The 56941-nt window shown below is 71.3% G+C and carries 51 protein-coding genes (2 of these 51 cut by a window edge); 22 read left to right on the top strand and 29 right to left on the bottom strand.

The features are described from left to right. Both Ahu01nite_RS31170 and Ahu01nite_RS31165 read left to right on the top strand, forming a co-directional pair. A protein-coding gene (locus tag Ahu01nite_RS31170) for an isochorismatase family protein (protein WP_203840235.1) crosses the window boundary here: on the top strand, positions 1-314 show its 3' end. It extends 322 nt beyond the left edge of the window; 314 of the gene's 636 nt are visible here — the last part of the coding sequence; its start codon lies beyond the left edge, outside the window; its stop codon occupies positions 312-314. Continuing rightward, positions 311-2191: an anthranilate synthase family protein gene (locus tag Ahu01nite_RS31165; protein ID WP_203840234.1), complete on the top strand. Its 1881-nt coding sequence runs from the start codon at positions 311-313 to the stop codon at positions 2189-2191. The genes Ahu01nite_RS31170 and Ahu01nite_RS31165 overlap by 4 nt, the downstream gene beginning before the upstream one ends. 144 nt (positions 2192-2335) lie before the next feature. Here the strand turns inward: Ahu01nite_RS31165 and lon are convergent, their stop codons facing one another. The 12 genes from lon to Ahu01nite_RS31105 all read right to left on the bottom strand — a co-directional run bounded on the left by lon (position 2336) and on the right by Ahu01nite_RS31105 (position 14064). After that, positions 2336-4672: an endopeptidase La gene (lon, locus tag Ahu01nite_RS31160; protein ID WP_203840233.1), complete on the bottom strand. Its 2337-nt coding sequence runs from the start codon at positions 4670-4672 to the stop codon at positions 2336-2338. Positions 4673-4734: 62 nt separating this feature from the next. Further along, positions 4735-5172, bottom strand: a complete 438-nt coding sequence (gene paaI, locus Ahu01nite_RS31155; RefSeq protein ID WP_203840232.1) for a hydroxyphenylacetyl-CoA thioesterase PaaI — start codon at positions 5170-5172, stop codon at positions 4735-4737. Next, the gene (locus tag Ahu01nite_RS31150; RefSeq protein ID WP_203840231.1) at positions 5169-5990 is read right to left on the bottom strand and encodes an ABC transporter permease; all 822 of its coding nucleotides are present in this window, start codon (positions 5988-5990) and stop codon (positions 5169-5171) included. Before Ahu01nite_RS31150 ends, paaI begins: the two co-directional genes overlap by 4 nt. Then, the gene (locus Ahu01nite_RS31145) at positions 5987-6805 is read right to left on the bottom strand and encodes an ABC transporter permease (RefSeq protein WP_203840230.1); all 819 of its coding nucleotides are present in this window, start codon (positions 6803-6805) and stop codon (positions 5987-5989) included. The genes Ahu01nite_RS31150 and Ahu01nite_RS31145 overlap by 4 nt, the downstream gene beginning before the upstream one ends. Beyond that, positions 6802-7587, bottom strand: coding sequence for an ABC transporter ATP-binding protein (locus Ahu01nite_RS31140; RefSeq protein ID WP_203840229.1), 786 nt, complete (start codon positions 7585-7587; stop codon positions 6802-6804). Before Ahu01nite_RS31140 ends, Ahu01nite_RS31145 begins: the two co-directional genes overlap by 4 nt. 36 nt (positions 7588-7623) lie before the next feature. Continuing rightward, positions 7624-8676: an ABC transporter substrate-binding protein gene (locus Ahu01nite_RS31135; RefSeq protein WP_203840228.1), complete on the bottom strand. Its 1053-nt coding sequence runs from the start codon at positions 8674-8676 to the stop codon at positions 7624-7626. A 156-nt stretch (positions 8677-8832) separates the two neighbouring features. Next, on the bottom strand, positions 8833-9420 hold the full coding sequence (locus Ahu01nite_RS31130; RefSeq protein ID WP_203840227.1) for a helix-turn-helix domain-containing protein: 588 nt from the start codon (positions 9418-9420) through the stop codon (positions 8833-8835). Beyond that, positions 9417-10769 (bottom strand): amidohydrolase family protein, encoded by a 1353-nt coding sequence (locus Ahu01nite_RS31125; protein ID WP_203840226.1) that lies wholly within the window; start codon positions 10767-10769, stop codon positions 9417-9419. Before Ahu01nite_RS31125 ends, Ahu01nite_RS31130 begins: the two co-directional genes overlap by 4 nt. After that, on the bottom strand, positions 10766-11146 hold the full coding sequence (locus tag Ahu01nite_RS31120; RefSeq protein WP_203840225.1) for a nuclear transport factor 2 family protein: 381 nt from the start codon (positions 11144-11146) through the stop codon (positions 10766-10768). Before Ahu01nite_RS31120 ends, Ahu01nite_RS31125 begins: the two co-directional genes overlap by 4 nt. Next, positions 11143-12534, bottom strand: a complete 1392-nt coding sequence (locus Ahu01nite_RS31115) for a dihydroorotase (protein ID WP_203840224.1) — start codon at positions 12532-12534, stop codon at positions 11143-11145. Before Ahu01nite_RS31115 ends, Ahu01nite_RS31120 begins: the two co-directional genes overlap by 4 nt. 10 nt (positions 12535-12544) lie before the next feature. Beyond that, on the bottom strand, positions 12545-13384 hold the full coding sequence (locus Ahu01nite_RS31110) for an amidohydrolase family protein (RefSeq protein ID WP_203840223.1): 840 nt from the start codon (positions 13382-13384) through the stop codon (positions 12545-12547). Beyond that, a complete protein-coding gene (locus Ahu01nite_RS31105; RefSeq protein ID WP_203840222.1) occupies positions 13381-14064 on the bottom strand; it encodes an isochorismatase family protein in 684 nt (227 codons plus the stop codon). The genes Ahu01nite_RS31110 and Ahu01nite_RS31105 overlap by 4 nt, the downstream gene beginning before the upstream one ends. A 129-nt stretch (positions 14065-14193) precedes the next feature. On the opposite strand from Ahu01nite_RS31105, the gene Ahu01nite_RS31100 reads away from it, so the two are divergent. From Ahu01nite_RS31100 to Ahu01nite_RS31060, 9 genes are read left to right on the top strand one after another with little or no spacing between them, the layout of a single operon-like run. Then, positions 14194-15393: an LLM class flavin-dependent oxidoreductase gene (locus tag Ahu01nite_RS31100; RefSeq protein WP_203840221.1), complete on the top strand. Its 1200-nt coding sequence runs from the start codon at positions 14194-14196 to the stop codon at positions 15391-15393. Positions 15394-15400: 7 nt separating this feature from the next. Beyond that, a complete protein-coding gene (locus Ahu01nite_RS31095; RefSeq protein WP_203840220.1) occupies positions 15401-15799 on the top strand; it encodes a RidA family protein in 399 nt (132 codons plus the stop codon). Continuing rightward, complete coding sequence (locus Ahu01nite_RS31090; RefSeq protein ID WP_203840219.1) at positions 15796-17193, top strand: aldehyde dehydrogenase family protein; 1398 nt, start codon at positions 15796-15798, stop codon at positions 17191-17193. The genes Ahu01nite_RS31095 and Ahu01nite_RS31090 overlap by 4 nt, the downstream gene beginning before the upstream one ends. Continuing rightward, positions 17181-19193 carry an oxidoreductase gene (locus Ahu01nite_RS31085; protein ID WP_239159276.1) on the top strand — a complete coding sequence of 671 codons (2013 nt, stop codon included), beginning with the start codon at positions 17181-17183 and terminating at the stop codon, positions 19191-19193. Before Ahu01nite_RS31090 ends, Ahu01nite_RS31085 begins: the two co-directional genes overlap by 13 nt. Beyond that, a complete protein-coding gene (locus Ahu01nite_RS31080) occupies positions 19190-19900 on the top strand; it encodes an SDR family NAD(P)-dependent oxidoreductase (protein WP_203840218.1) in 711 nt (236 codons plus the stop codon). Before Ahu01nite_RS31085 ends, Ahu01nite_RS31080 begins: the two co-directional genes overlap by 4 nt. Continuing rightward, on the top strand, positions 19893-21314 hold the full coding sequence (locus Ahu01nite_RS31075) for a GMC family oxidoreductase (RefSeq protein WP_203840217.1): 1422 nt from the start codon (positions 19893-19895) through the stop codon (positions 21312-21314). The genes Ahu01nite_RS31080 and Ahu01nite_RS31075 overlap by 8 nt, the downstream gene beginning before the upstream one ends. A 9-nt stretch (positions 21315-21323) precedes the next feature. Further along, entirely contained in the window at positions 21324-22784 is a 1461-nt protein-coding gene (locus Ahu01nite_RS31070) for an aldehyde dehydrogenase family protein (RefSeq protein WP_203840216.1), read from the top strand. Between the two features lie 23 nt (positions 22785-22807). Continuing rightward, positions 22808-23242 (top strand): organic hydroperoxide resistance protein, encoded by a 435-nt coding sequence (locus tag Ahu01nite_RS31065; RefSeq protein ID WP_203840215.1) that lies wholly within the window; start codon positions 22808-22810, stop codon positions 23240-23242. Continuing rightward, positions 23235-23708 (top strand): flavin reductase family protein, encoded by a 474-nt coding sequence (locus tag Ahu01nite_RS31060; protein WP_239159275.1) that lies wholly within the window; start codon positions 23235-23237, stop codon positions 23706-23708. The genes Ahu01nite_RS31065 and Ahu01nite_RS31060 overlap by 8 nt, the downstream gene beginning before the upstream one ends. On the opposite strand, the gene Ahu01nite_RS31055 is transcribed toward Ahu01nite_RS31060, so the two are convergent. From Ahu01nite_RS31055 to Ahu01nite_RS31035, 5 genes are all read right to left on the bottom strand, one after another. Next, on the bottom strand, positions 23589-25811 hold the full coding sequence (locus Ahu01nite_RS31055) for a B12-binding domain-containing radical SAM protein (protein ID WP_203840214.1): 2223 nt from the start codon (positions 25809-25811) through the stop codon (positions 23589-23591). The two genes, Ahu01nite_RS31060 and Ahu01nite_RS31055, sit on opposite strands and share 120 nt — an antisense overlap. Then, positions 25811-27109 carry a TfuA-like protein gene (locus Ahu01nite_RS31050; protein ID WP_203840213.1) on the bottom strand — a complete coding sequence of 433 codons (1299 nt, stop codon included), beginning with the start codon at positions 27107-27109 and terminating at the stop codon, positions 25811-25813. Before Ahu01nite_RS31050 ends, Ahu01nite_RS31055 begins: the two co-directional genes overlap by 1 nt. Next, positions 27106-28245 carry a YcaO-like family protein gene (locus Ahu01nite_RS31045; RefSeq protein ID WP_203840212.1) on the bottom strand — a complete coding sequence of 380 codons (1140 nt, stop codon included), beginning with the start codon at positions 28243-28245 and terminating at the stop codon, positions 27106-27108. Before Ahu01nite_RS31045 ends, Ahu01nite_RS31050 begins: the two co-directional genes overlap by 4 nt. A gap of 64 nt (positions 28246-28309) precedes the next feature. After that, complete coding sequence (locus Ahu01nite_RS31040; protein ID WP_203840211.1) at positions 28310-28672, bottom strand: hypothetical protein; 363 nt, start codon at positions 28670-28672, stop codon at positions 28310-28312. 123 nt (positions 28673-28795) lie between these two features. Further along, positions 28796-29158, bottom strand: a complete 363-nt coding sequence (locus Ahu01nite_RS31035; RefSeq protein WP_203840210.1) for a hypothetical protein — start codon at positions 29156-29158, stop codon at positions 28796-28798. Positions 29159-29437: 279 nt separating this feature from the next. Between Ahu01nite_RS31035 and Ahu01nite_RS31030 the strand changes: the two genes are divergently transcribed. Beyond that, complete coding sequence (locus Ahu01nite_RS31030; RefSeq protein ID WP_203840209.1) at positions 29438-30160, top strand: MerR family transcriptional regulator; 723 nt, start codon at positions 29438-29440, stop codon at positions 30158-30160. A 4-nt stretch (positions 30161-30164) separates the two neighbouring features. On the opposite strand, the gene Ahu01nite_RS31025 is transcribed toward Ahu01nite_RS31030, so the two are convergent. From Ahu01nite_RS31025 to Ahu01nite_RS30995, 7 genes are all read right to left on the bottom strand, one after another. After that, positions 30165-33149 carry an ATP-binding cassette domain-containing protein gene (locus Ahu01nite_RS31025; RefSeq protein WP_203840208.1) on the bottom strand — a complete coding sequence of 995 codons (2985 nt, stop codon included), beginning with the start codon at positions 33147-33149 and terminating at the stop codon, positions 30165-30167. Positions 33150-33159: 10 nt separating this feature from the next. Further along, positions 33160-35319: an NHLP family bacteriocin export ABC transporter peptidase/permease/ATPase subunit gene (locus tag Ahu01nite_RS31020; protein WP_203840207.1), complete on the bottom strand. Its 2160-nt coding sequence runs from the start codon at positions 35317-35319 to the stop codon at positions 33160-33162. Further along, a complete protein-coding gene (locus Ahu01nite_RS31015) occupies positions 35316-36122 on the bottom strand; it encodes an HlyD family efflux transporter periplasmic adaptor subunit (RefSeq protein ID WP_203840206.1) in 807 nt (268 codons plus the stop codon). The genes Ahu01nite_RS31020 and Ahu01nite_RS31015 overlap by 4 nt, the downstream gene beginning before the upstream one ends. Next, positions 36119-37573, bottom strand: coding sequence for a SagB/ThcOx family dehydrogenase (locus Ahu01nite_RS31010; RefSeq protein WP_203840205.1), 1455 nt, complete (start codon positions 37571-37573; stop codon positions 36119-36121). The genes Ahu01nite_RS31015 and Ahu01nite_RS31010 overlap by 4 nt, the downstream gene beginning before the upstream one ends. A gap of 11 nt (positions 37574-37584) precedes the next feature. Beyond that, positions 37585-39801: a TOMM precursor leader peptide-binding protein gene (locus tag Ahu01nite_RS31005; protein WP_203840204.1), complete on the bottom strand. Its 2217-nt coding sequence runs from the start codon at positions 39799-39801 to the stop codon at positions 37585-37587. Positions 39802-39906: 105 nt separating this feature from the next. Further along, positions 39907-40881: a hypothetical protein gene (locus tag Ahu01nite_RS31000; RefSeq protein WP_203840203.1), complete on the bottom strand. Its 975-nt coding sequence runs from the start codon at positions 40879-40881 to the stop codon at positions 39907-39909. Positions 40882-40978: 97 nt separating this feature from the next. Then, entirely contained in the window at positions 40979-42100 is a 1122-nt protein-coding gene (locus Ahu01nite_RS30995; protein WP_239159274.1) for a flavin-containing monooxygenase, read from the bottom strand. A gap of 524 nt (positions 42101-42624) precedes the next feature. Between Ahu01nite_RS30995 and Ahu01nite_RS30990 the strand changes: the two genes are divergently transcribed. Next, on the top strand, positions 42625-43491 hold the full coding sequence (locus Ahu01nite_RS30990; protein WP_203840202.1) for a LysR family transcriptional regulator: 867 nt from the start codon (positions 42625-42627) through the stop codon (positions 43489-43491). A gap of 51 nt (positions 43492-43542) precedes the next feature. On the opposite strand, the gene Ahu01nite_RS30985 is transcribed toward Ahu01nite_RS30990, so the two are convergent. The 4 genes from Ahu01nite_RS30985 to Ahu01nite_RS30970 form a co-directional block, all read right to left on the bottom strand. Further along, positions 43543-44781, bottom strand: a complete 1239-nt coding sequence (locus tag Ahu01nite_RS30985; protein ID WP_203840201.1) for an FAD-dependent monooxygenase — start codon at positions 44779-44781, stop codon at positions 43543-43545. Then, positions 44778-45032, bottom strand: coding sequence for a hypothetical protein (locus Ahu01nite_RS30980; RefSeq protein WP_203840200.1), 255 nt, complete (start codon positions 45030-45032; stop codon positions 44778-44780). The genes Ahu01nite_RS30985 and Ahu01nite_RS30980 overlap by 4 nt, the downstream gene beginning before the upstream one ends. Continuing rightward, positions 45029-45631: a VOC family protein gene (locus tag Ahu01nite_RS30975; protein ID WP_203840199.1), complete on the bottom strand. Its 603-nt coding sequence runs from the start codon at positions 45629-45631 to the stop codon at positions 45029-45031. Before Ahu01nite_RS30975 ends, Ahu01nite_RS30980 begins: the two co-directional genes overlap by 4 nt. A 76-nt stretch (positions 45632-45707) precedes the next feature. Next, positions 45708-47114, bottom strand: a complete 1407-nt coding sequence (locus Ahu01nite_RS30970) for an MFS transporter (RefSeq protein WP_239159273.1) — start codon at positions 47112-47114, stop codon at positions 45708-45710. A gap of 180 nt (positions 47115-47294) precedes the next feature. Here Ahu01nite_RS30970 and Ahu01nite_RS30965 point away from each other — a divergent pair, with 180 nt between their 5' ends. Then, positions 47295-48167: a LysR family transcriptional regulator gene (locus Ahu01nite_RS30965; RefSeq protein WP_203840198.1), complete on the top strand. Its 873-nt coding sequence runs from the start codon at positions 47295-47297 to the stop codon at positions 48165-48167. Positions 48168-48177: 10 nt separating this feature from the next. Here Ahu01nite_RS30965 and Ahu01nite_RS30960 read toward each other — a convergent pair whose 3' ends face one another. Continuing rightward, positions 48178-49743: a class I adenylate-forming enzyme family protein gene (locus tag Ahu01nite_RS30960; protein WP_203840197.1), complete on the bottom strand. Its 1566-nt coding sequence runs from the start codon at positions 49741-49743 to the stop codon at positions 48178-48180. A 462-nt stretch (positions 49744-50205) separates the two neighbouring features. Between Ahu01nite_RS30960 and Ahu01nite_RS30955 the strand changes: the two genes are divergently transcribed. The 8 genes from Ahu01nite_RS30955 to Ahu01nite_RS30920 all read left to right on the top strand — a co-directional run. After that, positions 50206-50982, top strand: coding sequence for a hypothetical protein (locus Ahu01nite_RS30955; RefSeq protein WP_203840196.1), 777 nt, complete (start codon positions 50206-50208; stop codon positions 50980-50982). A 53-nt stretch (positions 50983-51035) separates the two neighbouring features. Further along, positions 51036-51716 (top strand): O-methyltransferase, encoded by a 681-nt coding sequence (locus Ahu01nite_RS30950; protein ID WP_203840255.1) that lies wholly within the window; start codon positions 51036-51038, stop codon positions 51714-51716. Beyond that, complete coding sequence (locus Ahu01nite_RS30945) at positions 51716-52957, top strand: 3-deoxy-7-phosphoheptulonate synthase (RefSeq protein ID WP_203840195.1); 1242 nt, start codon at positions 51716-51718, stop codon at positions 52955-52957. Before Ahu01nite_RS30950 ends, Ahu01nite_RS30945 begins: the two co-directional genes overlap by 1 nt. Beyond that, the gene (locus Ahu01nite_RS30940) at positions 52954-53286 is read left to right on the top strand and encodes an antibiotic biosynthesis monooxygenase (RefSeq protein WP_239159272.1); all 333 of its coding nucleotides are present in this window, start codon (positions 52954-52956) and stop codon (positions 53284-53286) included. The genes Ahu01nite_RS30945 and Ahu01nite_RS30940 overlap by 4 nt, the downstream gene beginning before the upstream one ends. 74 nt (positions 53287-53360) lie before the next feature. Further along, positions 53361-54545, top strand: a complete 1185-nt coding sequence (gene metK, locus Ahu01nite_RS30935) for a methionine adenosyltransferase (RefSeq protein ID WP_203840194.1) — start codon at positions 53361-53363, stop codon at positions 54543-54545. Between the two features lie 2 nt (positions 54546-54547). Next, positions 54548-55492 (top strand): carbohydrate kinase family protein, encoded by a 945-nt coding sequence (locus tag Ahu01nite_RS30930; RefSeq protein WP_203840253.1) that lies wholly within the window; start codon positions 54548-54550, stop codon positions 55490-55492. Continuing rightward, positions 55489-56427: a methylenetetrahydrofolate reductase [NAD(P)H] gene (metF, locus tag Ahu01nite_RS30925; RefSeq protein ID WP_203840193.1), complete on the top strand. Its 939-nt coding sequence runs from the start codon at positions 55489-55491 to the stop codon at positions 56425-56427. Before Ahu01nite_RS30930 ends, metF begins: the two co-directional genes overlap by 4 nt. A gap of 64 nt (positions 56428-56491) precedes the next feature. Then, positions 56492-56941 carry the 5' portion of an alpha/beta hydrolase gene (locus Ahu01nite_RS30920; protein WP_203840192.1) on the top strand. The gene runs 786 nt beyond the window's last position, so 450 of the gene's 1236 nt are visible here — the first part of the coding sequence; its start codon is at positions 56492-56494; the stop codon falls past the right edge of the window.

The raw sequence follows: 56941 nt of genomic DNA, 5'->3' as shown, positions 1-56941 counted from the left end.
CCGGCGAACTCGCGCCCGCACCCGGCGACTGGACGTTCACCAAATGGCGCTACAGCGCGTTCCACCGCTCGGATCTGCTGGACCGGATGCGCCGGGCCGGACGCGACCAGCTCATCGTCGCCGGCGTCTACGCCAGCACCGGCATCCTCGCCACGGCGCTGGACGCGTTCGCCCACGATATCCAGGTGTTCCTCGCCGCCGACGCGGTGGCCGACTTCGACGAGGCGCACCACCGGCTCGCGCTGGACCTGGCTGCCGAACGCTGCGCGCGGGTCCTGACCACCGACGACCTGCTCCTCGAGGTGACCGGGTGAGCGACGACCTGCTGACCCGCATCCTGTCCGGCGAGATCCCCGCGTACGCGCTGCTGCACCGTCCCGAGACGGCCCCCGACTCCGTGCAGGTGCTGGCCGGGCCGGTCACGCGGGTCCCGGACCTGGCGTCCATCCACCTGCCCGGACCCACGGGCGAGGCCCGGCCGGACGCCGTGGTGCTGATCCCGTTCGCGCAGATCGCCGAGCGCGGCTACGCCGTCAACGCCGACGACGACAAGCTGCTCGTGCTGAGCATCGACGAACGGCAGGATCTGCCCCTCACGACCGTCGACCGACGGCTTCCGGACGAGCCGGTCGTCCTGCGCGACACCCATTTCGACCTGGACGACGCGGCGTACGCCACGATCGTCGCGAATGTCGTCACCGACGAGATCGGCCGGGGCGCCGGCGCCAGCTTCGTCATCAAACGCACCCTGATCGCGGACATCACCGGGTTCTCACCGCTCAGCGCGCTGTCGTTCTTCCGCCGGCTACTACGCCGCGAGACCGGCGCCTACTGGACGTTCCTGATTCACACCGGTGACCGTACGTTCGTGGGCGCGACCCCGGAGCGGCACATCAGCGTCTCCGGCGGCGCAGCCGTCATGAACCCGATCAGCGGCACCTACCGCTACCCATCGGGCGGCGCCGACCTGCCGGGCCTGCTGAGTTTCCTCGACGACCCCAAGGAGACCGACGAGCTCTACATGGTCGTCGACGAGGAACTCAAGATGATGGCCCGGATCTGCACCACCGGCGGCCGGGTCAGCGGGCCGTACCTCAAACAGATGGCCCGGCTGGCACACACCGAATACCTGATCAAGGGCAAGACGACCCGCGACGTACGCGACATCCTCCGCGAAACGATGTTCGCCCCGACCGTCACCGGCAGCCCCCTCGAGAACGCCTGCGACGTCATCCGCCGCCACGAGCCCCACCCCCGCGGCTACTACAGCGGTGTCCTGGCCCTCATCGGCCACGACGCGCAGGGCGGGCAGAGCCTCGACTCGGCCATCCTGATCAGAACCGCCGACATCAACGCCACCGGCCGCCTCCGCATCGGCGTCGGCTCCACAGTCGTCCGTCACTCGGACCCGCACTCCGAAGCCGCCGAAACCACGGCCAAGGCGGCCGGCCTGCTCAGCGCGCTCGGCACCGGACCGGACCGGCTGGGCTCCGATCCACAGGTACGCGAACGGCTCGCGCGACGCAACCGCACGCTCTCCGGCTTCTGGCTACAACCGGCCACCGACCGCGCCGACCCCGTCGACCCCGTCGAACCGCTGACCGGCCGACAGGTCCTGGTGATCGACGCCGAGGACACGTTCACGGCGATGATCGCGCAGCAGCTGTCGGCCCTGGGCATGTCGGTAACGGTCCGCCGCTACGACGACCCCGGCCCCGCCCCCGACCTCGTGGTGCTGGGCCCGGGCCCGGGCGACCCCCGGCAACGACACCACCCCAAGATCGCCCGGCTGCGGGAACTGGCCGCCGACCGCCTCGACCGCGGGCTCCCCTTCGTCGCCGTCTGCCTCAGCCACCAGATCCTGTGCACGCTGCTCGACCTGCCCCTGCTCCGCCGCCCCCGCCCCAACCAGGGAGTGCAACGCGAGATCACCCTCTTCGGCCACAGCGAACTGGTCGGCTTCTACAACACGTACGCCGCCCACTGCGACACCGACGAGTTCCTCCACCCGCTCGCCGGACCTGTCCAGGTCAGCCGGGACCGCGCGACGGGTGAGGTGCACGCCCTGCGCGGAGCCACGTTCTCTTCCCTGCAGTTCCACGCCGAATCGATCCTCACCGAGCACGGCCCCGCCATCCTCGCCGAGGCCGTCCTGCGCCTGCTCCCCGCGGTCGTAACATCTGCCCGCTGACCTGCAATTACGGGAGATAGATTCCGCATCTGCAGGGTTTTACTTCCGCATTTCCCGGCCGCAGCTTCCGCATCTGCAGGCAGCGGAAGCACCGCTACGCAGGCCGCCTGCCACGGGTGGTGGCAGGCGGCCGTTGCAGCAGGATCAGGCGGCGGTGACGACGCCGGCCGAGACCGGCTCCAGGGCGGTGGCCAGGATTTCGCGGACGTCGGCGACGGGGTGGACGGTGAGGGCCGCGAGGACGTCCGCGGGGACGTCGTCGAGGTCGGGGGCGTTGCGGTGGGGGATGTAGATCTCGGTGAGGCCGGCTCGCTGGGCGGCGAGGAGCTTCTGCTTGACGCCGCCGATCGGGAGGACGCGGCCGGTGAGGGAGACCTCGCCGGTCATGCCGACCTCGGCGCGGACGTTGCGGCCGAGCAGGAGGGAGACCAGGGCGGTTGTCATCGTGACGCCCGCTGAGGGGCCGTCCTTGGGCACCGCGCCCGCCGGGACGTGCAGGTGGATCGGGTGGTCGAGCTGTTCCGGCGAGACGCCGAGCTCGTCGGCGTGGGCGCGGACGTAGGAGAGCGCGATCTGCGCTGACTCTTTCATCACGTCGCCGAGCTGGCCGGTGACCGACAGGCCGCCCTTGTCGCCGGGCAGCAGCGATGCCTCGATGTAGAGGACGTCGCCGCCCATGCCGGTGACGGCCAGGCCGGTGGCCACGCCGGGGACGGCCGTACGCTCCGATGACTCGGGGGTGAAGCGGGGCCGGCCGATCAGGTCCTTGAGGTCAGCGGCCCCGACCGTGACGGGCAGGTCCCGCAGCGCGACCTTGCGGAATGCCTTGGCCAGCAACCGCTCGAACGACCGGACGCCGGCCTCGCGGGTGTAGTTAGCGGCGATCTCGCGCAGCGCGTCGTCGGTGACGGTGACCTCGTCGGCGGACAGGGCGGCCCGTTCGAGCTGGCGGGGCAGCAGGAAGTCGCGGGCGATGGCGACCTTGTCGTTCTCGGTGTAGCCGTCGATGGAGATGAGCTCCATCCGGTCGAACAGTGCCTGCGGGATGGAGTCCAGGACGTTCGCCGTCGCGATGAACAGCACGTCGGACAGGTCGAGGTCCAGGTCGAGGTAGTGGTCGCGGAACGTGTGGTTCTGCGCCGGGTCCAGCACCTCCAGCAGCGCCGCGGCCGGGTCACCGCGGTAGTCGCTGCCGACCTTGTCGACCTCGTCGAGCAGGACGACCGGGTTCATCGAGCCTGCTTCGCGGATGGCCCGCACGATGCGGCCGGGGAGGGCACCGACATAGGTACGCCGGTGGCCGCGGATCTCCGCCTCGTCGCGTACGCCGCCGAGCGCGACCCGGACGAACTTGCGGCCCAGCGTGCGCGCGACCGACTCGCCGAGGGAGGTCTTACCGACCCCGGGCGGGCCGGCGAGCAGGATCACGGCGCCGGAACCGCGGCCGCCGACGCTGGTCAGGCCCCGGGACTCCCGGCGGGCACGGACACCCAGGTATTCGACGATGCGGTCCTTGACCTCGTCGAGGCCGTGGTGGTCGGCGTCGAGCACCGCCCGGGCGGCGGCCAGGTCCGTGTTGTCGGTGGTGCGTTCGCTCCAGGGCAGGGCGAGCACGGTGTCCAGCCAGGTGCGGAGGTAGCCCGCCTCGGGGTTCTGGTCGCCGGCACGCTCCAGCTTGTCGACCTCGCGCAGCGCTGCCTCGCGTACGGAGTCGGGCAGATCTGCCGCCTCGACGCGCGTGCGGTAGTCGTCGGTGCCCTCGGCACCGCCTTCGCCGAGCTCCTTGCGGATGGCCTTGAGCTGCTCACGCAGCAGATATTCGCGGTTGCGCTTCTCGACCGACTCGCGGACGTCGGTGTCGATCTTGTCGCTGACCTCGGACTCGGCCAGGAAGTCGCGGGTCCAGGTGATGAGCAGCTTCAGCCGGGCTTCGACGTCCGGCGTCTCCAGCAACTCACGCTTACGGTCGTTCGACAGGTACGGCGCCCAGCCCGCGGTGTCCGCCAGGTCACCCGGGTCGTCGATGGCGCTGACCGAGTCGATGACCTGCCACGCCTCGCGGCGCTGCAGCACGGAGACCACCAGCTGCTTGTATTCGGCGGCGAGCTCACGGGCGTGCTCGTTCGGCGTACCGGCCGCGACGGGTTCGGCCTCGACCCACAGCGCCGCGCCCGGGCCGGTCACGCCGCTGCCGATGCGGGCACGGACACCCGTCCGCAGCATCGCGGCGGGCGACCCGCCACGGGACTTACCCACCTGCCGCACGGTGGCGACGACGCCGTGGGAGGCGTAACGGTCCTCGAGCCGCGGGGCGATCAGCAGCTCGGAACCGGACGAGGTGCGGGCCGCGTCGACTGCTGCCTGCGCCGCCTCGTCCATCTCGACCTGCACGACCATGCCCGGGAGCAGGACGATGTCGTCGAGGAAGAGTACGGGGAGTCGTTTGCTGGTCACCGGGGTACCTCCGAAAGTTGAGTACATGCTGCTCAACTTCGGCCGTTCCCGATGTCTTCCGGCGTTCACTCCCAGCGAACAACGACGCTCTATTCCAGGATGGGCCGGCCGATGTCCCGGCTGCGCCCGCGGAACTCCGCTATCGGGTCGCCGGGAGTGCCGTCGGGCAGCAGCCGGGACACGGTGACGTCGTAGACGCCGGTGCGGCCCTTCAGCGCGCGTTCCTGCGCCCGGGCCAGCAGCCGGTCGCCGACGTGGCCGGGCTCGAGGAAGGTGATGTCGAACCCGGCGGCGAGGGCCACGGTGCCGTAGGAGTTGCAGGCGACGGCGAACGCGGTGTCGGCGAGGGTCGCGATGAGCCCGCCGTGGCAGATGTCCCAGCCGTTGACCATGTCGGGCCGGACGGTCATCGTGACCTCGCCGGCGCCGGGTGCGACGCTGCGGAGCTCGATGCCCAGCATCGTGCCGGCGCGGTCGGCGGCGAGCATGGTCTCGGCGCAGCGCCGGGCGGTTTCCTGCGGACTCATGCTTGATTGAACCCCATCCGGGCGAGCACCGCGGACTCGACGATGCCGAGGACCTGATAGATGAGCAGCGTCGCGAGCGTGATCAGCACCGCGAGCGCCCACACGGCGGCGATCTGCGACGAGCCCACGGCGGCGACGATGGCGTAGCCGATGCCCTTGCCCGTCGCCAGCCACTCGGCGATCAGCGCGCCGGTGATCGCGCCGGGTGCGGAGATGCGGATCGCGGCGAACAGAGCGGGCAGGGCGGACGGGAGCGCGACCTTGCGCAGGCTCTGCCAGCGGGTGGCGCCGTACACGGTGACCAGGTCGATCGCCGTACGCGGAGCGCTGCGCAGCCCGAACGTGATGTTCACCAGCGCGGGGAAGAGCACCACGAGCCCGCCCATCACGGCCACGGTCGCCGTGCTCCGGCCGAAGATCAGCACCAGGATCGGGGCGATCGCGATCAGCGGGACCGACTGCAGCAGCAGCACGATCGGCAGCAGCGTGCTCTCCAGCGGCCGGAACAGCAGGAACAGGGCCGCGACGAGCAGCGCGACGCCGAGACCGGCGACGAACCCGATCACCGAGTCGGCGAGCGTGGCACCGAGCAGGTGCAGCGCCTCCGACCGGTTCTCCGCCGCTTTCGGCAGGGTGAAGAAATAGTCGACGACGTCCAGCGGGGTCTTGCCGACGAACGCGGGGATGTCGAACGCGCGCAGGCCGGCGATCCAGAGCACCAGGATCGCGACGATCGAGACGGCTGCCCGGCCGAGGCCCCGGCCGACGGCACCCGCGACGCGCCGCCCGGTGCCGCGCGGTGCGGTGATGTCGCTCATCGGCCCTCCTTGGTGCCGGTCGCCCACGGCGCGGCGAACCGGCCGATCAGGGCCACGATCAGGTAGCCGGCGAGTGAGACGATCCCGGCGACGAGGGCGAGGCCCCACGTACGCGGGATCTGCAGGGTCTGCTGCGCGTTGATCAGGGCCGGGCCGACGCCGACGTCGACGCCGCCCAGGTACTCGCCGAGCACCGCGCCGAGGAACGCGGAGGGAGCCGCGACCTTGAGGGCGGTGAGGAGGCTGGGGATCGCCGCGATGAGGCGTACCTTCGTCAGCTGTTGCCAGCGGGATCCGCCGTAGGCGGCGACGAGCTCCAGCGTGGCCTTGTCGGCGGCCTTGAGCCCGAGCAGCGAGCCGACGACCGTCGTGAAGAAGACCAGCAGCCCGGCGAGGAACACCGCGGTACCCGCGACCTCACCGCTCTGCGGCGGGTCGATGATGATGCGCAGGATCGGGCCGATCGCCACGACGGGGATGCAGTACGAGATGACCGCGAGCTGCGAGACGAGCCCCTCGAGCTGCCGGACGACCATGACGAGCGCGGCCAGGACGATCGCGATGAGGTTGCCGCCGACATAGCCGATCAGCGCCTCACGCAGCGTCAGGGAGACGTTGGGGCCGTAGAACGAGAAGCCGTCGTGGACCGCGGTGGAGACGACCCGGCCCGGGCTGGGGATCGATCCGCCGCCACCGGCCGACGCCGCCCCGACGTTCTTCAGCACGGTGTCGGCCAGCAGCCACCAGATCGCCAGGACGCCGGCCGCCCCGGCGAGGATCCGCCCGCCGGCGCCGGCCCGCTGCCACACGTTCACGCGGTGCCCACCGCGGGAGTCGCACCCTCGAACAGCAGCGCCGACGCGCGGTCCTGCAACGCGTGGAACTCCGGGGAGCGCAGCATCTCCGTGGTACGCGGCCGGGGCAGGTCGACGTCGATCACCTCGACGACCCGCCCGGGTCGCGCGCTCATCACCGCGACGCGGTCGGAGAGGAAGATCGCCTCGCTGATGCCGTGGGTGACCATCACGGTCGTCGCCGGCTTGGCCGCGAGGATGTTCAGCAGCTCGCTGTTGAGCCGCTGGCGGGTCATGTCGTCGAGCGCGCCGAACGGCTCGTCGAGCAGCAGCACCGAGGGCTTCAGCACCAGCGACCGCGCGATGGCGACGCGCTGGCGCATGCCGCCGGAGAGCTGGGCGGGCTTGGCCTTCTCGAAGCCCTGCAGACCGACGAGCTCGATCAGCCCGGCGATCAGGCCCGGCTCGGCCTTGAGACCGGCCACCTCGAGCGGCAGCCGGATGTTGTTCTCCACCGAGCGCCAGTTGAGCAGCGCCGCGTCCTGGAACGCGATGCCGAGGGCGTGCGAGTCGCGCAGCTCGTGGGGGGTCTTCCCGTCGACGGTGACGGTCCCCTGCGATGCGGTCTCGAGCCCGGCGAGGATCCGCAGGATCGTCGACTTGCCGCATCCGCTCGGGCCGAGCAGGGAGAGGAACTCCCCCTGCTCGGTCGAGAGGGACACGTCCTGCAACGCCGAGACGACCGAACCGCGGAGGGTGAAGCTCTTGCTCAGACCGCGGATGGCGATGCCGGTGTCAGGCATGGCGTGGGTTCTCCGATCGGCAACTAAGAACGCTTGTCACTTGAGCAGGTCCGGGTGGTCGTTGTAGACCTCGGCGATGATCGAGGTGTCGAACAGCTTGTCGGCGGTGATGTCGATGCCGGCCGTCTTGAGCGTGGCTAGGTTCTCGGTGACCGCCTGGTCGGAGATCGTGAGCAGGCCGTTGGCCGCGGTCTCGTCGCTCTCGATCAGCTTCTGCGCCTGCGCCGCCTGCAGCTTCTGGGCGGCGGCGTCCAGGGACAGGGCCTTGCCGTAGTTGTCGACGGCGAGCGCGACACCGGCGTCGGGGTCGGCGGCCATGTCCTTCCAGCCGCGGATCGTCGCGTAGAGGAAGTCCTTCAGCGCCGCCCGGTTGTTGTCGATCGAGTCCTGGCTGACCTCGTAGCTGTCGGTCATGAACGTCAGCCCGTTGTCGGCGAACGGGAGGTTCTGCACCTTGAAGCCGCGCGCCTGCAGGGTGAGCGACTCGTCGGTGACGTAGCCCAGGTAGCCGTCGACCTCGCCGTTGGTGAGCACCGACGGGTCGTACTGGACGGGGACGATCGTCACCTGCGAGTCCTTGATGTTGTTCACGGCCAGCAAGGCCTTGAACAAGGACTCGTTGCCGGCCTGGACGCCGATCTTCTTACCGATCATCTCCTGCGGCGTGGCGATGTTCGCCTTGTCCGCCAGAGAGAGGATGGTGAAGGGGTTCTTCTGGTAGGTGGTGGCGATGATCTTCAGCGGGGCCTGCTGGTTGTTGATCGCGTCGGCGACCGTGATCGGGTCGCTGACGCCGACCAGGGACTTGCCGGAGGCGACCAGGGTCTCGGTGGCGCCCGGGCCGGCCACGAGGTTCACCGAGCTGAAGCCGGCTTCCTTGTAGTAGCCCTTGGAGTCGGCGAAGTACTCACCGGCGAACTCCACGTTCTTGACCCAGGACAGCTGGATGGTGAGTGCTCCGTGGTCGCCGTCGTCGGATGACCCGGAGGAGTCGCCGCCGCCGCAGGCGGACAGCGCGAGAGCGGCGGCGGTGAGGACACCGATGACCAGGTGGCTTCGTCGAGACTTTGAGAATGACAGCACCGTCATAGCGGCGGCTCCTAGACTTCAGTCAAAAGGGGGGCTTAATTCCAGTAGGATTGGAATTTTGTTCACCTATACAAGACACTAGGGACCGCAAGTTACCACGCGGGTCGCCAGTGTTTCCGGGCCGTAACAGCTGGCCCGACCTGCAGAAACGAGCTGTTAGTACGAGGGCGGGGCGCTCGAGAACAGCAGCACGACGGGCTCGTCGGTCGGGTTCTCGAGGCGGTGCGGTGCGCTCGGGTCGTACGACAGGCAGTCGCCCTGCCGCAGATCGAACCGCTCGGCGCCGAGCCAGAAGTCGACCCGCCCGCTCTCGACGAAGATCGCCGTCTCGGACGTGCCGTAGGACAGCATCCCCTCGCCGGTGGTGCCGCGCGGCGCCAGCGTCGAACGGATCACCTGGAGCTTCGTGAACGCCCGGGGCGTCAGCAGCTCCTCGGCCCAGTCCCCGTGCGGATGGACCAGCCGTGGGCCCTGCCCGGAGCGCACCAGCCGGGAGTTGGCCGCGGGGCTCTCGAACATGCTGCTGATGGTCTGGCCGAGCGCCTTCGCGATCTTCATCAGCGTGGCGATCGACGGGCTGGCCTCGCCCCGCTCTACCTGCGACAGGAAGCTGACCGAGACGCCCGACTCGGCCGCCAGCGACCGCAGCGACACCTTGCGCTCGAGACGCAGTTCCCGGATGTACGTGCCGAGCTTGCGCTCGAAGCCGGCGGTATCCGTGGTCAGGTTCTCGGGCGTCGTCACGTGAGCACACTATCGGCCGGGTGGGTGCCGGTCAGCGGTGTCCACCCCGCGGTCAGGGCATCCACCGCGGCGCCGATCTCGCCCAGATCGACGGTGAGGACCCGGCCGTCCCGGACGACGGTCCGGCCGCCGACGACGACCCGCTCCACGGCCTCCGGCAGCATCGAGTAGATGACGTTCTGCGTCGCGGTCCGCCGGGGCCGCAGCGAGGATGCGGTCAGGTCGAGACCGACCAGGTCCGCGCGGTAGCCGGGGGCGATAAGGCCGACCGGCAGGCGCAGTGCGCGCCCGCCCGCGGACGTGCCCATCCGCAGCGCGTCGGTCGCGGTCAGCGCCGTCCCGTCGCGGTCGAGTGCCTTGGCCAGCAGCGCGGCCATCCGCATCTCCTCGAACAGCGACTGCCGGCTGTTCGCTCCCCCGGCGTCGGTGCCGAGGCAGACCGGGATGCCGCGGTCGAGCATGCGGCGCACCGGCGCGATGCCGCCGCCGAGGAACGCGTTGGCCGACGGGTTGTGCACGACCGTGCTGCCGTGCGCGGCCAGCAGATCGAGGTCCGCGTCGTCGACCCGTACGGCGTGCACCGCGAGCGTGCGCTCGTCGAGCACGCCCAGCGCGGCCATCCAGCCGATCGGGCTCACGCCGAACCGGGTCCGGGAGACGTCCACCTCGCCCTGGCTGTCGGCCAGGTGGACGTGCACGGGTACGTCGAACTCCGCGCCGAGGGCCGCGCCGAGTTCCAGCATCCCGGGCCCGGCACCGAGCACCGAGTGCGGCGCCGGGTGGACGTCGATCAGCGGGTCGCCGGCGACGGCCGTCCGCAGCTCCCGGAAGTTCTTCTCGAACAGCGCCGGGGACTCGCGGTAGCGCACCGGCCCCGGATCGGCGTCGAACATGCACCGCGCGAGGACGGCCCGCAGCCCGACCTCCCGCGCCGCCTCGATGATCGCCTGGGCGTTGTCGTTGCCGCCGTCGTGCAGGTAGAAGAACTCGACGGCGGTCGTGATGCCCATCCGCAGCATCTCGGCGAAGTCGTAGCGGGCCGCCAGCTTGATCGCGTCCCGGTCGAGCCCGGCCGCGGTCGGGTGCACGAGCCTGCCCATCCAGTCGCCGAACCGCAGGTCGTCGCCGAAGCCACGGATCAGCGCCTGGAACGTGTGCCCGTGCCCGTTCACGCCGCCGGGCACGATCGCCCGGTCGGCCCAGTGCTCGACCTCGGCGCCCGGATGGTCGGCGGCGACCGCGGCGGCGGGCCCGGCCGCCACGATGACGTCACCGTCGACCGCGATCGCGACGTCGGCGGCCCACTCGTCCCCGACGAAGCCGAGGGGTGCGGTGATCAGCCGGGTCACGGCGTCAGGGCCTTGTCGACGAGCCCCTGGTCACCCTCGAAGAAGCGGACGGTCGCGAGTTTGCCGTCGCGTACGGTCGACAGGATCAGCCGCCGCCAGCTCGCGCCGTTCGCCGAGGCCGTGGCGACCGTGACGACGTGGTCGTCGCCCGCCAGCAGCTCGTCCGGCACGAGCCGGAACGTGCCACCGGACAGCCGGGCCATCGTCGCGCCGAACTCCCCCACACCGGCGTGCCCGTGGTAGGTCCCCGACGCGGGGTGCGAGCCGGGCACCTCCAGCACGACGTCGTCGGCGTAGAACGGCATCGCGGCGGGCGGGCCACCGGCGGCCATGGCGTCGAAGTATCCCCGCAGGACGCTCAGGTTCGCCGCGCTCACTTGGCCTCCGCACCGGTCGAGGAGCGGATGTAGGAGCCGTGACCGGACTCCCCGACGAGCTCCTCGTCGCGAACCACGAACCGGCCGCGGACCAGGGTGTGCCGGGGCCATCCGCGCAGCGGCATGTCCTCGTAGAGCGAGTAGTCGGAGAACGTACCCAGCCACTGCGGGTCGGGGGTGCGGGTCCTGTCCAGGTCGACGATCGCGAGGTCCGCGTCAAGGCCCACCGCGATGTCACCCTTGCGGTGATCGGCCTTGATGAGCTCCGCGGGGCGCTTGGCGGTGAGCTCGGCGATGCGCTGCAGCGGCAGGCCCCGGCGGTGGTAGCCCTCGGAGAGCAGCACCGGCAGCGTCGTCGGCGCGCCCGGGAAGCCGGCGCTGGCCTTCCAGATGCCGCCTTCCTTGGCCACCCGCTGCCGGCCGACGTGGTCGGAGCCGAGGGTGTCCACGGTGCCGTCGGCGAGCGCGGCCCAGAGCGCCTCGGGGTGCCCGGCCGTACGCAACGGCGGGTTGACCTTGCCCACGACGCCGCCCGCCCAGTCCGAGGTGTGGGTCAGGTAGTGCGGGCACGTCTCGGCGGACAGCGCGTCGCTGGCGAACTCGACCCGGGCCTTGCGCAGCTGGTCGAGCGAGTCGGCGGTGCTGACGTGCACGAAGTACATCCGGCAGCCGGTGCGCTGGGCGAAGAACGTCGCCTTGCGGATCGCCTCGGCCTCGACGAACGGCGGGCGCGACTCGTCCCACGCGGCCAGGTCGTCGCGGCCGGCGGCGATCAGCTCGTCGCGCAGCACCCAGACCACCTCGGGGTTCTCCGCGTGCACGAGCAGCAGGTCGCCGCGCTCGGCGACGGCCTTGGCGATGCCGAAGAAGCGGCCGTCGTGCGTGCCCTCGACGTTGAGGTACTGGCCCTCGTCGCCACGGAAGTGCATGAAGTACTTGAACGAGCGCAGGCCGTACCGGCTGCGGATCTGGTCGATCTCGGCAACGTGCTCGTCGGTCATCAGCGTGCAGTGGTACCCGAAGTCGATGTACGCCTTCGCGGCCGCCGTCGTCGTGTGCTCCTCCAGCATCGGCAGGTACGACCCGCCGTTGGAGAGCATGTACATCATCGTGGTCACGCCGCCCTTGGCCGCGGCGGCGGTGTCGGTGCGGTACTCCTCGAGACCCGAGGTCGACAGCGCGATGTGGTTGTGCGGGTCGACACCGCCGGGGAACAGGTGCAGACCGGTGACGTCGACGCTCTCGGTGGCGTCGACGGCCGTGCCGGGCGACAGGACCGCCGCGATCTTGCCGTCGCGAACGCCGACATCGGCGAGCCGGGGTACGTCGCGGGGGCGGACGACCGTGCCGCCGGTGAGCACGAGGTCGAACGGGGGATCGGTTGTCATGGGGATTCTCCTAGAGGCCGAGCAGGCTGAGCGGGCGGTCGTCGATGATCGACTCGATGAGGTCCGGGGCGAACGGCGGGAATCCGGGCACCGGATCGGTGACCAGGGACCGGAACTGCTCCAGGCAGTCCGCCGGCCGGTAGATGGGGAAGTCCGAGCCGAACAGCACGCGGTCCTGGACGCCGTAGTCGAGCAGGCCGCGCAGGATCTGGGCGAGCTGCGACGGGCGACCGTAGCGGGCGGAGAGGTCGGTGTAGACGTTCGGGTTCTTGAACATCACGGCGGTGGTCTCGTTCGCCCACGGCTGTCCGGCGTGCGCGATGATGATCGGGGTGTCGCGGAACGTACGCGCCACCCTGTCGAGCAGCATCGGCTGGGCGTACTCGAGGGCGCCGCTGCGCAGGAACACCCCGCCCTGATGGAACGTGAGCGCGAGGCCGTGGTCCGCGGCGGCGGTGTAGACCGCGAACGCCTCGTCGCTGTGCGGGTGGAAGCCCTGGTACGGCGGGGACAGCTTGAGCCCCTTGAGCCCGAGGTCGGTCGCCGCGTAGCGGACCTTGTCCACGGCGTGCTTGTCGGACGGGTCGACGCTGCCGAAGCCCACGAGCCGGTCGGGTGCGCGCTCCACGAGCCCGGCGATGTACTCGTTCGGGATGTCGAGGTCGATCTCGCACGCGACCAGGCCGAGGATGACCGCGGCGTCGATGCCGGCCTCGGTCATCGCCGCCTGATGGGCGTCCCAGTCGCCGTCCGCGCTGGGGTGGGCGGACACATTCGCGTCCAGCTCCGGGCCCCAGTGCGGGCCGAGGTGCTCGGGCAGCCAGGTGTGGCTGTGCCAGTCGACCCTCATGCGAGGCCCTTCAAAAAAGCCTCGGTGGCGTCCGCCGTGAGGATGTCGGCGTACTTGGACGCCAGGTCGAAGAGCGCGACCTCGTGCACCACGTCGAGGCGGTCGAAGACGGCGTCGCCGACGATCCCGACGCGGAAGCCGTAGGAGAACGCGTCGACGGCGCTGGCGCGGACGCAGCCGCTGGTCGTCGCGCCGGTCAGCAGCACGGTGTCGACGCCGCGCTGCACGAGATGCGTGAGCAGGCCGGTCGCGAAGAACGCGCTCGGGTGGTCCTTGGCGATCAACGGCTCGTCGTCGCGCGGGGCCGCCTCGGCGACGAAGTCGTACGCGCCGGCACCGGTCGAGGCCAGCGTCGGTGTCTTGCCGGCGTAGCCCCCGGCGGTGAGTTTCGTCTTCGGGGCGACGTGCGGGTGGAAGACCGGCACTCCGGCTTTACGCGCCGACGAGAGAACCCGCGCGATGTTGCCGACGGCGTCCCAGCCGCGGGTGCCCGTGGCGGTCGGGAACTCGTCCATGGCCTCGGTGATCGGCACCCGCTCGTGGCCGAGGGTGCGGTACTGCACGTCGATCACCAGCACGGCCGGGCGTACACCCAGACCGGACGCCCGGCCGAAGCCCGCCCGGGCATAAAGCGTTTCGTCCGCCGCTGCGATCGCGGTCGGCCACCAGGAACTGGACATGGCGCCAAAGCTAAGTTGCCTGCTGGGAGCCTGTCAACCAATACCGGAATTAATAAATCAGTACTGGACAGCCGTCCCGCCGGGATGTAACTCTGTCCGGCATAGGTTCACAGCTGGTGGGAGAACGCTATGCAGTTCGATTACTTGTTCACGATGGACAACCCCGGTAACGCGCGGTCGTACGGCGAGCTCCTCGACATGGCGACCGAACAGATCGTGCATCTCGACGAGTCCGGTTTCGGCACGTTGTGGCAGGGAGAGCACCACTTCGGCGGCGAGGGCTTCGAGATCAATCCGAACCCGATCCTCGCCGGGGCTTATGTCGCCGGTATTACGTCGCGACTTCGGATCGGCACCGGCGCCGTCACGCCGCCGTTCTGGCACCCGCTGCGCCTGGCCGAGGACCTCGCCCTGCTCGATCAGCTGAGCAAGGGCCGGCTGGACGTCGGCGTCGCCCGCGGCATCCAGCGGCGCGAGGCCACGAACTTCCATCTGGCCGGCGACCGCGGCGCGGACGAGCAGCGCAACTGGCGCTTCTTCCTGGAGCAGATGGAGATCCTGAAGAAGGCATGGACCCAGGAGGCCTTCTCGCACAAGGGCGAGTTCTGGACGTTCCCGCACCCGGGGATCCCGGACTCCGCGACCTGGTACCCGCGCAACCCACTCTGGCGGGCCGAGGACGGCGAGTACATCGCGATGTCGATCATCCCGAAGCCGTACCAGAAGCCTTACCCCTCGTTGTGGAACCTGCTGGACAAAACGCCCGGGTTCGTCACTTCCGCCCGTGAGCGGATGAACGTCATCACCTGGCTGCGGTCCCGCGAGGGGCTGCGTGAGGTCATGACCACGTACCAGGACGCCCTGTCCGAGACGCTGGGCCGGCCCGCCGAGCGCGGCGAGGGTGTCTCGCTGATGCGCATGGTCTACGTCGCCGAGACCGACGCGCAGGCCGAGGCCGACACCCGGGAACTGATCAACTCGCTGTACTCGTACGTCGGCGGCGTCCGGCCCAGGGGCATGTTCGCCAACCCGGGCGAGGAGCTCACCGACGAGGAGCAGACCGGCGAGTGGTGGCCGTTCCTCTACTCCCGCGAGCACCTGTTCATCGGTTCGCCCGAGACCGTACGCGCCCAGCTCAAGAACCTGCAGGACGAGTACGGCGTCCAGCGCGTCGTGCTCTGGTCCTGGATCCCCGGCCTCGACCAGGACCAGGTCATGCGCTCCAACCGGCTCTTCGTCGACGAGGTCATGCCGCACTTCCCGGAGGCGGCCCCCGAGCCCGTCCGGCCCGAGATGCCGGCCGGTTTCGGCCCGCTGACCGGGGACTGAGGCCGCCGTGCGCCGGATCATCCGGGTGCCCCAGGGACCCCAGTACGACGACTCGTACCCGCTCTCGCAAGGTGTCGAGACCGAGACGATGGTGTTCGCGAACGGTATGGCGTTCGACAACGACACCCGCACCCGCATGGCGGCGGCCGTGACGATCGCCGACGAGACACGCATCGTGCTCGACGCGCTGACGGCCATCCTCGCCGACGCCGGTGCCTCGCTGGAGGACGTCGTGAAGACGACGGTCTACCTGTCCGAGCGCTCGTTCTACGACGAGATGAACAGCATCTACCGCACGTACTGGGCGCCGGGCGACTTCCCGACCCGCGCCACCGTCTATGTCGGAATCGGAAGTGAGTGCCGCGTGGAGATCGACGTGATCGCCGTCAAGAAGGTACGCCCGTGAGCGCCCCGAACCTGATCGGCGGAGTCCTCGAACCCTCGGGCGGCGAGGAGATCCCGGTGACCTCGCCGTGGACCGGGGAGCCGATCGGGTCGGTCGGCGCCGGGGACGCCGCGATCGTCGACCGGGCGGTGGCCGCCGCGCGCGCTGCCCTGCCCGGGTGGGCCGCGACACCGTCGACGCGGCGGGCGCGGGTGCTCGTACGCCTCGCGGGTCTGATCGAAGCGAACGCCGAGGACCTGGCCGCGACCATCTCCCGGGACAACGGCAAGACCCTGGCCGACGCCCGCGGCGAGCTGGACCGGGCCCGCGAGCACCTCGAAGCCGCCGCCACCGCCCCGGCCCTGCTCGCCGGGGAGCACGTGGTCGACGTGGTCTCCGGCATCGACGCCACGCTGGTCCGCGAGCCGATCGGCGTGGCCGCGATCGTGGCGCCGTTCAACTTCCCGATCATGACGGGCCTGATCTACTGGTCCTGGGCCCTGGCCTGCGGCAACACCGTGGTGATCAAACCCTCGGAGCAAGCGCCGTACGGCGGATCCGCGCTCGCGGAACTGTTCGCCGAGGCGGGTTTCCCGGACGGCGTCGTGAACGTCGTCCAGGGCGGCCGGGCCGTCGTCGAGGCGCTCTGCGACCACCCGGACGTCGCGAGCGTGTCGCTGGTCGGCTCCTCGGCGACCGCCGCAGCGGTGTACGCCCGGGCCTCCGCGGCCGGCAAACGCGCCCAGGCCGCCGGCGGTGCCCGGAACCCGCTGGTCGCCGTCGGTGACGCCGACCCGGCCGTCGTCGCCGCGGCGGTCACCACCTCCGCGTTCGGCATGTCCGGTCAGCGCTGCCTGTCCAGCAGCATCCTCGTCACCGTGGGCGAACAGCCCGAGCTGGTCGACGCCGTCGTCCAGGTCGCCCGCGACACGACCGGCCTGCCGCCGATGATCTCCCGCGCCGCGGTCGACGCCGTCGTCGACGTGCTGACCCGCGCCGGCGACGACATCCTCGTCGACGGCCGCGACGCCCTCACGCCCGGCAAGGGCTATCTCGTCGGCCCGTCGGTCGTACGCGCCACCGTCGACAGCCCGCTGCTGACCGACGAGATCTTCGGCCCCGTCCTGTTCCTCGTGAGCGTCCCGACGCTCGACGCGGCGATCGCGTTCGTCAACGCCGGCCCGTTCGGCAACGCGGCCTCCATCTACACCGCCGACGGCGCTGCCGCCCGCAGTTTCACCAGCCGCGCCGACGTCGGCAACATCGGCGTCAACGTGGGCGTCGCCGCCCCGACCGCGCAGGTGGGCTTTGGCGGGCGCCGCCGCTCGTTCCTCGGCACGATCCACTCCCAGGGCCGCACCGCCGTCGACTTCTTCACCGACATCAAGTCGGTGTCGGCGAGGTGGGTGGGCTGAGCACCGACCTGACGGCGCTGCGGTCGTCCATCAGCCTCGGCCCGGCCCGGATAAAGAACCGCGTCTTCGTCGCGCCGCACACGACCAACTTCGGCGACGCCGGGCGCAATCTGGTGACCCGGCGCCACCTCGACTATCACCGGGAACGGGCGCGCGGTGGCGCCGGGCTGATCATCACCGAGGGCATCCGGGTGCATCCGACCAGCCTGCGGCGGCTGGGCATCCACGCGTACGACGACGAGGCGCTCGCCGGGCTGTCCGCGCTCGCCGACGTCGTGCACGCCGAGGACACCGCCCTGTTCGCGCAGATCCTGCACACCGGGCGGCACTCCGGCGACGACCACGCCGGCAGCTGGGGTGCCGGCCCGGCGCCCTGGAGCACCGGTGCGCACTCGCCGCACGTCATGAACGCGTTCGACCTCGACACCGTGATCGCCGGGTTCGCGGCGGCCGCGGCGCGCGTCGTCGAGGCCGGCTTCGACGGGCTCGAGCTGCACATCGGGCACGGGCACCTGCTCCAGCAGTTCCTGTCGCCGCTCACCAACGACCGCTCCGACGGGTACGGCGGGTCGTTCGAGCGCCGTGCCCGGCTCGCCCGCGAGGCACTGATCGCCGTCGTCGACGCCGTGGCCGGGCGTGCGGCGGTCGGGTTGCGGCTGTCCGCCGACGAGTTCCAGCCCGGCGGGCTCGGCCCCGACGACGTCGTCCGGATCGTCGAGCACCTGCGCGACGCCGCCCCCATCAACTTCCTGCATGTCAGCCATTCCGCGTACATCGGGGCGGCGTCGCTGAGCACGCAGATGGCCGACATGAGCTACGGCCGCGCCCCGTTCCGGCATCTGCCCGCCCGCTTCAAGCGGGAGTTCCCGGACGTTCCCGTGCTCGCGATCTGCCGGATCGACAATCTCGAAACGGGCGCGTCCATGATCGAGGCGGGAGAGGCGGACCTCGTCGGGTACGCCCGGGCGCACATCGCCGAACCGGCACTGACCCTGAGCACGTCCCCGCGGCACTGCATCGCGTGTAACCAGGGGTGCAACGCCAACCTGGAAGCGATCACGCCGATCACCTGCACGGTCAACCCCGCCGTCGGCCAGGAGCGCACCTGGCTGGCGGCCGAGGCCGAGCGGCCCGAGCCGCGTTCCGTGCTCGTCGTCGGCGCCGGACCCGCCGGGCTGGAAGCGGCGACCACCGCCGCCCGCCGCGGGCACCGCGTCGTCCTCGCCGACTCCCGCGCCGAGCCCGGTGGCGCGCTGCCCGACGTCACCCTGATCCGCAGTGGATTCGGCCTGCTGCTGAGCGACCTGCTGACCGAGCTCGACGCCGGCACGGTGGTGCGACGTTTCGGCACCGAGGTCACCGCCGCCACCGTCGCCGAACTCGCGCCCGACGTCGTCGTCCTCGCCACCGGATCGGCCACCCGTCCCGGCGACGCGCTGACGCTGCCCGGCGGCCCGCCGGTCCTGGAACTCACCGACGTCGTCCGCCGGCCGGAATCCGCGGGCGCGACCACGCTCGTCCTCGACGAACTGGGATCGTGGGAGGCCTTCGCGCTCGCCGAGCAGCTCGCCGCCCGCGGCACCGCCGTCCGGCTGGTGACCCCGCTGGGCAGCATGGCCCCGCGGATCACCGTCTACTCCCGGCTCGGGCTCGCCGAACGGCTCCGGGCGGGCGGCGTACGCATCTTCACGATGCACCGGGCGGCCCACGCGGACGGCACCACCGTGACCCTCACCCACACCGTCGACGGGTCGGAGCAGACCCTGACCGGGGTCGACACGATCGTCCACGTCCGGCCCGCCCGCGCCCGCGCCGCCCTGCTGGACGACCTCGCGGCGGCCGGCTGGACCGGTCAGGTGCACCTGGTCGGCGACGCGTTCGCCCCGCGCACCGTGCAGGAAGCCGTCTACGAGGGGCGGGCCGCCGGACTGGCGATCGGCTCCCCCGCAAGCACCGAAGGACTCTCCATGCGCCCTCCCTACGACCTGGTCACCGCATGACGACCGCACTCATCACCGGCGCCGCCGGGGCCATCGGGCAGGCGATCGCCGCCGCGCTCGGCGCCGCCGGGATGCGCCTGGCCCTGGCAGACAGCTCCCTGGCAGGGCTCGACGCCGGCGAAGGCATCACCACGCACCGGCTCGACGTCACCGACGACGACTCCTGCAACGAGGTCGTCTCGGCTGCCGCACAAGCGCACGGCGAGCTGTCGCTGCTCGTCAACGCCGCCGGGATCATGGTCCGCCGCACCGCCCTGGAGACCGACGTCGCGACATTCCAGCACGTGCTCGACGTCAACCTCACCGGCGCGTACCGGATGGCGAAGGCCGCCCACGCCCCGCTCGCCGACGCCCGGGGTTCCATCGTGTCGATCTCGTCGACCCACGCCTTCCTCGCCGCGAAGAACTCCCTCGCGTACGGCGTCAGCAAGGCCGGGCTCAGCCACCTGACCCGGCTGCTCGCCCTGGAATGGGCCGCGGACGGCATCCGCGTCAACGCTGTCGCCCCGACCGTGGTGCCCAGCGCGATGACCGAGGACGTCCTCGCCGACCCCGCCTACGTCAGCCGGAAGATGGCCGCGATCCCGCTCGGCGCACCGATCGCCACCGAACACGTCGCCGCGGCTGTGGCGTACCTGGCCTCATCCGCAGCCGCGTCGACCACCGGTCAGATCCTCGTCCTCGATGGTGGTGAGAGCCTTGCGTAGGACCGTCGTGATCATCGGCAGCGGAGCGGCCGGCCTGTTCTGCGCGGACGGTCTCGTCACGCGTGGCGACGTCGACGTCATCCTGCTCGAAGCGGGCGCCGACGCCGGCACTCCCCCACCGGACTGGCTGCGCCGCGACCTCGCCACCCCGGACGATGCCGACTGGGGACTCGTCGACGCCGACACCGGCCGGCCGCTGCTGCGCGGGCGGATCACCGGCGGCTGCACGTCGACGAACTCCGCGGCGGCGCTGCGCGGTCAGCCCTGGTGCTTCGACGAATGGGACATCGACGGCTGGCGCTGGGACGATGTCGCCCCGGCCTTCGCCGCGCTGGAGACCGATCTGCAGTTCGGCGACCGGCCCGGGCACGGCAGTACCGGACCGATCCCGATCACCCGGCTCAGTTTCGGCCCGGTCGACACCGCGTTCGCGCAGTGGGCCGGCGAGCGGGGGCATGAGTGGGTCGAGGACCAGAACGCACCCGGCATGCTCGGTGTCGGGCACTGGCCGACCAACACCAGACCCGGCGCTGTGCGGTACGGCGTCCACGAGGCCCTGCTCCCCCGGCTCCGCCCGCACCTGCGCGCGAACACGACCGCGAAACGGCTCCTGTTCGACGGCACCCGCTGCGTCGGCGTGGAGACCGACACGGGAACGATCAGCGCCGACCACGTGATCGTGTGCGCGGGTTCGGTCGAGTCCCCGGCGCTGCTGCTGCGCTCCGGCATCGGCCCGGCAGCCGACCTCGCCGAGGCGGGCATCCCGCTCGTGCACGACGCCCCCGAGGTCGGCGCCAACCTGCAGGACCACCCGTGGACCGTGCTGCAGATCCGCGCCACCGACCCGGCCGCACCCGCGCTGCGCCCGGTCAACGGCGTGCTCCTGCGCTACGAGATCCTCGGCGACGACCGGGTGGAGGTGCACCTCTATCCGCACCAGGCCCAGCCGTACCTGCCGGACGCCGACGCCGCCGACGTCTTCCTCGGCCTCGGCCTGATGCGGGCGATCAGCCGCGGCTCGGTCCGGCTCGCCCCGGACGGCACGACCGAGGTGCATCTGAACCACCTCGGCGACCCGCAGGACGCCAAGGCCTTCGACCTGCTGCTCGACGACGCGCAGGCAGCCCTCGACGCACTCGGCGATGTCCTGGTCCCGCCGGACAACCCGTGGTGGCAGGACAGAAACCAACTGCCGGACCACCTCGAGTCGTACGGGCACCTCGTCGGCACCTGCCGCATGGGCACCGACCCCGGCGCGGTCGTCGACCCCACCCTCACCGTCGCCGGAGTCACCGGGGTGTCGATCGCCGACGCCTCGATCATGCCGGCCAGCCCCCGGGCCAACACGATGCTCACCTCGATGATGATCGGCCTGCGCGGCGCCGCGCTGGTCGCCGACCACCTCAGCGAATAGAGGACAGCGATGCCGCTTCTCGACCCGGGCCGGATGCCCCAGGTGCTGTACGCCGGCGCCGCGCAACCGGCCACGTCCACCGCCGACATCACCGAGCCCGCCACCGGCGCCGTCCTCGGCCGGATCGCCACCGCCTCCGCCGGCGACCTGTCCGCGGCGGTGGCCCGGCTCATCCCCGGTCAGCGCGCGTGGGCCGCCCGCCCCGCCTTCGACCGCGCGGCCGTCCTGCACGAGGCCGGCCGCCTCATCGAGACCAACCTGCCGGAGCTGGCCGGCTGGCTCGTCCGCGAGGGTGGCGCCACCGTCGGCAAGGCGATGTTCGAGCTGACGATCAGCGCGCAGGCCCTGCACGCCGCCGCCGGGCTGGCGCTGGAACCGACCGGCGAGACGTACCCGTCGCCGCGGGGCCGGCTCAGCATCTCCCGGCGCATCCCGGCCGGCGTCGTCGGCGTGATCGCGCCGTTCAACTCGCCGCTGTACCTCGCCCTGCGCAGCATCGCCCCGGCCCTCGCCGTCGGCAACAGCGTCGTGGTCAAGCCCGATCCCCGCACGGCGGTCAGCGGCGGCACGATCATCGCCGAGGCCCTGTTCCAGGCGGGACTACCGCAGGACGCGCTCGCCGTGCTCCCCGGCGACGGCGCGCTCGGTGCCGCCATCGTCGACCATCCGGACGTACCCATCATCGCTTTCACCGGCTCGACCGCCGCCGGGCGCTCGATCGCCGTCCAGGCCGCGAAGCACCTCAAGCGGGTCCATCTCGAACTCGGCGGGAACTCCGCGCTCGTCGTCCTCGACGATGCCGACCTCGACGCCGCGGCCGGTGCCGGGGCGTGGGGATCGTTCATGCACGCGGGACAGATCTGCATGTCGTCCAGCCGGCACCTCGTTCACGAATCCATCGCCGACGAGTACGTCGCCCGCCTCGCCGCCCGCGCGAGCGCCCTGCGGATCGGCAACGCCGCGCTGGACCCGTCCGTCGCGATCGGACCCATCATCGACGTGCGGCAACGTGACTCCGTACACAGGATCGTCACCGACACGCAGGCAGCGGGCGCGACCGTCGTCACCGGCGGCACCTACGACGGCCTGTTCTACTCCCCCACCGTGCTCTCCGGGGTCCGGCCCGGCATGAGCGCCTACGACCTGGAGATCTTCGGACCGGTCGCCCCGGTCACGACGTTCGCCGACGTCGACGAGGCGGTCGAGCTCACCAACGGCACCGAGTACGGCCTGTCGGCGGGCGTCCTGACCGGCGACGTCGGCCGCGGGCTGGCGTTCGCCGACCGCATCGTCAGCGGCAACGTCCACGTCAACGACCAGACCCTGGTCGACGACGTCCTGCAGCCGTTCGGCGGCGTCCGCGCCTCCGGCAACGGCAGCCGCGTGGGCTCCAGCCGCTACAACGCCGACGCCTTCACCGAGCAGCAATGGCTCACCAGCCAGCCCGAGATCGCCCGCTACCCGTTCTGATCCCCATCGTTCCAGGAGAGACCATGCCGCACATCTACACCGCGAAGGCCCACGTCGAGGGAGGGCGCAACGGCCACGGCCGCAGCGACGACGGCCATCTCGACGTCGACCTGTCCCGCCCGGCGACCAACGGCCCGGGCACCAACCCCGAGCAGCTGTTCGCCGTGGCCTACGCCGCCTGTTTCGAGGGCGCCCTGGCCACCGTCGCCCGCCGGGCCCGCGTCGACCTCGGCGCGACCAGCGTCGACTCCGAGGTCTCGCTCTCGTCCGTCGACGACGGCAGCTTCCGCATCGGCGCGACGCTGGCCGTGACCATCCCCGGCGTCACCGACCCCGCGCAGGCCGTCGAGCTGGCCACCGAGGCCGACCGGGTCTGCCCGTACTCCAACGCCCTGCGCGGCAACGTCGACGTGACGATCACCGCCAACGGGCAATGGGTGGCGGGTCCCCGTGACTGACGAGCTCCGCAAGGCCTTCACCCTGTACCCCCGGGGCGTGATGGCGGTGGCCGCACAGATCGACGGCGCACCGGTCGGCCTCGCCGTCAGCGCGTTCGTGTCGGTGTCGCTCGACCCGCCGCTGCTCGCGCTCTGCATCGACGCCGGGTCCCGCACCTGGCCCGTGCTGAGCACCGCCGGCACGATCGGCGTCAGCGTCCTCACCGAGGAGCACGCCTGGCTCGGCCGCCAACTGGCCAGCCGCACCCGCGACCGCTTCGCCGACGCCAAATTCGACGAGACGGCCCGGGGCGCGCTGCTCCTCACCGACGCGGCAGCCCGCTTCGAATGCGAGACGGAAAGCGTCTCACCCGGCGGCGACCACCTGATCGTCCTGCTCAAGGTGGTCTCGATGGACGCCGACCCCAGCCGCAGGCCCCTCGTCTGGCACGACTCGCAGTTCGCGGCGGTGACGTCCCTCCTCTGACGCCGGGTCCGCGTCCCGGCGGATCAGGCGGAGGTTCACGAGCGTCTGCCACGTCTTGCCGGTGTCCGAGGAGGCCAGGATCCAGGCCCGCGCTCGGGCGTCCGCCAGCGTCGACGGCTCGGCGAAGAGCTTCAGGAACAGCCGGGTGGCGGGCGGGAGCAGGAAGATGCGCCCGTCCGTACGGCGGAAGGTGAGGCGGCCCGCGGGAAGGGCCTGGCGGGGTACGCCGTACAGCTCGCAGTACCTGCCGAGCACAGCCGGGTCGGGTTCGGGGATGAACTCGCCGTTGAGGACGAAAGCACGGTCCTCGTCAGCCGGCTTCAGGGCGCTCTCCTCGTCGAGGTGCCGGCGTACCCCGGTGCCGAAGCGGTCGTGGTAGAAGAACGAGTGCGGCGTGTCGACCGAGCCGAGCCAGGGCCGGTCGTAGTGGCCCTGGTTCAGTTGCTTCTTGGCCTCGATGATCTCGTCGTGCACCGCTTCGGTGATGGGCTCGTCGTAGAGCAGCACCGGGGCCACGTCCCCGCCGGTGGGGCGGCGCAGGTTGCTGATGCCGAAGCGGTCCGGCTGTTTGGCGACGATGGCTCCGGGGGTGAGCACGAAGTCGCCGAGGCCGCCGAAGGTCCACAGGTCGCGGTTGTCGACCAGGAAGTTGATGCTGTCGAGGGCTTCCTCGCGGGTCTCCGTGGGGAACCCGGTGAAGCCCATCATCTGGACGCCGATGCCGGCCCCGGTCATCGCGGCGATCGTCTGTTTGACCTGTGCCGGCTTGGTGCCCTTGTCGATGAGGTCGAGGATGCGCTGGTTGGCCGATTCGAAGCCGACCGAGATCGCCGTGCACCCGCTGCGTTTGAGCAGTGCGCAGCGTTCGGCGGACCAGTATTTCTCGAGCCTGATCTCGGCTCCCCAGCGCAGGTCGATGCCACGGTCGACGACCTGTTCGGCGAAGCGCAGGATGGTGGCGGGAGCGAGCACGTCGACGGAGAAGTAGATGAACTTGGCGAACTTCGACAGTTCGGTGACGTCCCTGATCATCGTGTCGACGGTGTCCTGGCGCCACGGGCTGGTCGGGCCGTCGGTGTTGAGCCCGTAGTCGCAGAACGTGCACTTGTTCCAGTAGCAGCCGCGGCTCGGCGAGTAGTAGACGAACCGTTCCGGGCTCAGATACTGGTCCCACGGGAGCCGGCTGAAGTCGGGGGTGGGGACGGTCGCGAGCTTTTCGTAGTGCAGCATCGGCAGCGGGCGGATCGCACCGTATTTCGGGTGCAGCCGGATGTTGGGGTGGGTCACCGGCAGCCGGCCCGCGTCGAGCGCTTCGAGCAGTTCCACATAGGCGGTCTCGCCCTCGCCGACCACGATCGCGTCGATGTCGTTGAAGACCCGGAAGACCATGTCCCGTTCGGCGGCGTTCTTCCAGACGTCGGAGACCTCGGTCCCACCGGCGACGACAAAGACATCGGGCATGGCCGTACGCACGAGATGCGCGAGCCACAACGCGAACGGCAGTTGCCACTGGTACGTGATGTTGATGCCGATGATGTCGTACCCGCCGCGCGTCAGGCGTGGCAGAAGAACGTTCTCGTAGTACGACTGGTACGGCCGGCTGAGCCGCTCGAGCAGAGTGTGGCTGGTGAGCGCGCGTACCGAGCCGATCCCGATCGGCGGCGGCGCCTCCAGGTGGAAGCCTTCCCGGAACTGGCCGGGGAAACCGGTGGTGGACAGCGTGTTCATCCACCCGACGATGCCCTCGACCGCGTCCTGGTACTGGTTGTAGTCGTAGAAGCGGACCGGGTCCTGCAACGTGGCGACCGCGGCGCGGACCCGTTCCGGATCGGGCTCGCCGATGCGCAGCAGGTGCGCGGAGACGAGGTCCTTGTCGAGCCGGTACCCGCCGTGGTCCAGGTATTCGTGCGGCCCGGCGAGCTCCTGGTCCAGCCAGGCGAGCCCGGCCGGGGAGTACGAGTGGTGGAACGCCTCGATGTTGACGTCGATGAGGTCCGCGGCCGGATGGCCCTGCGCCCGGGCGTACGAGTCGATGTAACTCAGGCTGTGGTAGCCGGATGTGGGATCGGTGATCGGCGGGTAGAGCAGGGCGACCTTGGCCATCAGGACTCCGTCCTCGGGAAGCGGGGTGCACCGAACAGCCGCAGGCCCGCGACGAGCGGTTCGGCGACGGTGCGGAATTCTTCGAGGCTGCGCAGCCCCCGGTCCCAGACGACCATTTCCAGATCGGCGGGGGCGACGCCCCAGATCCGGGCGTACGTCTCGTCGATGCGCCGGTCGCTGAACCGGTTGCGTTCCGGCAGGTGCGGGTCGGGCCGCGGCAGCCCGGCGTTGACCAGCTCGGCTTCGGCGACGAACGCGGCGGCGGCCCGCAGGGTGCGCTCGTCGCCGAGGACGGCGGGCAGCATCTGCGCGGCGATGGCCTGGTCGCCGAAGGTTCCGAAGCCGCGGGCGAGCGTTCGCAGGGTCCGTTCGGCGTCGTCGAGGCCGGGTTCGGGTGCCCAGTCGTGGCCGAGGCCGCCCCGTTGCCGGGCCGCGGCAAGGGCGAGGCGCTCGACGTCCGGGTTCTCCGGGGTCACGCCGGCGAGGTTCGCGAGGGTGTCCCGCCGGTGCAGCGCCGGGTATTCGGGATGCAGCAGCATGATCGCGATGATGAGGTCGTGGTCGGTGACGGTGGTGCCGTCGTAGCTGCGGCTGGTGTTGCGGACCTGCCAGGCCTTGTAGAAGCTCGAGTCGACGTGGGCGACGGGTGCGTCGGCCGGGCCGGGCGGGGTCAGCAGGGCGGCGCTGCGCAGCAGGAGCCGGGCATCGGCGGCCTTGGCGTCGCGCGGGTTGTCCGCGAGCCAGCCGAGGAAACGCTGCTCCCCGGAGGAGCGGCCGGGACGGAAGACCCGGTATCCCCGCGCCCGGAACGGCACGGCGCGGGCACGTTCCAGCAGCGCGGCTTCCTCGTCAGGGGTGATCACACCGGCCGAGCAGGCGTCGCGCAGGGCCAGCCGGATGGTCACGAGCGGCTGGCTCAGCGCCCGGTATCCCTCGTCCGCGGGGGCGTAGGCCATCGCCACCTCGTCGTCGCCGTCGATGACGCCCTCCGCGTACAGGCGGAAGATCTCACCGACGCCGCGCATCCCGAAGCGCCACAGTTCGGCGGCGCGCAGGGCACCCATGCTGCTGCTGCCGGCGACGGTGATGCCGCGTTCGAGCAGCGCCAGGATCTCGCGGTGCCGGACCGGGGCGGTCTGCATGAACAGGCCGTCGATGAGCAGGACCCGGTCGCCGGCGGCCAGCGGGAGTGCCTGCAGGTCGCCGTGTGCGACGGGTGGGCGGACCACCGCACCGGGCAGGAGCTCGGTCACGGAGCCGCGGTCGAGCGAGGGCCCGACGAAGACGTAGTCGGTCATCGGCCCGGCCTGCTCACCTTGGAGTCCTGGAACATCCGCAGCCCCGGGGCGTACACCTTGCAGACCGGCAACCCGAGCTCCTCATGGGTGAGGTCGACGACGAAGGGCTCGACGCCGGTGCGGGCGTACACCCGGGTGGCGTAGTCGGTGATGACCTCGTCGATGCTGTCCGGCAGCTCGGGGGACGGGCGCAGCGGGCGGATCGTGCGGTCGAGGTCGACGGGCGGGCGGGCGAGGGGATCGGCCAGCTCGTACACGCGGGGGTGGATGTCGTCACGGACGCCGGAGACCGCGGCCATCCGGGACTGGACGGCCTCGGCGAGGGCACGGCCGACGGCGATGCCCGGCTCGACGTGGCAGCCGAAGCCGCCGAAGACCAGCGGCAGGCTCGGCGACCAGATCGTGGCGCCGTAGCAGGCGACACCGAGGTCGTCGGTGATGTCGCAGACCTCGGTCCAGCAGTCCGCCGCGCGCAGGGCCGCCACGATGGCCCGGGTGCCGGGCATGGTGACCTCGTCCGGGTCCACGTATCGCCGCTGGGCGACCGGGGCCTCGGTGTACTCGGTGACGCATTCGCGTTCGATGAGCTCCTGCAGGCCGTGCAGGGTCGCCTCGGCGAGGGTGTTGCCGGCGGCGAGACCGTTGCTGGTCGGGCGGAACAGCACGCGGGCCCAGTCACGGCGGGCGGTGAAGTCGAGCCGCACGGTCTCCAGCGGCACCGGGACCGTCCGGCCGGTGAGCAGCCCCCGGCCGGCCACCCAGTCCAGCACGGTGCCGCCGGTGAGCGGGGACCGCAGGGCCAGTTGCAGGTCGCGTACGCGATAGGGCAGCTCGAGCTCGTCGGCCGGGCATCGTGCGACGATCGGCAGCACGGGGTTCTCCGCGTGCCATGCCTCCGCGCCCTCCATCGCGGCGCTGACCTTCGAGGGTGTCGCCGTCAGCCCGATGCCGAGGCTGACCGTCAGCGTGCGGCTGACGGGCCGGTATGCGGCGTGCGACGGCAGGCCGATGTCGTCGAGCCCGGTGAGGTCCGCGACGCGGGTGATGCCGATCGCGGGCAGCAGGGGCCGGATCCGTTCCCAGGTCTGCTCGGCGGTGGTGCTGCGGTAGGTGTTGATGCCACGGACGATGGTCATGGCGCCGGTCCTCCTTCCGGGGTGCTCGGCGGGCCGCCCGGGGGCGGCCCGCCGCGTGCGAATGTCAGGCGGTCTCGGCGAAGATGCAGAGCGAGACGTTGACGTTGTTGTCCGCCACCGCCGCCGCCAGGTCGAGCTCGGCCTCGCTGAGCTCGGCGGTGTCGATGAGCGGCGTCGCCGGGACGATCAGGATGTGCGTGGAGGCGCTCTCGTTCCACTGGCTCAGAACGTCGGCACGGGTCGGCAGGTGCTCGAGCTCGGAGCGGTCCAGCGCGACCGTGTCCCCCGGGGCGACGGGCAGGCCGGCGGCGATGGCGTAGGCGGTCGGATCGGCGAGAAGCTGCGCCTGCTCGGCGTCGTCGCGCCAGACCTTCACCAGCAGGTCGACGTATTTGCGGGTGAACTCGGTGTGCTCGGCGTCAGACATCGGAACCCTCTTTCGAATGCGGTGGCTTGGTGGTTGCAGACGTTACGAGAATTGGCGGGTGTCGAACCGGAACGGCAGAAGGCGCGGCCGTCATCGGTGTGCGGCGCCCCGCGGATTACACGTTCAGGTGCAACAGCAGGGGCAGCAGCAGGCGGTGCCGGGCTCGAGGCCGGCGACGACGTTCTCCAGCTCGCGTTCGTCGATCTCGACCTCGCCGCCGGACTCCAGGGCGGGCACGAACAGCACGAGTTCCCCGAGGTCGGACGCGTGTTTCCACGCCTCCACCTGGGTTTCCAGATCGGGTTCGGCGTCGCCTGCGTCGCGGCGCACGGTGACGGGAACGCCGTCGGGCACGGCGATGCCGTACTCGGTGAGCAACTGCCGGGGGTCGCGTTCGAGCAGCGCCTCGCGGGCCGGGTCGGACCACACCTCGACCACGAGCCGCCCGTACGCGGCGATGAACACCGCACGGTCTCCTGGATCCATGGCTTCCTCCTCAAGGGATGACGGAAGCCATATCGTGCGCCGCGCGACGGCGCGCAAAGCCGGGTTCTATGGAGCTGCGCAGGCCGCGCGAACCGTTACGGGCGGATCGGTGCAATGGTTGCCGGCCGCGGCACACATTGAAGCCGATGACATTAGCGAAGGCGAATGGGTTTCGCCATAGCCGACCCTGTCAGACTTTTAGTGGACGATTTGAGGGATGCCCCTCCCCCACGCCGGAACTTACGCTGCGCAAGCAAGCGAACACGATTCGGAGGGTCCATGGCGGCCGAAGGTTCCCGTTACACCGTGGAGGAGCTGGCCTCGAAGGTCGGCATGTCGCCACGCAACATCCGCGCCCATCAGACCCGGTCGCTGCTCAGCGCGCCGATCCGCCGGGGCCGGACCGCGTACTACGAGGAGAGCCACGTCCGGCGGCTCGAAGCCATCAAGTCGCTGCAACGGCAGGGATACAACCTGGTCGCGATCGAGGCGATCCTCGGCGTACGCAGCCCGGAGCCGGCCGGTGAGGCGCTGGAACTGCTGCTGCAGCGGCTCGGCCGCGAGCAGCCCGGCCTGGTGCACGCCCTGGCCCGGCACGGTGTGCTCGTCAGGGGCGAGAACGGCAGCGTGGAGATGGTCCGGAGCCGGCTCATGCGCTCGGTGGTCGGCCTCAACCGGGCCGGCGTGCACACCGTGCCATCGTTGCAGATGCTCTCCGAGGTCCTCGACCGGCTGCGGCTGATCGCCGAGGACCTGGTCCGCTCCACCGGTCAGCGGATCGTCAGCGCCACGCCCACCCTGCGCGCCGGCGCCATGTCCACCTGGGACGAGCTGGACACCAGGACCGACCTGCTGACCAACAGCATGATCGGGCTGCTCACCGAGGCCTTCCGGGTGGCCCTGGAGAATTTCGGCCCGACCGCGATGCCGGACCTGCTCGCGGAGTGGGGCGGTGAGAGCCCGCTGCACCCCCACGGCAGCCCCACGATCGACATCGGCTGAACGCTCAGACGCCGTGCTCGGCGGGGCGCGGCAGCTCCGCACCGTCCGGCGTGTGCTCCGGGGCGACCAGGAGCTGCCGCCGGGCGAGGCGGTGGAACAGCCCGTCCCGGTCGGCCATCAGCTCCGGGTAGGTGCCGTCCTGCACCACGACGCCCCGGTCCATCACGACGATGCGGTCCGCGTTCATCACCGTCGAGAGGCGGTGCGCGATGACGATGCGGGAGGCCGCCAGCGCCCGGGTGCTCCTGGTGACTATCTCCTGCGTACGGTTGTCGAGGGCGCTGGTGGCCTCGTCGAAGAACAACATCCGGGGCCGGTCGACCAGCGCCCGCGCGATGAGCACCCGCTGCCGCTGGCCCACCGACAGTGTCCCGCCGCCGAACGGCACGTTGGTGCCCATACCCATCGGGAAGCCGGCGATGTCACCGTCGAGCCCGGCCATCCGGGCCGCTTCCCAGAGCCGTTCCAGCGGGTAGTTGCCCGCACCCGCGATGTTCTCCCGCAGGCTGCCGGCGAAGAGCATGCCGTCCTGCAGCACCACCCCGCACTGGCGCCGCACGGCCTGCACGTCGAGCTCCGCGAGGTCCTGACCGTCGTAGAGCACGGCACCGCTGGTCGGCTGTTCGAAGCCCAGCAGCAGACGCAGCATCGTGGACTTGCCGCAGCCGCTGGGCCCCACCACGGCGACGAACTCGCCGGGGCGTACCAGCAGCGAGACACCGTTGAGCACAGGCGGGTCGTCCGGCTGGTAGGAGAAGGTGACGTCGTTGATGTGGATCTCCCCGCGCAGGTCGCCCGGGTCGACCCGGTCCGGCAACCGCTCCGGGTCGGCCTCCAGCACGGGCGCGAGCACCTCCAGGCGCGGCACGGCGGCGAGCACCTCGACGCTGCCGGCGACGACGACGAGGACCGCACCGAGCAGCAGCGTGTAGGCCACATTGACCGAGTAGAACCGTTCCGGCGTGATCTGACCGGCTAGTGGGCCTTCGAGCATGGCGAACAAAGCGAGCTGACCGGCGAGCGGGAGTACCGTCGCCACCGCTATCAGAATGCTCTGCACATTGCGGACGCGATTGAGATCGGCGCGAGCCAGGGCGTGGCTCTGCGCCCATCGGCTGAACGCCCGGTCCTCGGCACGGGCCAGCTTGATCTTCGTGATCCCGGCGAGCAGCTGGTTGGTCAGCGCCGCCGAGCGGTGCTCCGCGGGCAGGGCACGGCGCTGCCGGCGCACGACGAGCCCGCCGAACACCCACACCAGCAGCACCGCCACGACCAGGACGGTGAGGCAGCCTAGGCCGAGCGGGGCACTGACCCAGAAGATGTACGACAGCTCGGCGACCACGGTCAGCGAGGCGGTGACAGCCTGGGCGAGCAGACCGGACAGCGACTGCCGGACGAACGAGATGCCGAGCACCGCGTTGGCGAGCTCGCCGCTGCTGGTCGAGCGGAAGAACCGCACCGGGAGCCGCATCAGCCGGTCCCAGAGCACGAGCTGGGTGCCGATCTCGGCGCGGCCCTCCAGGCGCAGCAGCCGCAACCCCTGGGTGATCCCGACGAGCCCGGCCACCACCGCCGCGGAGACCAGCAGGGCGGCCAGGCCGAGAAAGCCCGTACCCGTGCCCGCCTCGCTCACCGACGCCAGCACCCGCCCGACCACGATCGGGGTGGCCAGGCCGAGTGTGGCCGCGACCAGCCCGACGGCGAGCAGCGCCCGCAGGTCGCGGGCACCGCCGCCCAGCCCGAGGCGTAGTGCGTCACGCATGGAGGCCCGTCTCGGCAGTGGCGCCTGGACCTGTCCGGCCGACGGCTCGAACGCCGCGGCGGCCGCCGCGGTGATCGGGGCCGCGGTCCTCATCCGGGAGTCGATCTCGTGGTAGCGACCGCTGCGGAACCGGAGCGCGACCGCTGTTCCGTCGCGCCAGCCGACGAGGGGCCCGAGGTCGTGCCGCCACCATTGACCCGGCAGTTTCACGGGGCGTACGTGCAGCGCGGAGCTGCGTGCGACCGCTTCGAGCGCCTGCCGGTCGTCGGTGGGCGGGTGCCGCCGGTCGGCCGGCTCGACCACGGTGACCGCGCTGTCGTCGTCGGGGTCGTCGGCACCGGTCACGATCTCCAGGATGTCGGCGACCCTGCGGTAACGCGCGAAGCGGTACTCATGGTCGTCGTCGGGCACGTCCGCGCCTCCACCGACGACCCGCAGAGCCGTACGGGCGGCGCCCCGCAGCGAGGCGGCGTTCTCCCGCTTACGTTCACCGATGCCGCCGACGAAGCGGATCGCCAGCCGCTCCACCCGGTCCTCGACGACGCCGAGCAGCCGGCGCACGTGGGCGTCGAGGGCGGGGAGCAGATCCCCCGCGACGAGCAGTTGCCACGTCGAGCGGTCCAGGACCGTGCACGGGCTCTGCGCGACGACCCAGTCCCGTCCGGCGAGCGGGACCAGTTCACCGTCGCCGATCGTGCCCGCGGTCCCGCCGTTGTGGACCAGCCGGCCGCCGTCCGGGCGTACCCATCGGATCTCGTTGTTCGTCGTCAGGGCCTCACCGGCGGCAAGCGTGACCGAGCCGCCCGGGACGAGGGTCTTCGCACCTCGGGGGTTGCTGCCGTCACGGACGGCGTCGGCGACGGTGAGCAGCATCAGATCGACGGCCGCCGCCAGCGCACGGGCGGCCGTCACCGTCTCCGGGGCGGCGGCCGAGCGTTCGGCCAGTTCGAGCCGTTCCCGGGTGAGGTGGCGCACGGAGGTTCCCGGCAGCGGAACCAGGATCAGCCGCCACGGACCGGCCGGCTCGCCGCTCGGCACCAGACTGTAACGGGGTAGCCGGGCGACGAAGTGGCGGCGCGACGGTGCACCCGCCACGCTCTCCCGGACGGCGAAGAGGTCGGCGGGACCGTCGACCAGAAAAGCGGGATGCACGCCGCCCAGCGCCACCGAGCGGCCCTGCTCCGCTTCGCCGTGGCCGAACAGCCGGTCCCAGTCACGCTCCAACATGGCGAACCCCCTACTGGTCGCGGACCAGACCCGCGTAGATCCCGTCGGCTGCCATCAGTTCCTCGTGGCTGCCACGCTCGGCCTCGCCGCCGCGGTCGAGCACCACGATCAGATCGGCGTCGCGGATGGTCGAGAGCCGGTGCGCCACCACGAGGCAGGTGGCTCCGCGCCGGCGCAGGTTGTGGTCGATCAGCCGTTCGGTCTCCGCGTCCAGCGCGCTGGTCGCCTCGTCCAGGATGAGGACGCTCGGCTGGCGTACCAGGGCCCGCGCGATCTCCAGACGCTGGCGCTGACCGCCGGAGAAGTTCTTGGCACCTTCCGTCACCCGGCTGGCCAGGCCGCCCGGACGGCAGGCCACCTCGGCGTACAGACCGGCGTCGGTGAGCGCCTCGATGACCACCTCGTCGGGGACGGTCGGGTCCCACAGCGTGATGTTGTCCCGGACCGTGCCCTCGAACAGCAACTGATCCTGGTCGACCAGCGCGACGGTGGCCGCCCACAGGTCCGGGTCGATGTCGTCGCGCCGCCGGCCGTCGACCGTGATCTCACCGGACCACGGCTCGTACAGCCCGGCCACGAGCCGCCCCACCGTCGACTTGCCGCTGCCCGAGCCACCGACGAGCGCGACCCGGGCACCGGGCGCCACGTCCAGATCGAAACGTTCCACGAGCGGTGCGGCCAGCGGGTTGTACCCGAACGTCACCCCGCGCAGGCGCAGGTGACCCTCCATCGGCGCGAACTCGCCGCGCGGCGCGACCGGTGCGGGCAGGGGGTAGTTCTCCACGTCCCGCAGCCGGCTCAGATCGGCGCTCATGTCCTGCAGCTGCGAACCCAGCGCGGTGAGACCCGCAACCGGCCGGTTCATCATCGCGGTGAGCCCCTGCATGGCGAGCAGGATCCCGACGGAGAGGCTGCCGGCCAGCACGCGGTAACTACCGACGCTGAGCAGCACCGCGGTGTTGAGCGACGCGATCACCGCCGGGACGACGGCAAGAGCGGCGGTCGGCACGCCGAGCTTCTGCTGACCGGCGATGACGGCCGCGCCCCGGGAGGCGAAGCGCTGGAACCCCTTCTGCTCCTCCCCCGCCGCCTTGATCGACTCGATCATCTGAATGGTCGTGTAGACGGTGCCGAACAGTTTGCCCCGGTCGGCGGCCATCCCGGCGACGGCGCTGGTGCGCTGTGCCGACACGTAGCGCAGCACCGCCACGTTGACGCCCGAGAACGCGACCGCGCAGAGCCCGAGCACGACGTCGTAGCGGCAGAGCAGGAGCCCGTACGTGATGATCAGCAGCAGATCCACGACGGTGACCGCGACCCGGCGGGTGAAAAGCGCGGCGACGGTGTCGTTGCTGCGGACCCGGTTGGTCAGATCGGCCGCTTGGCGCTGATCGAAGAACGACAGCGGCATCCTGAGCAGATGGCGCATGAAGCGGGCCGCGCTGCCCAGCGCGACGGCGGCCTCCGCCCGTACCAGTAGCCGCTGTTGCAGCAGCCCGGCGAGCAGGGTCAGCACGACCGCGACGGCCATGGCCAGGACCAGACCGGTCAGGGCTCCGTGACCGTCCCCGAGCAGCACCCGGTCGACGAAAACCGTGGTCATCGCGGGCATGGTGAGGCCGACGAGCGCGATCACGATGCCGAGCAGCAGAGCCTGCGGCAGGATCGAGCCGAGGTTGCGCCACCGCGCGCCGAGCGCCCGGAAGACGCTGTACCGGGAGCCGCCACGCCGGAAGTCCGGCCCCGGGCGCAGGGTCAGGGCCACCCCGGTGTACGAGCCGTCGAAGTCCTCCCAGCTGGTGGTGCGTGGCCCGGTGGCCGGGTCGTTGAGGTGCACCCGGCGCCCGAACCCCTCCAGCACCAGGAAGTGGGCGAACCGCCAGAACAGGATCACGGGCAGGTCGGTCCTGGCCAGCGCGCCGACGTCCATCTGGAAACCCTTGGCTTCCAGCCCGTACGTCCGTGCGGCCTTGAGCACGCTCACCGCCGTCGACCCGTCCCGGCTGACCCCGCAGGTCTGGCGCAACTCCTCGAGCGGGACGTGCCGTCCGAAGTGGGCGAGCACGATGCCGAGCGACGCCGCCCCGCACTCGACGGCCTCCATCTGGATCACCGTGGGTGTGCGGACGCGCCGGGTGGACGGGCGCGCCGCAGCCGCCGGGGCGCTCATCCGAGCAGCCAGGAGATCGGGTGCTCCCGGGCGATGGTGAACACGGCTGAGATCTCGCTGGTCGAGTTGAGCTGGAAGGGTGGTGACGCCTTCGTCCACGCCAGCCCGCTCGGCGACGCGGTATCGGTGGTGAGCGGGACCACGACCCGCACCACGCTGCCGCCACCGAGCAGGGACTGCACGTCGGGTCCGCCGCCGAGGAAGGCCCGCAGCGACTCCGGGGTCTCCGGGAACGCACCGACCGACGTGACGACGCCGACCATCGTGCCGAAGACCGGCGACGGTGCGGCGGCCGCGGCGACGGCGACCGTGTTCCCGATCCGCAGCAACGGCGCCGAGCGGGCCGGGACGAAGACCACCGCCTGCAACGCGTCGCCGGGGGTGTCGAGCCGTTCCATCTCGGCGACCCGGGTGCCGGGCTGCACGAGCTGCCCCTCGTTGATGGCGAGGCTGACCACGTACGCGTCCCACGGCGCCGCGACGGTCTGCACGGTCCCGTCGGAGCGCTGGGCGCTGTAGATGGGTGTGCCCTTCGTGATCCGTACGTTGGCCGCGGTCCACACCTTGACGATCTGCCCGCTGGACGTGGCGTCGAGCCCTGAGACGCCGTTGGAGTGCACCAGCACCCCGACGGCCCGGACCGTACGCTCGACGGTGCCGAGAACCGCCCACGCGCCGGCCGTACCCGTGGTGACCAGCAGCGCGATGGTGAGCAGCCACCCCGGCACGGTGGCCAGCCGGACCACCTCGTCGAGCTCCTCCGGCGCCTCCAGCCGGCGCAGCGCCTGCCGCCGGAACATCATGCGGCGGCCCTCGAGCCCAGCAGGAAGTCGGCGACGCTCGGCTCGACCAGCGGGTCCAGGCCGGCGAGTGCGGCGAACGCAGCCGAGTCACCCGCGCCCAGAGCGCAGGGTGCGAGGCCCATCGCCGCGGCGACCAGGTACATCAGCTCGGTGAGCAGGCCGGCGTTCTTGAGGATCAGCGCGTACCCGAGTCCCTCGTACTTCCACATGAGACGACGGATCCGGGCGGTGACCACCAGCTGCACCTGCGGCGGCTGCCGGATGGCGGCGGCGGCGCTGGCGTAGTCCAGCAGGCGGTCGGCATTCGCGTCGTGCTCGGCGACCAGTTCGAGGCGATGCTCGACACTGTCGTAGTGGTAGAGCCCGCCCGCCAGGCCCTCGCACCGGGTGACCATCGGGTACAGCTCCAGCTCGCACATGCCGCCGCCGGTGGGGTACGGGCGCCGGCCCACCTCGTACCCGTCCAGCTCCCGGATGTCGGTGGTGTGCTGCACCCGGAACAGGAACTCGGCGAGCTGGTCCAGGGTGATCGGGTGCTCCGTGTCGTGATCGCGGATCGTGCGGCGCGCGTCGAGCACCGCCGAGAACGACGGATCCGAGCCGGAGATCCGGATCGGATCGGGCACCGGGAGCGGCACCACCGGCCGTCCGGGGAATGTGGCGCGTAACGGCTCGGCCGGGAAGCTGCCGGCGAAGCGGTACGTCCCGCCGATGGGCAGGGCATGCCGCCCGGGCCGGGACCGGCCGTGCAGGCCGAGGTCCTCAGCCGACCAGAGTGCCTGCGGTGGCTGCGTGCTCTCGGCCCGCTGATCGGCGATGGCGACGATCACCCCGGCGGTGAGCAGCTCGTCGAGCAGCCGGCCCGCGGTGGTCTCGTCGAGACCCGCCGCGGCGCCGAACGTGGCGCTGTCACAGCCGTCCTGTCCCACCGCGTCGTTCAACGCGCCGAGCACCCGCCGGTCGGGCAGCCCGATCGCGATGGTGGACAGCGGTGACTGCGCGACCATCCTCCCGTCCTCGCCGCGCAACGACACGAACCGCGACACCTTGTACGCCTCCCCGGGCTGATGGCGGCGCTGCGTCTCCGCTCCCCACCGGCCGAGCCCCTTCGGCATGACCTCCAGCAACGGCCGGTCCGGCAACAGCAGGCGGCGGTCGAGCCAGCAGTTCAGCACGAGGCGGCGCAGCAGCACCTGGGCCGGCATGATCTGGGCCTCGCCCTCGATCTCCGCCACCAGCCGGGTGGCGTCGAGGTGGCTGACCCAGTGGTCGGCGAGGCGCAGCAGCAGAGCCCTGCGCCCGACGCCCGGCCGGGTCATCACCAGCTCGAACCGGCTCTGCCGCAATGTCAGCACGCCCCCGTCGGAGGCGGCCAGGGTCGCATCCCTGCGCAGGCGAAGTGCCTCGACCACGGTTGTCTGGCGGTTCACGGGTACCTGGGCAAGGACCATCGCCGTTCCTTTCAGAAGAACACGCTGAGCGGATTCATCGCCGTCTCGTCGCCGGCCGGCCCCGTACGCCCGAGCCGGACGGGGACGTCCCACAGCCGCCCCGGCCCCAGCCGCCGCCAGAAGTGCCGCAACCCGGGCACGACCACGCGGGCCACGCTGAGTTCCAGGTCGGGCCGGGACTGGTCGAGCACGATGACGTCGAGCCCGGCACCTGCGGCGAGATCGACGAAGCGCTTCACGTCCGCGGCGGCGTCACCGCTGGACAGGTCGGCATGGGTCGTGGCGGTGGTCATCGGGGCGTCCGACGGCCGCAGCCAGGGCTGGTCGGCGACGCGTACGGTGGTGAACCAGTCGAGGGTCTCCCGGTCCTGGACGGCGTACCGGGTCCGCCCGCCGGACGAGCGGGCCACCATCGGCAGGAACTGGTTGACCTCGGCGAGCGCCCGGCCGAGCGCGACGGCGGGGTCCGGGTGAGCCCCGAACCCGACCAGGACGTCCTCCACCGCCCGGTCCAGCCGCGGGGAGATCGCGGCGAAGGCCGGGATGCCCAGATCCGCGGTCAGGTCGAGCGCCCACAGCGCCCGCCCCAGCTCGCGCCGGTAGAACCCGGTGAGCCCGTCGATCCACGGATCCTCGAACGAGGCGAGATCCACCCCGGGCATCCGTGACCGGTGATACCACCACAGTGCCACGCTGTCGCGCTCGACGAGCTCGCAGAAGCCCTGCGAGATCGCCTCGGGCAGCGTCGCACCGGCCGCGCAACCGTTGGAGTCGGCGCCGCAGACGTCGAGGCGGGTCAGGTCCGGGTGGCCGTACCAGCAGTAGGCGGCGGGCAGGTGCCGCGGTTCGTCGTGGGTGAGCGACCAGGCAAGAGTCCACTCGATCGGCTGGTCGTCGGCGAGCTGCCGGGGCACTCGATGGAAATGGCCCCGCTGTTCGCGGGCGGCGTACTGGGCATCGGAGAAGAGCAGCAGGTCGCGCGGGGGCACGGCACCGGGCAGGTCCGGCCAGGCGGCGTTCTCCGTCGTACGATCACCGCGCCAGACCCCGCAGTAGCGCTCGACCGCTTCCCCGATGGCGGACACCTTCGCCTGCACCTCGGTGCGCCCCTTGCCCCCGGAGAGTCCGCGCAGGTTGGTCCGCAGCATCGCCGGCCCCCGGGCCAGCGCGAAGTTGTGCCCGGCCCCGAAGCTGTAGGTGAGCCCGTTGCGGTAGTCCTCCATCGGTTCGAGCCGGGTCACCACCCCCAGACAGCGGTCCACATGGTGGGCAAGGCGCCGATACATCTCCTCGGCGCCGGTCGACCGGGAGCCGCCGTCCGCCGACACCACCACCGGGGTGGGTTCCAGGACGATCCGGCCACCCGGCTCCGGCGGGCTGCCGCAGGACGGGCAGTGCGGCTGCCGGACCAGATCATGGCCCTCCCCGGTGAGCGTGACGGTGTCGAAGGTGACGAGCCGCCCGGTCAGCCGCGGCGACCGCCCGGTCATCGCCAGGACCGGCAGCTCGGCGGCGAGCATCCCGGCCGCGATCGCCACGGTCGCCGGGATGCTCGCCCTGGCCGGGTCGGCCGGGGGCTCCAGCGGGCGCAGGCTGTCCAGGTACGCGATGACCGGCGTGTTCTCCGTCCACCGCACCCGCAGGCAGTCCCAGCAGCCCGTCTCCCCGGGAAGGAAGTGCGGGCCGAGCAGCAGGGTGGACCCGTGCGGACGCATCAGCGTCCAGCCCTGCCCGTCGGCGAGCCGGGCCCGGTTGAAGGCGTCGAGGCGCCCATCGGTGAGACCGGCGGCGACGACCACGATCGGCCCGGCGGCCTGCGTGACCTTCACGCCGAGTCCCAGCAGGTTGCTCTCGACCAGCGCGAAATCAGGGGCTCCGGCATCCACGAGGGAGACGTCCCAGGACTGCTGGGCCGCGTCCGGGTCGACACCCCGGGCATCCCACGCGGCGGCGACCTCGACCGGTGCGGTGGTGGCGCCGTCGGCAACCAGCCCGAGCCGGATCAGCCTGCGCAGCGCCGCCGCCACGTCACGTCGCGGATATCGGCCGGCCAGTGCCTCGACGAGCTGCGTGGTCTCCGTCGCACCGTCGAGCAGGCCGGCCAGTTCGGCCGCGATCGGGTCCTCCACCAGCAGATGCCGCGTCTCGCCCACCACGACGAGGTAGTCACCCGCCGGGCCGGCCAGCCGGACCGGCAGATGATCCGCTCGGACCCTTGGAAGCCGCATCGGCTCTCTTCCTCTCCCCGGGGCGTTCATTGTGGACAGACCTCGGGCCGCGATCCGCGAATGGCATGACATTCAGCCGTCCTCGGCCCCGCGGCGGAGCGTCCGTCAACTCGTGCTGAGGGCGGTGGGCGCGTCGGTCAGGCCCAGCAACGTGGCCGGCTGCCCAGCGGCGGCGGGCACGAAGAGCAGGAACACCTGCACCCGCGAGATGACGATGCGGGAAGCGCTGACCGGCCCGGTCCGGCCCAGCCCGGCAAGGTCGGGACTCTGCGGCGCCAGCACGGCCGGCTTGCCCTTGCTCCCGGAGACGGTGTCCGCGGCGCGGAGAGTGAGAAACGCGAAGACCCCCGCATCGGTACGCGCGGCGCACTGCGACCACTGCGCCTCGCGCAACTCCCGCGCGGCGGTCATCCCGGCACCGCCGAGCTGCTGCTGGTAGACCTCCCACCCCGCGGCGAACTGGCGGTCGAGCAGGTTGCTGGTCGCCAGTACCGAGAGGTTCGGGCTGCCCGCTGCGGTGGTCCGGGCGAAGACCTCCGCCTCGAGATCCTTGCGCCGCACGTCGTCGAGGGCGGTGGTGCTCGGCAACGCCGTGCTCCCGGCGAGCGTCCGGGCCTGGGCGACCCCGCTCTGCCCGACGCCCACGTTGTGGCTCGCCTTCCAGCCGCCGCCCTCCTGCCGGACGAACTGGGTGACATCGGAGAGCGGCAGTTCGGTGCCGGTCACCTTCAGCGACGCCACGACCAGGAAACAGGACGCGTCTCCCGCCGGTACGGCGAACCCGGGCTGGGTGTGCACGAAGGAGGGTGGAGTTCGCTTCGCGAGGGTGGCCCGGTGAGCAGCGGCAAGACTGACGTCCAGCGAGGGCGGGACCTCCTGCGCCTTCAACCCGGCCGGATCAGCCGCCGCCGACGCCACCGAGTCCGCCTGATCGAAGGCGGCGAGCACCGCGAGTGCGGCCTGCGCCGGAAATCCGGGGGCGGCGGCCACAGCCGGATCAGGGGCTGCCGGGCTGCCGTTCGCGCATCCGGCGACCCCCACGACCAGGACCGCCACCACACCCGCTGCCACGATCTTCATGACCGAAGTATGTGGCGCCACCAGCCCCGGCCGGGACGATGGCCGCCGATGCTGTCACCCGGGCTCCGGCCCTGACACGAGTCGATGCAACGGTCCGCTACTTCCGCAGCCGGCTCACGGTACGGGCGACGCGGCGGGACTCGATCGCCGCCTGGCGGAGCATCCCGCCGAGCGTCACGTCGTACCCGATGAAATACAGCCCCGGCCGTGCGGGCGCGCCACCGTGCACGAGCGGCACGCCGGTCTCGTCGACCAGCGACGGGTCCTCGAACAGCTCGCGAAGCCCGGTGCCGTAGCCGGTGGCGGCGACGACCACGTCCGGCTGCACACTCGTGCCGTCCGCCAGCAGCACCGAGATCCTGTCGAAGCCCTGCACGGCGGCGACCGGCAGCACGCGGCCCGCCACGACGTCACGGACGATGCCGACGTCCTGCAGCGGCACGTATCGCCCGGTGCGCAGCCGGGTCTTGAGGCCCGCGGCCGGGCGCCCGATGCCGTACTTCCGCAGGTCCGGGATCTCCATCCGCGCGGTCGCGGCGGCCACCGCGTTGAAGACCCGTTCGGGCAGCCAGCCCAGCAGCACGCCGTTCAGCTGCGCCGGCCAGCCCGCGGTCGTCCGGCGCACGATGTGCGGCGGCGTGCGGATCGCGAGCCGCACCGCGGCGGCACCGCCCTCGGCCAGGTCCGTGGCGATCTCGGCGCCGCTGTTGCCCGGCCCGACGACCAGCACGTCCTTACCGCGGAACGGCTCGGCGTTGCGGTACGCCGCCGAGTGGATCAGCTCGCCCGGCCACGTCTCCAGCCCGGGCCACGGCGGCACTTCCGGCGTGTGCAGATAACCCGTCGCGACGATCACGGTCTGCGCCGGCTCCTCGGATCCGTCCGCGAGCCGCAGCGACCACCCGTCAGCACCGGGCTTGATCCGCTCCACGGCCGTTCCGGTCCGCACGTCGAGCCCGAACCGCTGCGCGTACGCCTCCAGGTAACGCACGAGGTCGTCACGGCGCACCCATCGCCCGTACCCCCGCGGAATGGCAGAACCGGGAAGACCGGACAGCCGCCGTACGGTGTGCAGCTTCAGCCGGTCGTAGCGTCCTCGCCAGCTGGTGGCCACGCCCGGCCCCCGCTCGAGCACCACGGCGTCCACCCCACGCGCCTTGAGCTGAGCCGCCACTGCCAGGCCCGCGGCCCCTGCCCCGAGCACCACCACATCTGCCATGCGAGGCAGTATGTCGATCTCCGGCCGCTCCCACAACGCACCACGAATGCCTTTGTTACATTTTAGTTAATCGCCATTGTCAATATGGATCAAGAAAATCGCGCTGCCCGGAACGTACGGCAAGCGCTTTCCATCCGGCACATCCGGGATACCACCCACCACTCGGTATGCCCGATGGGGAAACATTATCCATAGTGGAAATTCGCCCGTACCCCAAAGATCTTCCCTCACCTGCGGAGATAGTGCAGCATGGGCAGGGGAACGCACACGGGGGCGAGTCGAAGGGGGCACGGTGCGACTGTTTGCGCGAGGCAGTTCGCAGGTCGGACGGCCGGATCAGGGCGTGGTCTGACGCCATCAGAAGTCCCGGCGGGGAAGCGGTTGCCAATGAGGGCACCGGCCTTTCCCGGGTGCGGGGCCCAGGGTGCGAGTCCCTGAATCGCGCGTGTTCACGCTTTGTAGCCACCGCAGATCCGTGTCCGTGAACGAGACCGGGTCTCAGCAAGGGCAAGGTGTCAAGAAAAATGCAACGTGATATCGAGGTAAAACTTCTGCGCGCCCTGGTCGCAGTGGTGGACGAAGGTGGTTTCTCCCGCGCCGCGCAGGCCCTGCACGTGACGCAGCCGACCGTCAGTCAGCAGATCCAGCGTCTGGAGTCCGTTGTTCAGGCGCCGCTGCTCGAACGCACGATCAGGCCGGTGAAGCTGACCAGTGCGGGCCGTGAGGTGGTGGCCCACGCCCGCCGGGTGCTGCTGCTGAACAGTGAGGTCCTCGGCATCCTCTCGGCCCTTCGCGGTGAGGAGTCGTTCCGGCTGGGGTGTTCGATGCATTTCGTCGACGGGCTGCAGTCCATGCTCGCCGAGTTCGCGATCGAGCGACCGGCGATGCGGCTGGAGATCGTCACCGGGCTCAGCACGACGCTCGCCGATCGGCTGGAGCGGGAGGAACTCGACGCCGCCATCCTGCTCGGGACCACGACGGCGCGGTGCGAGATGCTCGGGCGGCTGCGTCTCGCGTGGTTCGGCAACGCACCCGCCGTGACCGGCGCCGGGTATCCGGTCGCGATGGTCGGCGGGCACTCGGCGCTCACCCTGCGGATGCTGGAAACGCTTGCCAGGAACAGGATCCGCTGGCAGGCGGCACCGTTCTCCACCGATCCCCTCATGGTGCGGGCATCGGTGCAGGCCGGGCTCGCCTATACGGCGCTGCCGGCCAACGCCCAGCTGCACCACCCGGCGCTGCCCGCCACGGCCGAGGGTGTCCTCGGGGTCGCGCCGGATCCGCTCCCGGTCTATCTGGCCTTCTCGCCCTCGGTGTGCGAGCCGATGGTCGACGCCGCTCGTACGGCCGCGCGGGCCGCCCTCGGCGAGATGCCCATCGCCGCACCGTGAGGCGGGCTCCACTCCCCCGGGGAACGGGGGTACCCCGGGGAAGTGGAGTGTTCAGTAGGAAGTCCGGGCCGCCCGGCGCGCCGTCAGCTTCGGCCCGTACGGCGCCGAGTCCAGCCACTCGCCCGCCTTGCGCCCAGCCGCTGCCACCGCCGCCGCGGTCCGGCGCCGCAACCACACCGACGGCCGGTCCGCGAGCATGTGGTGCAGAGCCGAGCTGGCACAGGCCCGGTTGTACTCCGCGGCCGCCTTACGCTCGTCCGCGAACCGCCTGATGGCGGCTTCGGCCGATGCGGCGCCCCGAGCCGACAGGGCCTCGTCGACCGCCTCGACCGCCCGGATCGCGTCCGGGATGCTGGAGTTCATCCCGCGGGCGCCGAACGGCGCGAACAGGTGGGAGGCCTCGCCGGTCAGCAGCACCCGATGATGCCGGTCGGTGAAGCGCGCGGCCACCTGCTGGGCGAACCGGTAGGTCGACACCCAGCGCACCCGCTCGCCGTAGGACCCGGGAAGCACCCGGCCCAGCCATCGGCGCAGCCCCTCGGGCGAGGTGAAATCGTCGGGTACGTCGCCCGGCAGCAGGTTGAGGTCCACCCGCCACCCGCCGGCGAACGGGACGATGAGCACGTTGCGTCCGCCGGCCCGCGGATGGTTGTAGTGGAAGACCCGCTCGATCGGCATCGGGTGCGCCGGATCGTCGTCCAGGTCCACCACGACGAACGTGTGCTCGGAGCGCGGCCCCTCCAGGGCGATCCCGGCGGCGGACCGCAGCGCCGACCGCGAGCCGTCCGCGGCGATCACATAGTCGGCCGCCCATTCCCGGCCCGTGGTGTCCACGAGCGTGACGCCGTCCGGGGAGGTCCGCGCGGTGGCGACCTCCACTTCCCATTCGAACCGTACGCCCCGCTCCCGGCAGGCAGCGGCCATGAGGTCCTCGGTGCGCACCTGCGGAAGGCTGGTGAACGGTGGCAGCCCCCCACGCAGCAGCGGCGGGTACGTCTTGCTGTAGATCTCCTTACCCGCCCAGAACGACCGTTTCGTGGACCACATCAGACCCTGACCGGCGATCTCGTGGCCGAGTCCCGGGGCGAGCTTCTCCAGGGCCACCAGCGAGGCCCCGTGCAGATACGCCGCGCGGCTGCCGGGCCGGACCGTGTCCGGGCCACGCCGGTCGAGCACCGTGGCGGGAATACCCGCTGCCCGTAACGCGAGGGCGGCGCTCAGTCCGGCCGGCCCGGCGCCGGCGACCAGCACCCGGTGGTGGGTCGCCGGCGCCGGTTCGGTGCTGCTCAACGCGCAGCCTCCTGCAGGTGGATCGTCTCGGACGTGAAGGCGACGATGCGCCCGTCCAGGCCGCCGGTCAGCGCGGCATGCCACAGAGCGGTGCGGATGCCGGTCCCTTCCCGGTTCAGGGTGATCTCCGGCCGGCTGCTGCTGAGCTCCACGTAGTCGCCGGTGCGGCGCAGCTGCATGCCGGCGTCCTGGGCGGTCTGCACGAGCGGCTCGAACTCCGGCACGTCGAGCACATAAACGGCGAGCGTCATGAGTTCTCTACCTCCTCGTCCTTGCGGATCAGTTCGGCCTTGCGCTGCCAGAGCGCCTCCGCCGACGGGCGTGGCGAATCGGCGACGTCGACCAGCGCGCGCAGGGTCAGGTCGGCGTCGCGCGCGTCGATCTCCGACATCTCCCGCATCGGCCGGGTGATCTCCAGCTGGATGCCGTTCGGGTCGTCGAAGTAGATCGACTCGATCAGCTCGTGTGCCAGCGGCGTGGTGACCCGCACCCCGTGCGCCTTGAGCCGGGCCCGCCAGGTGAGCAGCTCCTGGTCGGTGTCGACGTGGAAGGCGAGGTGCCGGGACCGGTGCATGAGATCGCTCGGCGGGCCCTCCTCGGGCAGGTCGAAGTAGTAGAAGAAGGCGATCCGGTTGCCACGGCCCATGTCGAAGAAGAAGTGCACGAAATCCGGGTAGTCCTCGGTGACCCAGCCGTTGGCCGTGATCGCGTGCACGAGGGGCATGCCCAGCACCTCGGTGTAGAACTCCAGGGTCGCGCGGGGCTTCCAGGTGACGAAGGCGAGATGATCGACTCCGTCCAGCTGCAGCCGGGGCGCCCCGGACGGGGTGCTCAACGTCGGTGATGCCACTTTTCCTCCTTGAATGACGACCTACAGTGACGACAGGTCCGCCCGCCGCACGCCGCTGCGCGCGACTACGCCGCCGCTACGCGGGGGTGCGCCCGCGCAGCCCGGTGCCCGCGATCAAGGCACCGGCCAGCAGCACCACGCCGCCGACGATCAGCGCGAGGCGGGTGCCGGAGGCGTTGGACGAGGCCTGGCTGAGGACCACACCGAGGACGGCCACCCCGAGGGAGGCGCCGACCTGGCGGGCCGAGTTGAGCGTGCCGGCGCCGATGCCGGCGAACTCGGTCGGAACGGTGCTGGCCACACCCGCGACCAGGGCGGGCAGCGCGAAGGAGATGCCGAACCCGAACACCAGCAGACCCACCACCGTGGCCGCCAGGGCGAGCCCGGAATCACCGGTGAACGGCGCCTGGATCAGCGCGCCGACTCCCATGAGGACAAAACCGATCGTGGCCGGGACGCGCGGGCCGATCCGGCCGACCAGCCGGCCGGTGAAGATCGGGTTGATGGCGGTCGGGATGGTCAGCGGCAGGAACGCCAGACCGGCGACCGACGCGGAGTATCCGCGGCTGTCCTGGAAGAACAGCGACAGCACGAACAGCAGCCCGGACAGCCCGAAGTTGGCGAGCAGCCCCGCCACCAGCGCGGCCGTGAAGCCACCCCGCTGGAACATCCGCGGCGGCAGCATCGCCGTGTCCCCGGCCCGGATCTCGGCGCCGACGAAGATCGCCGCCGCGAGGACCGCGATGGCGAAGGCCACCACCACGGCGGTGTCCGTCCAGCCCTTGGCCGGGCCCTCGATCAGGGCGTAGACCAGCGCGGCCAGCGCGACGACCGCACTGAGCTGCCCGGTCAGGTCGAGTCCGCTGCGCGGCTTGCGGGCGGTCTCCGAGGCCAGCCGCACGGTGATCACCAGGCTGATCAGCGCGAGCGGCACGTTGACCAGGAAGATCGCGCGCCAGCCGACCGACTCCGTCAGCAGGCCACCGACGACAGGACCGGCAGCGAGCGCCGCACCTGTGATGGCCGCCCACGAGCCGACCGCGCGAGCCCGTTCCGCCGGGACGGTGTACGCGTTGGTGATGATCGCCAGCGAGGCCGGCAGCAGCAGCGCACCGGCGACGCCGAGGGCCAGGCGCAGCCCCACCAGGGCACCGAGACTGTTCACCGCGGCGGAGGCGCCGGACAGCACCCCGAACGCGACCAGTCCGATGAGGAAGATCCGTTTGCCACCGAACCGGTCCGACAGCCATCCCGCGGTGAGCAGCAGGGCCGCGAACGTGACGGTGTAACCGTTGGTGACCCATTCCAGGGCGCTCAGCCCGACGTTGAGGCTCTGGGAGATCGCGGGCAACGCCACCGCGACGATCGTCAGGTCCAGCAACACCATGAAGTAGCCGAGGGAAAGACCGATCAGCAGCGTACCCGACGGCTTTTGCGACCGTTCCGCTGCCACCACGGGCTGCGGCCCCGCCTGCGTTGCCATGTGTTTCTCCTCAAATAGAAATCGCATTGGTTCAGCGCACCTGTCGCAGGACAGGTCTTCCTGATTCAACCGGAACGGGCGCCCGATTTGTCGGCGCTGGTTCCCGGAAGGACCGCTGGGTATCATCGGCTGAGCCGATGGATGCGGACGGCTGACAATGCTGACGAAGGAGCCAGGCGCGTGGAGCTGAGGAATCTTCGAGCGTTCGAGACCGTCGCCCGGACGCTGAGCGTCACGCAGGCGGCCAAGGAACTGCATTACGCGCAATCGAGCATCAGCGATCAGATCCAGGTCCTGGAACGCGAGCTCGGCGTGGATCTGCTCGACCGTTCCCAGCGCAGGCTGCGGCTGACCCCGCAGGGAGCGGTGCTCTCGGAATACACCGGCCGCATCCTCAAGCTCCTCGAGGAGGCGCGTTTCGCGGTCTCCCGGCCGGGCACGGAGCTCGCGGTCGGCGCCCTGGAGACGGTCAGCGTGCATCTGCTGCCACCCGTGCTCTCCGAGTACCGCGAGCGCCATCCCGACATGCGGGTGCGGCTGGGCCACCACAACCGAGGTGAGCTGTACAGAGCCGTGCGCCGCGGTGATCTGGACCTCTGCCTGACCTTCGGCACTCCGCCGCCGGACCCGTCGCTGCGTTCGGAGACGCTGGTCGAGGAGCCGCTCGTGGTCATCGTGCCGCCGAAGCATCCGCTGGCCGAGCGGGGCCGGGCCGGGCTGGCCGAGCTCAGCGCGGAGCCGTTCCTGGCCACCGAGCAGGGCTGCGGCTTCCGGGAGATGTTCGACGAGGTCTTCGGGCCGGGCGCCAAGGAGCCCGTCGCGGAGGTGTCCAGCATCGGCACGCTCGGCGCGTGCGTGGCGGCCGGCATGGGGCTCGCGTTGCTGCCCCTGCTGTCGGTGCGCCACCAGGTCGCCCGGGGCGAGGTGGCGGTGGTGCACAGCGAGGACACCGACCTGCGTACCAACGTGACGATGACCTGGCTGGACCGCAACACCGCCAATCCCGCCCTGGCCGGCTTCCAGGACATGCTGCGCGAGCACCTGGGCAGCTGAATCGGCGTGGTCATCGGGCCACCGCCGCCGGGGGCACGACGGCTTGGAGGCGGGCCCGGGCGATCTTCCCGGTGACCGTGGTCGGCAACCGGTCGACCACGACGAGCCGCTCCGGCAGTTTGTAGGTCGCCAGCCCCTTGCGGGACAGGTGACCGGTCACCTCGTCCAGGGTGAGATCGGCGCCCTCGGCCAGCGCGACGATCAGGCACGAACGCTGACCGAGCCGGGGGTCCGGGGTCGCCACGACCGCGTGCTGGACGAGCTGTGGCAGATCGTTGAGCAGCTCCTCCACCTCGAGGGCGTTGAACTTCAGCCCGCCGCGGTTGATGAGCTCGTCGGCCCGGCCGCGGTAGCTCACCGACCCGTCGGCGTTGAGAGCGGCCCGATCACCGCAGCGCAGCCAGCCGTCCGGCGTCAGCGCCGCGCGGGTCAGCGCCGGCGCCCGGAAGTATTCGCTGAACATGGTGGGGCTGCGATATTGCAGCTCGCCCGTGACCCCGGGCCCGGCCGGTGCCCCGCTCTCGTCGACGACCCTGACCTGCGCCCCGGACCCGGGCCGGCCGACGGTGCCGGTGAGCTCGGCCGGGTCGCCGGGGCGGGTGTAGGTCCCCGCGCCGACCTCGGTCATTCCCCATTGGACGATGACCCGGGCGCCGACCGTACGCCGTAGCCCGTCGACCAGCTCCCGTGGCACCGGCGCGCCCCCGGTCCGCACCTCCCGCAGCGCGGGCAGCGTCTCCTGCGGCGACTGCTCGAGCAGCGCCACCAGGTCACGCAGTTGCGCCGGCACGGCGAAGGCCGCGGTCGCCGACGCGGCGTGCAGCAGGTCGAGGAAGTTACGGGCGTTCCAGCCCTCGAACAGCCCGACGGCACCACCGGTGACCAGGGCGAGGTGCACCGAGAGCAGACCGAACGCGTGGCTGAGCGGGCTGGCCGAGACGATCGTGTCGCCGGGGCCGAGACCCCCGTCCTGCGCCACGGCCTCGGCGTTACCGAGCAGGCCGGCGTGGCGGTGGACACAGAGTTTCGGCCGCTGCGAGGTCGTGCCGGAGGAGGCGAGGAGCAGCAGGGGCGCCTGCGAGTCGCGCGGGGCATCGGGCAGCTCACCCGCCGGCTCGGCGGTGAGCAGCTCCGTGGAGCTGCGCAGACCGGCGACGGCCCCGGGAAGGTCACCACTGGGCGAGATCCAGACCTCACGCAGCGACGGGCACCTCTGCTGTACGCCGAGAATCTCGTCGACGCGGTAGCGGCCCCGGTACGAGTCACGGGCCACGAGGGCGACGGCGCCGGCCTGCGTCAGCAACGACGCCAGCTCGTGCGCCCGGTAGGCGGTGTGCAACGGCAGCAGCAGAACGCCGAGCCGCGCGGTCGCCGCGTGCAGCACCAGCCATTCCCAGCCGTTCGGCAGCTGGGCCGCCAGCACGTCGCCGGCCCGCAGTCCCCGGCGGTGCAGGACACCCGCGGTGCGCTCGGACTGTGTCAGGCATTCCTGCCAGGTCCGCCACCGGGAACCGTCGTGTACCGCGGCGCCCGGATGCCCGGCGGCGGCCCGCTCGAGGTATGCGGTGAATGTCAAAGGACCCGTCGGTTGTAACGCGGGAAATTCCACGGCGAACCTCCGTCTGCTTGCTGCATCGCCCCATTGCTGCAACGGATTCTGGCCGTAAGCGCGGCGAATCGTCCAGACCGGCCTATTGACGAACCTTATGGCCGGGCCGACCGCGGCCCAAAAGGATAATTTATGGCGTACGCCGTGCGTGGCGCACCAATGCAGCGACGACCTGCACAAACCGCGTCGTGGTCATCGGCGACGGGCCTGCGGTGACGAATGGAATATCAATATGGACAGCGCTCCCACGACGCCACCGACAACACATTCTTTTACTTCGGCGGGCCCGATAGAAGTTATCGGAATCACCGAATGCCGGGTGTTTGCGCCGGTCAAAAGCCTGACGCGGGGCTAACTGCGGAAAAGGTTCTTGCGGCGCCGGAAAAAGTAACGGCACACTTTCGTCGAACCCCCCACCAGGAGGTATCGATGCCCGTTTCCCACCCCATCGGAACGACGTTGCGGGACGTTTCCGGTGACTCGTTCTCCGACACGGACCGCGATCGGCTCGCTGACACGATCAGCACCGCGCGAAACACGTCGACCGCCTCCGCGACGGCCCTGCTGGCCCCGGCCGTTCCCGGCGGTGCGAGCGCCGCCCTGACCGCCCGGTCCTGCGTGTTCGACCACTGCGGCGTGCTGCTCTTCCCCCGGAGCCTCGACGCCGGCCTGAGCGAGCTGGACCGGCTCGGGCTGGAGCCGCAGCCGATCACCCCCAGCACCGTCGTCCGGCGACGGCTGGCCTCGCGCTACGACGTCGATCCGGACGCCTGCGACGTCGCCATCACGCGGTTGCGCCTGGACCTGCCGGACGGCCGGCGCCATGCGGCGGTCGAGGTCTTCCTGCTGCCCCGCGACAGCGCCGGCTACGAGCGGCGGATCGAGGACGCCGAGGCCGCACAGGGCTTCGAACAGCACACCGCGTTCGTGGTGACCCGCCCCGACGCCACGCTGCTGACCCGGCTGATCACGACCTGGCGCACGGATGCCGGCCTGCTGGCGGAAGGCGGCGGCCACAACCCGTACGAGGGATCCACGGTCTTCTACTTCGTCCGGGAACCGGCCCATCCGGGCGAGCGGCGGCGCTTCGAACTGCACTGCACCGGCGACTTCCGGGCCGTCCTCGACGGGCTCGCCGTCGAGTCCGGGGCGGTCGCCCGCGCCTATCGCGACTGGCGACCCGCCGCTCGCACCACCGCGGTGTGACCGCGTAAGTCACCACCGATCGACCGGAGGAACCCTTGCTGCGCAACGACTCCCTGACCCAGCGAAATCTGCCCCTCACCACCGGGCTCTACGACTACCTGCTCCACCAGGGCCGGATGGTCCCCGACCCGCTGCTGGCCGAACTCCTCGACCGGACCCGCGAAGCGATCCCCGACCAGGCGCACATGAGCGTCGCCCCCGAGGAGGGTGCCCTGCTGACCTTCCTGGTCCGGCTACTGGGCGCGAAACGCATCGTCGAGGTGGGCACCTTCACCGGCTTCTCCTCGCTGTGCCTGGCCCGCGGCCTGTCCCCCGGCGGAGCACTGATCACCTGTGACGTGTCCCCGGAGTGGACCACACTCGCCCGGGAGTTCTGGACCCGCGGCGGCGTCGCCGACCGCATCGAGCTGCGCCTCGGCCCGGCGCTCGACACGCTGCGCGCCCTGCCCGCCGAACCCCACCTCGACCTGGCGTTCATCGACGCCGACAAGCCCGGCTACGTCGGGTACTGGGAGGAACTGGTGCCGCGGATGCTGCCCGGCGCGCTGCTGATGGTCGACAACACGCTGTTCAGCGGCGAGGTGATCGACGAGCAGCCCGGCGAGAAGGCAGCCGCCGTACGCCGGTTCAACGAGCACGCCCGTCAGGACGACCGGGTCGAACTGGTCATGCTGCCGATCGCGGACGGACTGACGCTGGCCCGCCGGCTCCCGTTCGACGAGGTTCCCGCCTGATGGGGCGCTACCCGCTGCCGGCTGCTCCCCTGCTGGATCTCGAGGAGGAGATCCCGTGGGACCTCAGCGCGGCGCGACAGCAACCCGACTGGGCGGATCCGGTCCAGGCCGCCGCGGTCCGCGCCGAGTTGGCCCGGCTGCCCGGGCTCGTCAACTGGGACGAGGTACGCCAGCTGCGCAACCTGCTGGCCGAGGCCGCCGCCGGTGACCACCTGGTCATCCAGGCCGGCGACTGTGCCGAGGACCCGGCCGAGTGCACGCCGGGCACGCTGGCACGCAAGGCCGGCCTGCTCGACGCGCTGGCCGGGATGATGGCGGCCGGGACCGGCAAACCGGTGCTGCGGATCGGGCGGATCGCCGGCCAGTTCGCCAAGCCGCGCAGCGAGAGCGTCGAGGTCGTCTCCGGCGTGGAGCTGCCGGTCTACCGCGGGCACCTGGTCAACGGGCCGGAGCCGACCGCCCGGGCCCGGCGCGCCGACCCCGAGCGCATGCTGGACTGCTACTACGCCGCGTTCTCCGCCGTCGCCTTCCTGCGCCAGCGCAGCAGCGCCTGGACCCCGGCCGCCGGCGCCCCGGTGTGGACGAGCCACGAGGCGCTGGTCTTCGACTACGAGCTGCCCCTGCTGCGGCGCACGTCGCCCGGGACCATCCTCGCCTCGACCCACCTGCCCTGGATCGGCGAGCGCACCCGGCAGCCGGACGGCCCGCACGCGATGATGCTGGCCCACGTCGCCAACCCGGTCGCGTGCAAGGTCGGGCCGACGACGCGCCCGGAGGACCTGCTCGCCCTCTGCGCCCGCCTGGACCCGGGGCGCGAACCCGGGCGGCTCACCCTGATCGCCCGGATGGGCGCGGCGGTCGCGGCCACCGCGCTGCCACCGCTCGTCGCGGCCGTACGCCGGGCCGGGCACCCCGTGTCCTGGCTGTCCGACCCGATGCACGGCAACACCGTGAAGTCGCCGTCCGGGGTGAAGGTCCGCTCGGTGCACACCGTCGTCGCGGAGGTGCGCGCCTTCCAGCAGGCCGTCACCGAGGCCGGCGGGGTGGCCGCCGGGCTGCACCTCGAGACGACCCCGTTCGACGTCGCCGAATGCGTCTGGCAGGACCCGGCGGAGCTTGATCCCACCGCCGTGCCGACGTCCTACTGCGACCCCCGCCTCAACCCGGCCCAGGCCGTCGAGGTGGCCCGGGCGTGGGCGAACCCGTCCACGCCGATCACGAGAAAGGAAACCCGCTCATGAGCGAGACAGTCATCCGTACCGGTGACGGCACCTTCGCGATGGTGAACGTCTTCGAGGTCGAGCCCGACAAGCAGCAGGAGCTGGCCGAGGTGCTGACCGAGAGCGCCGACAAGTTCATCCGGCACCGCCCCGGCTGCATCAGCGTCAACATCCTGACCAGCCTCGACGGCACCCGGGTCACGTACTTCGCGCAGTGGCAGCGCAAGTCGGACATCAAGGCGACCATGTCGGACCCCGACGTCCAGGTCGGCCGGGACAAGGCCGCCAAGCTCGCCAAGCCGGACCCGCACGCGTACACCGTCTTCTCCGTGCACCACCCGGAGAGCTGACCGCTCTCCCCCTCGGGCGGGCCGGCTGCCCCCGGCCCGCCCCCTGCCATCCGCCGTTCCAGCCAGGGAGTGCCGTGCCTCGACGCCTGTTCACCTCGGAGTCCGTGACCGAGGGTCACCCCGACAAGATCGCCGACCGGATCAGCGACACCGTCCTGGACGCGCTGCTCACCGAGGACCCACGCGCCCGGGTCGCCGTGGAGTGCCTCATCACCACCGGGCAGGTCCACATCGCCGGGGAGGTGACGACCACCGCGTACGCCGACATCGCCCGGCTGGTGCGCGACGCCGTCCTCGACATCGGCTACGACTCGTCCACGAAGGGCTTCGACGGCGCCTCCTGCGGCGTCTCGGTCTCGCTCGGCGCCCAGTCCCCCGACATCGCGCTCGGCGTCGACGCCGACGGTGACGAGGTCGCGACGCAGGGCGCCGGTGACCAGGGCCTGATGTTCGGGTACGCCTGCGACGAGACACCCGAGCTGATGCCGCTGCCGATCCAGCTGGCGCACCGGCTCGCCCAGCAGCTCGCCGCCGTGCGCCGCGACGGCTCCGTGCCCTACCTGCGCCCGGACGGCAAGACCCAGGTCACGCTGGAGTATCTCGGTCCCCGCGCCGCCCGCCTGGACACCGTCGTCGTCTCGTCCCAGCACGCGGCGCACATCAACCTCGAGGGCATGCTCGCTCCCGACATCCGCACGCAGGTCGTCGACCCGGTGCTCGGCGCGTTCCGGGAGCACGGTTTCGACCTCGAGACCGACGGCTACCGGCTGCTGGTCAACCCCACCGGCCGGTTCGAGATCGGCGGGCCCATGGGCGACGCGGGGCTGACCGGACGCAAGATCATCGTTGACACGTACGGCGGCATGGCCCGCCACGGTGGCGGCGCGTTCTCCGGCAAGGACCCGTCGAAGGTGGACCGCTCCGCCGCGTACGCCATGCGCTGGGTCGCCAAGAACGTCGTCGCCGCCGGCCTCGCCCGCCGGTGCGAGGTCCAGGTCGCCTATGCGATCGGCCGCGCCGAGCCGGTGGGCCTGTTCGTCGAGACCTTCGGCACCGAGACCGTGCCGCCGGCGTCGATCGAGAAGGCCGTCACCGAGGTGTTCGACCTGAGGCCCGCCGCGATCATCCGGGACCTCGACCTGTTGCGCCCGATCTACGCGCAGACCGCCGCGTACGGTCACTTCGGCCGGGAACTGCCCGACTTCACCTGGGAGCGCACCGACCGGGCCGCGGCGCTGCGCGAGACGGCGGGGCGGTGACCGTGCGCGTCGCGATTACGGGATCGGTCGCCACCGATCACCTCATGACGTTCCCCGGCAGCATCAGCGACCAGTTCGTGGCCGGTTCCCTGGACCATGTCTCGCTGTCGTTCCTCGTCGACGATCTCGAGGTCCGCGACGGCGGGGTGGCCGCCAACATCGCCTACGGGCTGGCCCGCCTCGGTCACCGCCCACTGCTGGTCGCCGCCGTCGGCGCGGACTTCGCGGGCTACGGGCAACGGCTCGCCGCGCACGGGGTGGACGTGTCGGGCGTACACGTGTCGAAGGAGCGGCACACCGCCCGCTTCCTCTGTACCACCGATCCGTCCGGCAACCAGATCGCGTCGTTCTACGCCGGGGCGATGACCGAGGCGGCCGGGATCGACCTGGCGGCGGTGCTGCGTGCGGCGGGCGGCGCTGACCTGGCCCTCATCGGCGCCGACGACCCCGCCGCCATGGCGCGCCACACCCGGGCGTGCCGGGAGCTGGGCGTACCGTTCGCCGCCGACCCGTCCCAGCAGCTGGCCACCCTCGACGGCGACCGGATCCGCGAGCTCGTCGACGGCGCCGACCACCTGTTCACCAACGAGTACGAGCGCGCACTGCTGCTGGGCAAGACCGGCTGGAGTGCCGAGGAGACCCTGAACCGGGTCGGCACCTGGATCACCACCCTCGGCGAGAAGGGCAGTCGCGTCGAACGGGCCGGCGAGCCCGCCGTGGAGGTGCCCGCCGTCGCGACGGCCGCCCCCGCCGATCCCACCGGTGTCGGCGACGCCTACCGCGCCGGATACCTCGCGGCACTGGGCGCGGGACACGGCCCGGTCCGGCGCGCGCAGACCGGCTCGGTGGTGGCCGCCCTGGCCCTGGCACGCGTGGGAACCCAGACCTACGACGTGACGCCCGATCAGGTCAGCGAGCTGATCCGGCGCGCCTACGGCCCCGCATGACCGCGGCCGTCCACACCCGCCGGTCCGGGCCCGCTGCCGTGCTCCGGGCAGGCGTTCGGTCCTTCTCGTTCGAGTTCTTCCCGCCCCGGGCCGGCACCCCGGCCGCGGAGCAGGCGCTGTGGCAGGCCCTGCGTCAGGCGGAGGCCGTCGCGCCGTCGTTCGTGTCCGTGACGTACGGCGCGGGCGGCTCCTCCCGCGAGCGCACGGCGGCGCTGACCCGGCGCATCGCCGAGCAGACCACCCTGCATCCGGTCGCGCACCTGACGGCGGTCGGTCACTCGGTCACCGAGCTCCGCCAGATCATCGGGGGATACGCCGACGCCGGCGTCCGGGACATCCTGGCGCTGCGCGGCGACCCGCCCGGCGACCCGCTCGGGCCGTGGCAGGACGTCCCGGGCGGCCTGCGGTACGCCGCGGACCTGGTCGAGCTGGTGCGGTCCTGCGGCGACTTCAGCGTGGGCGTGGCCGCGTTCCCCCAGGGTCACCCCCGCTCCCCCGACCGGGACGGCGACATCCGGCACTTCATCGCCAAATGCCGCGCGGGCGCCGACTACGCCATCACTCAGATGTTCTTCCGCCCCGAGGAGTACCTGGACCTGCGCGACCGGTTGTCCCGCGCCGGCTGCGACATCCCGATCATCCCGGAGATCATGCCCGCCACCAGCTTCGACCAGATCAGCCGGTTCGCCCGGCTCAGCAACGCCACCGTCCCGCGGGACCTGGCAACGGCCCTGGAGAACGCCCGCCACGACCCCGCGACGGCCCACCGCATCGGCGTCGACCACGCCACAGCCCTCGCCCAGCGCCTGCTCGACGAGGACGCACCCGGCCTGCACTACATCACCCTCAACCGCACGACCACCGCCCTGGAGATCCACCGCGGCCTCGGCTCCACCGTTCTCCGCGATCACCCACCAGGAGCCTGGTACAGCTAGCTGTACCTCAGGAGGCCCGTTACCGGGATCGATCAGCGCCGCTGTCGTGAATAGCGTTTCCGGCATGACCACGACGAAGAAATACCGCAACGCGGCGATCGGCGTGACGACCGCCGCCATCCTCTTCGCGGGTGTCGGAGTCGCCCACGCCGACTCCATCACCGGCACGACCAGCGGCGGCACCCAGGCCCCCGCGGCAGCCGGGCAGTCCGGGTGGGAGGGCATCACCCGCGAGCAGGTGAGCATCGACTTCGGCAAGGGCTGGGTCACCAAGGCCGAGCTCACCTATCCGAGTAATGCCAAGGGCCGGCTGCCGGTGGTCGTTCTCCTGCACGGCAGCGGGCACAACGACATGAACCAGACGCTGCCCGACGGCAAGGGCTCGACCTTCGTGCCGCTCGCGCAGGCCGCGAGCCGGGAGGGGTACGCGACCCTGCGGTTCAACAAGCGCGGGGTGACCGATATCGGCCCCGTCGAGAGCACCGATCCGGCCCAGTTGCAGCCGAAGAACCCG

Origin of the sequence: Winogradskya humida, from assembly GCF_016862215.1 — a bacterium.
Lineage (GTDB): Bacteria > Actinomycetota > Actinomycetes > Mycobacteriales > Micromonosporaceae > Actinoplanes > Actinoplanes humidus.
The sequence above is the reverse complement of the archived record's forward strand: the minus strand, read 5'-3'. Positions and strand labels throughout refer to the sequence as shown.

Excerpts from the sequence above, each read along its gene's own strand:
- Ahu01nite_RS31100 (WP_203840221.1), top strand. The coding sequence starts at position 14,194 with ATGCAGTTCGATTACTTGTTCACGATGGACAACCCCGGTAACGCGCGG.
- Ahu01nite_RS31105 (WP_203840222.1), bottom strand. The coding sequence starts at position 14,064 with ATGTCCAGTTCCTGGTGGCCGACCGCGATCGCAGCGGCGGACGAAACG.
- Ahu01nite_RS31135 (WP_203840228.1), bottom strand. The coding sequence starts at position 8,676 with ATGACGGTGCTGTCATTCTCAAAGTCTCGACGAAGCCACCTGGTCATC.
- Ahu01nite_RS30970 (WP_239159273.1), bottom strand. The coding sequence starts at position 47,114 with ATGGCAACGCAGGCGGGGCCGCAGCCCGTGGTGGCAGCGGAACGGTCG.
- Ahu01nite_RS31070 (WP_203840216.1), top strand. The coding sequence starts at position 21,324 with ATGCCGCTTCTCGACCCGGGCCGGATGCCCCAGGTGCTGTACGCCGGC.
- Ahu01nite_RS31055 (WP_203840214.1), bottom strand. The coding sequence starts at position 25,811 with ATGGCCAAGGTCGCCCTGCTCTACCCGCCGATCACCGATCCCACATCC.
- Ahu01nite_RS31065 (WP_203840215.1), top strand. The coding sequence starts at position 22,808 with ATGCCGCACATCTACACCGCGAAGGCCCACGTCGAGGGAGGGCGCAAC.
- Ahu01nite_RS30945 (WP_203840195.1), top strand. The coding sequence starts at position 51,716 with ATGGGGCGCTACCCGCTGCCGGCTGCTCCCCTGCTGGATCTCGAGGAG.
- Ahu01nite_RS31150 (WP_203840231.1), bottom strand. The coding sequence starts at position 5,990 with ATGAGCGACATCACCGCACCGCGCGGCACCGGGCGGCGCGTCGCGGGT.
- Ahu01nite_RS31005 (WP_203840204.1), bottom strand. The coding sequence starts at position 39,801 with ATGCGGCTTCCAAGGGTCCGAGCGGATCATCTGCCGGTCCGGCTGGCC.
- Ahu01nite_RS30940 (WP_239159272.1), top strand. The coding sequence starts at position 52,954 with ATGAGCGAGACAGTCATCCGTACCGGTGACGGCACCTTCGCGATGGTG.
- metF (WP_203840193.1), top strand. The coding sequence starts at position 55,489 with ATGACCGCGGCCGTCCACACCCGCCGGTCCGGGCCCGCTGCCGTGCTC.
- Ahu01nite_RS31010 (WP_203840205.1), bottom strand. The coding sequence starts at position 37,573 with ATGGTCCTTGCCCAGGTACCCGTGAACCGCCAGACAACCGTGGTCGAG.
- Ahu01nite_RS31030 (WP_203840209.1), top strand. The coding sequence starts at position 29,438 with ATGGCGGCCGAAGGTTCCCGTTACACCGTGGAGGAGCTGGCCTCGAAG.
- Ahu01nite_RS31045 (WP_203840212.1), bottom strand. The coding sequence starts at position 28,245 with ATGACCATCGTCCGTGGCATCAACACCTACCGCAGCACCACCGCCGAG.
- Ahu01nite_RS31000 (WP_203840203.1), bottom strand. The coding sequence starts at position 40,881 with ATGAAGATCGTGGCAGCGGGTGTGGTGGCGGTCCTGGTCGTGGGGGTC.
- Ahu01nite_RS31035 (WP_203840210.1), bottom strand. The coding sequence starts at position 29,158 with ATGGATCCAGGAGACCGTGCGGTGTTCATCGCCGCGTACGGGCGGCTC.
- Ahu01nite_RS31050 (WP_203840213.1), bottom strand. The coding sequence starts at position 27,109 with ATGACCGACTACGTCTTCGTCGGGCCCTCGCTCGACCGCGGCTCCGTG.
- Ahu01nite_RS31140 (WP_203840229.1), bottom strand. The coding sequence starts at position 7,587 with ATGCCTGACACCGGCATCGCCATCCGCGGTCTGAGCAAGAGCTTCACC.
- Ahu01nite_RS31015 (WP_203840206.1), bottom strand. The coding sequence starts at position 36,122 with ATGATGTTCCGGCGGCAGGCGCTGCGCCGGCTGGAGGCGCCGGAGGAG.
- Ahu01nite_RS30980 (WP_203840200.1), bottom strand. The coding sequence starts at position 45,032 with ATGACGCTCGCCGTTTATGTGCTCGACGTGCCGGAGTTCGAGCCGCTC.
- Ahu01nite_RS30955 (WP_203840196.1), top strand. The coding sequence starts at position 50,206 with ATGCCCGTTTCCCACCCCATCGGAACGACGTTGCGGGACGTTTCCGGT.
- lon (WP_203840233.1), bottom strand. The coding sequence starts at position 4,672 with ATGTACTCAACTTTCGGAGGTACCCCGGTGACCAGCAAACGACTCCCC.
- Ahu01nite_RS30990 (WP_203840202.1), top strand. The coding sequence starts at position 42,625 with ATGCAACGTGATATCGAGGTAAAACTTCTGCGCGCCCTGGTCGCAGTG.
- Ahu01nite_RS31080 (WP_203840218.1), top strand. The coding sequence starts at position 19,190 with ATGACGACCGCACTCATCACCGGCGCCGCCGGGGCCATCGGGCAGGCG.
- Ahu01nite_RS31110 (WP_203840223.1), bottom strand. The coding sequence starts at position 13,384 with ATGAGGGTCGACTGGCACAGCCACACCTGGCTGCCCGAGCACCTCGGC.
- Ahu01nite_RS31040 (WP_203840211.1), bottom strand. The coding sequence starts at position 28,672 with ATGTCTGACGCCGAGCACACCGAGTTCACCCGCAAATACGTCGACCTG.
- Ahu01nite_RS31115 (WP_203840224.1), bottom strand. The coding sequence starts at position 12,534 with ATGACAACCGATCCCCCGTTCGACCTCGTGCTCACCGGCGGCACGGTC.
- paaI (WP_203840232.1), bottom strand. The coding sequence starts at position 5,172 with ATGAGTCCGCAGGAAACCGCCCGGCGCTGCGCCGAGACCATGCTCGCC.
- Ahu01nite_RS31020 (WP_203840207.1), bottom strand. The coding sequence starts at position 35,319 with ATGAGCGCCCCGGCGGCTGCGGCGCGCCCGTCCACCCGGCGCGTCCGC.
- Ahu01nite_RS31025 (WP_203840208.1), bottom strand. The coding sequence starts at position 33,149 with ATGTTGGAGCGTGACTGGGACCGGCTGTTCGGCCACGGCGAAGCGGAG.
- Ahu01nite_RS30995 (WP_239159274.1), bottom strand. The coding sequence starts at position 42,100 with ATGGCAGATGTGGTGGTGCTCGGGGCAGGGGCCGCGGGCCTGGCAGTG.